This window comes from Xanthomonas sp. NCPPB 1067, assembly GCF_020783795.1.
GTDB classification, from domain to species: domain Bacteria; phylum Pseudomonadota; class Gammaproteobacteria; order Xanthomonadales; family Xanthomonadaceae; genus Xanthomonas; species Xanthomonas melonis.
The window spans coordinates 1-57,671 of record NZ_JAJGQG010000022.1 but is presented as its reverse complement, the minus strand read 5'-3'; the positions used below and the strand labels follow the sequence as shown (position 1 = coordinate 57,671).

Below are 57,671 nucleotides of genomic sequence, written 5' to 3'. Positions count from 1 at the left end.
CGACGGCGTGGTGGTGTATTCGGGTGCCGGGCTGGTGGGCTATGGCGAACTGATCATCATCAAGCACAACGACCAGTGGCTGTCGGCCTACGGACACAACCGCAAGCGGCTGCTCAACGAAGGCCAGAGCGTCAAGGCCGGTCAACAGATCGCCGAGATGGGCCGCAGCGGCGCCGCCCGCGACATGCTGCACTTCGAGATCCGCTACAACGGCAAGCCGGTGGATCCGTTGTTGTACTTGCCGAGGAAGTAAAGCTCGGGACCCGGGACCCGGGACCCGGAAAGCGGAATGTGGGCCACCCTGCTTGGGTCGTCCGGCGCAGGCCGGACCCTCAGGCTTGAAGCACTCCGGAATGCTGCGGGTCCCGGGTCCCGGGTCCCGAGTCCCGGCTCTTAGCCTTCCAGAATCATCGCCAACGCCACCCGCCGGCCTTCGCTCGCCAGCACGTTGAAGGTGCGTGCGGCAGCGGCGTTGGTCATCGCTTCCAGCCCGATGCCCCGGGTCAGGCAGGCGGCCAGTACCTGTGCATCGGGGAACTGCTGGCGGTCGCCGGTGCCCAGCAGGATCACCGCCGGGGCCAGCGCCAGCACCGCGTCCATGTGCCCGGCCTGCAGCTGCGCCAGGTCCTGCACCGGCCAGCCCTCCACCAGCTCGTCTGGCGTCAGGATGAAACTCTGCTGCAGAATCTGCTCGTTCACCTTGGCATGATGGCCATCGGCCGCCCGCAAGGCGTACGCGTAATCGGGATGTTCCTGGCTCAAAGGCATGAAGGGACTCGTTGGGTCAGCCGCGCGGCAGCACGATCTGGCGCTTTTCCTTGCTCGGGCGGTACAGGATGGCGACATGGCCGATCCGCTGCACCAGGGCGCAGCCGGTCTGCTCGACCAGTTCGGCGATCAACGCATCGCGGGTCTCACGGTCCTCGGAGGTCACCTTCACCTTGACCAGTTCGTGGCGTTCGAGCACTTCCTCGAGTTCGGCCAGGAACGCCGGCGTGACCCCCTTGCCGCCGGTCTGCAGCAGCGCCTTGAGATCGTGGGCCTGGCCGCGCAGGAAACGGTTCTGGGCGGAGGTGAGGACAATGGACATGCAGGATCGAGGGGCAGCAAAGGGTGTTCAGGGTATCATGGCGGCCCGTTCGGACCCCTTCGCCAATGCCTTCCCGCAGTAAAAGCAGCCAGCGCTGGCTCAAGGAACACTTCGCCGACCCTTACGTGAAAAAGGCCCAGGCCGAGGGCATGCGCTCGCGCGCGGCCTACAAGCTGGAGGAGTTGCTGCAGCGCGATCGTCTGCTCAAACCCGGCATGGTGGTGGTCGATCTGGGCGCCGCCCCGGGCGGCTGGTCGCAGCAGGTGCGCAAGTCGCTGGGCGACAGCGGCCGGGTACTGGCCCTGGACATCCTGGACATGCCGGCACTGGCGGGCGTGGAATTCCTTCACGGCGACTTCAGGGAGCAGGACGTCCTATCGCAGTTCGAGGCGATGCTGGGCGATGTGCCGGTAGACCTTGTGCTGTCGGATATGGCCCCCAATAAGAGTGGCATGGATGCGGTCGACCAGCCGCGGATGATGCATCTGGCCGAGCTGGCGATGGAGTTCGCCGACCACCACCTCAAGCCGGGTGGCGCATTCCTGATCAAGCTGTTTCAGGGTGTGGGGTCGGACGACTACATCCGCGAGCTGCGCCGCCGCTATGAGAAGGTGACGATTCGCAAGCCGGCGGCCTCGCGCAAGCGCTCCCCGGAAGTTTATGCACTCGGTCAGGGCAAGCGGGTCCAGATCAAGTAAGCTGCCAATGACCGTCGTGTATCAAGCATAGAAGAGTAGAGGGCACCGGAGCCAATGAGGATGAACGACTTGACCAAGAATTTGCTGCTGTGGGTGGTCGTCGCGGTTGTGCTGATGGTCGTCTTCCAGAGCTTCTCGCCGCGGATGGCAGGCGGCGTCGGCTCCGACTCGATCACCTACACCCAGTTCCTGAAGGAAGTGGACAGCGGTCGGGTCAAGTCGGTGGATTACACCGATGAGACCAACCTGGCCGTCAACGCGATCCGCTTCAAGCGGACCGATGGCACCGAGGCGACCGTCTACGGTCCGCGCGACGACAAGCTGGTCGACGTGCTGTACAGCAAGAACATCGAAATGACCCGCCAGAAGCCATCCACCGGCCCTGGCTTCTGGTCGTTGGTACTGAATTTCCTCCCCGTCATCCTGATCATCGGCTTCTGGCTGTTCATCATGCGCCAGATGCAGGGTGGTGGTGGCGGCGCGAAGGGTGCGATGAGTTTCGGCAAATCGCGCGCCAAGCTGCAGGGCGAGGACCAGATCAAGATCACCTTTGCCGACGTGGCAGGTTGCGACGAGGCCAAGGAAGAGGTCGGCGAGCTGGTCGACTTCCTGCGCGACCCCACCAAGTTCACCAAGCTGGGCGGCAAGATTCCGCGCGGCGTGTTGATGGTGGGTCCTCCGGGTACCGGCAAGACGCTGCTGGCCAAGGCCATTGCCGGCGAAGCCAAGGTGCCGTTCTTCAGCATCTCCGGCTCCGATTTCGTGGAAATGTTCGTCGGCGTGGGCGCCAGCCGCGTGCGCGACATGTTCGAACAGGCCAAGAAGCATGCGCCGTGCATCATCTTCATCGACGAAATCGATGCGGTGGGCCGTCACCGTGGCGCCGGTCTGGGCGGCGGGCATGACGAGCGCGAGCAGACCTTGAACCAGCTGCTGGTGGAGATGGACGGTTTCGAGGGCGGCGAAGGGGTGATCGTGATCGCGGCCACCAACCGTCCCGACGTGCTGGATCCGGCCTTGCTGCGCCCGGGCCGCTTCGACCGCCAGGTCGTGGTGGGCCTGCCCGACGTCAAGGGCCGCGAGCAGATCCTGCGCGTGCACATGCGCAAGCTGCCGCTGGCCGAGGACGTGGTGCCGATGGTGATCGCGCGCGGAACCCCCGGCTTCTCGGGTGCGGATCTGGCCAACCTGTGCAACGAGGCAGCGCTGTTCGCCGCGCGCGGCGGCGAGAAGGAAGTGCGCATGGATCACTTCGACCGTGCCCGCGACAAGATCCTGATGGGCGCCGAACGCCGTTCGATGGCCATGAGCGAGGACGAGAAGACCCTGACCGCGTACCACGAGGCGGGTCATGCGATCGTCGGTCGCCTGGTGCCGGAGCACGACCCGGTCTACAAGGTCACGATCATCCCGCGCGGTCGCGCGCTGGGTGTCACCATGTATCTGCCGGAAGGCGACCGCTACTCGATGAATCGCGTTGCGATCGAATCGCAGCTGTGCTCGCTCTACGGTGGTCGTGTTGCCGAGGAGCTGATCTTCGGCGGCGACAAGGTCACCACCGGCGCGTCGAACGATATCGAGCGTGCGACCAAGATGGCGCGCAACATGGTCACCAAGTGGGGCCTGTCCGACGAACTGGGCCCGGTTGCGTACGGCGAAGAGGAAGACGAGGTGTTCCTGGGCCGTTCGGTGACCCAGCACAAGAACGTGTCCGACGAGACCGCGCGCAAGATCGACGAAGTGGTGCGCTCGATCCTGGACAAGGCCTACAGCAAGACCAAGACCATCCTGACCGAGAATCTGGACAAGCTGCACGCCATGTCGCAGTTGCTGCTGCAGTACGAAACCATCGATGTGCCGCAGATCGACGCCATCATGGAAGGCCGCGAACCGCCACCGCCGGCAGGCTGGGGGAAGTCGGACAAGGACGGCGGCAACAACAACGACAAGGGTAGCCCGCGTCCACTGCCGCCGATCGCGGGACCAGCCGAGCAGCTGTAAGCCCGATTGACAATGGCAGGCGGCGCTCTCCACCGGGGCCAGGAAGTGATTCCTGGCCCCGGTGCGTTGTACGGAACTGTGCGCGGTGAATCGGCCGAGGCTCTGGTGGCTGCTGCTGCATGACAGTCGCCCCGTCGCGCGCATGCAAGCGACGCGCAGGGACGCATCGGATGCGTGACGATGCGCACTGGGCGACAATGTGCGGCGCCGGCAGGCGATCTGCGCAGTGGCCGGATGCGCGTGGGCTCGCCACGTCACGACGGTGGCTACGCGGCACACCTGTCGGCAACCCAGGCGCCGTCAACCGGATGCCGCACTCATTGCAACCTGGCCAGGAGATCTCCCGATGTTCGACACCGCCCTCACGCTGGATTGCGCCGGTCGCCCGCTGCGGCTGGATGCGCCGCAGGCGATGGGCATCGTCAATGTCACGCCGGACTCGTTTTCGGACGGCGGGCAGCACGCCACCTGCGAAGCAGCCATCGCCCACGGATTGCGTCTGGCGGCGGAGGGCGCGGCGGTGTTGGACATCGGTGGCGAATCGACCCGCCCGGGGGCGACGCCGGTGTCGCTGGAAGACGAACTGCAGCGCGTGATCCCGGTGATCCAGGCGCTGGCGCAACAGACCGCGATACCGATCAGCGTGGACACCTCCAAGCCCGAAGTGATGCGCGCGGCAGTGGCCGCGGGTGCCGGCATGATCAACGATGTCCATGCATTGCGTTCGCCGGGCGCGTTGCAGGCTGCTGCCGAGCTGCAGGTGCCGGTGGTGCTGATGCATGCGCGCAACGCGCCGCACGCGATGCAGGACGCGCCGCATTACGACGATGTGGTGGGCGAGGTGCACCGGTTTCTGGCCGAGCGCATCTTCGCCGCGGAAATGGCCGGCATCGCCAAGCGACGCCTGATCCTCGATCCGGGCTTCGGCTTCGACAAGACCACCGTGCACAACATGACCTTGCTGGCACAGTTGCAGCGCTTGCAGGAGTTTGGCCTGCCGGTGCTGGCCGGGCTGTCGCGCAAGCGCAGCATCGGCGAGCTGACCGGACGCGAGCGCGCCGCCGAGCGCGTGCATGGGTCGGTGGCCGCCCATCTGATTGCCGCCCAGCATGGCGCACTGCTGCTGCGCGTGCATGACGTGGCGGCGACCCTGGATGCGGTGCGGGTCTGGAGCGCGATGGCCGCGATCCCGGTGCCGCGCGTCGCCGCAGCTGCTGCTCCCGCCTTCCGCTGGCCGGACGAGGACTGATGCCGGCCGATCGACGTCCGCTGGCGATCGCGGTGATGGGGCCGACCGCCAGCGGCAAGACCGCGCTGGCGCTGGAGGCGGCGCAGCGCTGGAACGGCGAAATCGTCAGCGTCGACTCCGCGTTGGTCTATCGGGGACTGGACATCGGCGCGGCCAAGCCGGATGCCGCCATGCGCGCGGCGGTTCCGCATCATCTGATCGATCTGCGCGAGCCCTGGCAGGTCTACTCGGCCGCCGACTTCGCCGCCGACGCGCGCGTGGCGATCGATGGCATCCTTGCACGCGGCAAGCTGCCGATCCTGGCTGGCGGCACCGGCCTGTACTTCCGGGCGCTGCTCGAGGGCCTGTCGCAATTGCCCCAGGCCGATCCGACGGTGCGCGCCGAGCTTGCCGCAGAGGCCGAACAGGTCGGTTGGGCCGGCCTGCATGCGCAGCTGGCCCGGATCGATCCGGTGGCGGCCGCGCGCATCCATGCCACCGACCCACAGCGCATCCAGCGCGCGTTGGAAGTGCATCGCATCAGCGGCCGGCCGATCAGCTACTGGCAGGGCCTGCCGCCGCAGCCCAGGCTGCCGTTGCGGGTGATGAAACTGGTCCTGGCCCCGCAGGATCGGGCGGTGCTGCACGCGCGCATCGCACAGCGGTTGGACGCGATGCTTGGGCAGGCGTTCCTGGCAGAAGTGGAGCGCTTGCGGGCGCTGCCGCAGATGCGTGCGGTCGCCGCGCCGTTGGATCTGCCAGCAGTTCGCGCAGTGGGGTATCGCCAGGCCTGGGAGTATCTGGACGGCGCCGGCAGCCTGGCCGATTTCCGCGACAGGGCGGTGCAGGCGACCCGGCAACTGGCCAAGCGCCAGCTGACCTGGCTGCGTAGCGAGCTCGACGCACGCTGGTTCGACCCCGCGCGCGACCGGCATCGACTGGACGAGGCTTTTGCCGGCTTCCTCGGCCATCGTCGCGCTTTACGGCTGCCTTCAGGCGTGTAACATCGCGTTTCCGGGACCGGCTGGGGATAGCAGGTGTCGACCGGGACAATAAGAACAATAATGAAGGAGTTTGTGATGGCTAAGGGGCAATCTTTACAGGACCCGTTCCTCAACGCGCTGCGCCGCGAGCGGGTACCGGTGTCCGTGTATCTGGTCAATGGCATCAAGCTGCAGGGCACGATCGAGTCGTTCGACCAGTTCGTGGTGCTGTTGCGCAATACCGTGAGTCAGATGGTGTACAAGCATGCCATCTCCACGGTCGTGCCGGCGCGCAACGTGCGCGTGGGGCCGGGTGGTGGATATGTGCAGTCCAATGAAGGCAATCAGGCGGAAGATGACGACGTCGAGCAGTAACGGAGTAGTGCGTGTTTGATCGCTCACGCAAGGGTGAACACGCGTTGTTGATCCAGACCCACTCCGGTGGGCCTGCCGAAGAGGATGTGCTGGAGGAGTTCGCCGACCTTGCAAAGTCGGCGGGCGCCACGGTGGCGGCCACGCTCACCGCGCGCATCGACAAGCCCAGTCCCTCCACCCTGATCGGCAGCGGCAAGCTGGAAGAGGTCAAGGCGGCTGCCGAGGCCACCGGCGCGGATCTGGTGCTGGTCAACCACACCTTGTCGCCCGGCCAGGAACGCAATCTGGAGCGGTACCTGGAGCGGCGCGTGATCGATCGCACCGGTCTGATCCTGGACATCTTCGCGCAACGCGCGCGCAGCCACGAAGGCAAGTTGCAGGTCGAGCTGGCGCAGTTGCGCCACATGGCCACACGACTGGTGCGCGGCTGGACCCACCTGGAGCGCCAGCGCGGCGGTTCGATCGGCCTGCGCGGGCCGGGCGAAACCCAGCTGGAAACCGATCGTCGCCTGCTGCAGAAGCGGGTGGAGCAGTTGCAGAAGCGACTGGAAAAGGTCGAAGTGCAGCGCAACCAGATGCGGCGCGCGCGGTTGCGCAGCGAACTGCCGCGCATTGCGCTGGTCGGTTACACCAACGCGGGCAAATCCACGCTGTTCAACGCCTTGACCGGCGCCGAGGCCTACGCCGCCGACCAGTTGTTCGCCACGCTCGATCCCACCGTGCGTCGCATCGCGCTGCCGGGCGGCAGCGCGATTCTTGCCGACACGGTCGGCTTCGTACGCGATCTGCCTCACGAACTGGTGGCGGCGTTTCGCTCGACCCTGTCGGAGGCGCGCGAGGCCGATCTGTTGCTGCACATCGTCGATGCGGCCGACCCCCTGCGCGAAGAACGCATCCTGCAGGTCGACGAGGTGTTGCATGCCGTAGGCGCAGGCGATCTGCCGCAACTGCTGGTGTTCAACAAGATCGACAGGATCGAGGGCGCCGAAGTCCGTCATGATGCCCAGGACGGCATCCCGGATCCGGCGCGACGCGAACGCGTGTGGATTTCCGCACGTGACGGGCGGGGGCTGGAGGAGCTGCAACGCGCGCTCGGCCAGCGTCTGGATCTGCGGCACGTCACCGGGCAGCTGCGCTTGCCGCCCTCGGCCGGACGCCTGCGCTCCAAGCTGCATCAGCTGGAAGTGGTGCGTGGGGAGCAGGGCGACGAGCACGGCTGGCTGCTCGAAGTCGATCTGCCCTTGGTGGAGGCCGAACGCCTGGCCGCAGGCGAGGACGGTGCGCCGTTGCGTGCGATGCTGCCCGACCGCCGCGAAGACTGGGAAGCCTGACCTGCCGCCGGCGTGGCGTCAGTGCAAGGCGTGGCGCTTCGTAACGCAGGCCGTCGCGGTGGTCGCCTCATCGGTGGATTGCTCACCCCGGCAAGCTGTCTGCGCGCCGGGCGTCGGGCACGATGCGGGCAGACAGCGCCTGTGAATTCGGATAAAAGTGGGCGCTGCCCAATGCGATCCATGTAATGACATCTCCTGCCGACCCTGATCTTCAACAGCTCGCCCAGGCGCTGAGCGTGCAGCTGCGTGCTGCACGCGAGCGGCTGGTGACAGCGGAAAGCTGCACTGGCGGCTGGATCGCCAAGGCGATGACCGACATCGCCGGTTCTTCCGACTGGTTCGATTGCGGCATCGTCGCCTACAGCTACGAGGCCAAGCAGGCCTTGCTGCGGGTGCGTCCACAGACCCTGGAGATCCATGGTGCGGTCAGCCGGGAAACCGTCATCGAGATGGTCTCCGGTGCCTTGGTCGGTTCTGGCGGCAGCATCGCGGTGGCGGTGACGGGAATCGCCGGCCCCGGCGGTGGCAGCGAAGGCAAGCCGGTCGGTACGGTGTGGATCGGCTGGAAGCGGCGGGGTGGGTATGCCACCGCGCAGTTGTACCAGTTCGACGGCGATCGCGATGCCGTGCGCCGCCAGACGGTGGCCGCCGCGCTCGCCGGATTGAGCGCCTTGCTCTAGGCGAGCGCGGCGTGGCGGCGTCGGTCGCACGCCAGCGCCTGCGTGTCCGGACGCCGACGCGTTCCCCCGCGTGCATCTCGGGCATGCATTCTGAATGGCGGCACCGTTCGCCGCGGGCACGGCGATTTCGGCTTGCTGCTGGCTTCCGTCCGGCGGATCGGACAATGATGAGCCCTCGCGCGAGGCGGCGCTGCCCATGGCGCCGCTCGGGTCGCGCTTCGTCGGGGAAGACTCATGCATCTGCAACGGCACCCTCGCGCCGCGCTGGCGCTCGCACTCCTCGCGGCCCTGTCCGCACATCCGCTCCGCGCACAGACGGCGGTGCCTACCGACCAGGACGAACCGGCGACCCTGGCAACGCTCAAGGTGACCGCGCAAAAGCGCGAAGAGTCGCTGCAGAGCGTGCCCGTGGTGGTCTCGGTGCTGCCGGAACAGCTGCTTCAGGACAGTGGCGTGCACGACATCAAGGAGTTGCAGGTGCTGGTACCGGGGCTGATCGTGACCAGCTCGCAGAGCGCGGCGCAGACCACGGCCCGGATCCGCGGCATCGGCACGGTGGGCGACAATGCCGGGCTGGAGTCGTCGGTCGGCGTGGTCATCGACGGCGTGGCGCGTGCGCGCAACGGCGTGAGCTTCGCCGATCTGGGGGAGCTGGAACGGATCGAAGTGCTGAAGGGGCCGCAGGGCACGGTGTTCGGCAAGAACACCTCGGCCGGTGTCATCAACGTGGTGACGCGGCGTCCCAGTTTCACCCGCAGCGCCGATGCCGAGATCACCGCCGGCAACTACGGCGCGCTCGGCATCGCGGGCGCATTCAACGATGCCGTCGGCGAGAGCGCGGCGTTGCGCGTGTACGCGGCCAGGCGCCGACGCGATGGTTTCGAACAGGTGACCACCGGTGCGGGCCCGCGCACCGCCACCGATGACGGCGACCAGGATCTGCGGACCGCGCGCGTGCAGCTGCTATGGGAGCCGACCGACGACCTGGACATCAATCTGGCCGCAGACGTCACCGACCGCGATGAGAACTGCTGCGTCACCGTTGCCACCGAGCGCGGCCCGACTGCCGCGCTGGTGGATGCGCTGACACCGGGTGGGCAGGGCACGATCGACCGCGCCGCGCCGCAACGCCGTCGCGCCTACAGCAATCGCAGCACCGCACAGGATATCCGCGACCAGGGCCTGTCGGCGCAGGTCGACTGGACCACCCCGTGGTTGAACCAGGCGGTGCTGACCTCGATCAGCGCGCTGCGCGACTGGAAATCGGTGAACGGCCTGGATTTCGACTACAACGCTGCGGACATCCTGTACCGCGCGCCGCGCGAAGACGAGATGCTCACCCGGTTTCGGACCTTCAGCCAGGAACTGCGGCTGGCCGGATCGAGCGAGCGTTTCGACTGGCTGCTGGGGGCGTTCTATGCCGACGAAACGCTGCACCGCAACGAGTCCTACCGCTTCGGCAGCGTGTACGAACCCTATCTGTCCAGTGTCTTGCTGGCCCGCGTGAATCCGGCGCTGGCCGCGCGTGCCGACGCATCGCGTTTTCTTGCCGATGCCACCGGGCTGCCCGTCGGCAGCCTGTTCCAGGGGCAGGGAAGCCAGGATCGCTTCCGTCAGGACGGCACCAGCGTGGCGCTGTTCACCAACAACACCTGGCACGCCACCGATGCGCTGGATGTGGTCGCCGGGCTGCGCTACACCTATGAGCACAAGGCGCTGCGATCGGCGTTCGCCAACCCCGATGGAAGTCCGGCGTGCGCCAGCTACTTCGCGCCGAACGGTCAGGTCGATGCGGCGGCGCTGCGCCGCATCGGCGCGGCGCTCACCGCACGTGGCGTGTCGGCTGCCGCGGTGCCGACGATTGCGCCGCAAGTGATCGGCTTCAGCTGTCTGCCCTGGGCCAACCTCGCCCATGCCGGTCGCCTGACCGAACAGCGCCGCACCGAACGCGAATGGTCCGGTACCGTCAAGCTGGCCTATCGCTGGAGCGATGCGTTGATGACGTACGCCTCGGCCGCACGCGGCTACAAGGCCGGCGGTTTCAATCTGGATCGCGTGCAGTCGGCCAACGGCTTGTCCAGCGGCGTGCAGGGAATCGTGCCGGTGGACGACACCTCGTTTCCGGGCGAGTTCGTCGACAGCTACGAACTCGGCGCCAAGACCACCTGGCTGGGCGGCAATCTGTTGTTGAATGCCACGCTGTTCTATCAGGATTTCAGCGACTTCCAGCTCAATAATTTTCTCGGCACCAGCTTCGTCGTGCGTTCCATCCCCACCGTCGTTTCGCGCGGCGTCGATGCCGAAGTGCTCTGGCAGGGCGCGCTTCCGGGGCTGATGGTGCAAGGCGGACTCAGCTACGCCGATACCTATTACGGCAACGAGCCGCTGCCGGATGCGGAGCTGGCCCTGCTGCCGGGCAGCAGGGTGAGCTTCGCCCCGCGCTGGTCGGGCAATCTGTCGCTGACCTACGAGCATGCGCTGGGCGATCGGCTCACCGGGCGCTTCAACATCGGCGCCAAGTACATGTCCGACTACAACGCGGGCTCGGATCTGGATCCGCAGAAAGTGCAACCGGCCTATACCCTGCTCAACGCACGCGTCGGCATCGGTGCTCCCGACAGGCGCTGGCTGCTGGAAGCGTGGGCGGAAAATCTCGGCAACGAAACCTACCGCCAGATCGTCATCGATACGCCGCTGCAGGCCGGCTCCTGGAATGCCTTTCTCGGCGCGCCGCGTACCTACGGGCTGACCCTGCGGCTGCGCTACTGACGGGACGCACCGCGCGGCTGCGCCAGCCGAGCGCACTGCGCTGCGGTGGGCACGCGCGACATCTGCCGGCAGATAGGCTACAAACCAGGGTCTGGTTGCCGACCGCATGTGCCGATGTCCGCGTTCTCCGTTGTTGAAGTCGCTCCATGGGAGATCACCCTGCGCACTGGCAGGTGGTCGATGTCGTCTGCACGTTGCATTGCGCGCGCGCAGTCACCTGGCCATGCACAGGGATGTGTCATGCAGCATGCTGGCGCCGCCCGGCATCGCCCGCACGCAGGCCGTGGCATCGGGCGCCGTTGGCCGCCCGGTCCTGCGCCGTCGGACCGGCCGCACTGGCGCCTGCACGGCCAGCGGCTCCAGCAACGACTGGCGGTGCGCTGATGTGGGAGGCGCTTGGCACCGTACGCGATCTGGGCCGGCTGCAGGAAATCGCCGCCGTGCTGATCCGTTACGGCTTCGGCGACATCGTGCGCCGGATCGGGCTGGCCGATGTGCTCGAACGGGCCGGCAAGCTGCTGCATTGGAGCAATGCCGAAGGCCGCCTGCGGATGTCCGCTGCACAGCGCGTGCGGCGTGCGCTGGAAGAACTCGGCCCCACCTTCGTCAAGCTGGGCCAGGTGCTGGCCACGCGAGTGGATCTGCTGCCGCCGGAATGGATCGAAGAGCTGAGCGAACTGCAGAATGCGGTGCCGGCCTTGCCATTCGAACAGATCCTGCCGCAACTGATCGCCGCACTGGGTGCCGAACCGTCCAGCGTCTTCGCCCGGCTCGACGAGCAGCCGCTGGCGGCCGCTTCGCTGGCACAGACCCATCGCGCGTGGTTGGCCGACGGCACGCCGGTGGTGTTGAAGATCCGCCGTCCCGGGATCGGCGACACCATCGAGGCGGACCTGCGCCTGCTCGCGCGGCTGGCGGAAATCGTCGAGACCCGCGCGCCGGATCTGAAGCGATATCGTCCGGCCGAAGTGGTGCAGCAATTCACGGTTTCGCTGCGGCGCGAACTGGATTTCGCCGCCGAGTGCCGCAACGCCGAACGCATCGCGGCCAACTTCGCACACGACCCGCAGGTGGTGGTACCGGCGGTGCATTGGCAATGGACGTGCGAGTCGCTCAATGTGCAGGACTTCATCGATGGCATCCCCGGGCGCGATTTGCAGGCGGTGGACGCGGCCGGCCTGGATCGCAGGGCGCTGGCGCGCGCCGGCGCCGGCATCGTGCTCAAGATGGTGCTACAGGACGGTTGCTTCCACGCCGACCCGCACCCGGGCAATATCTTCTATCTGCGCGACGGGCGTATCGCCGTCATCGACTTCGGCATGGTCGGGCGCGTCTCCGAGCAGCGCCGGTTCCAGGTCGCGCAATTGCTGCACGGCATGGTGAGCCACGATGCCGAAGCGGTGATCGATGTGCTGCTGGAATGGGCCGGCAACAGTCTGGAGATCGACGAGCCATGTCTGCAGCAGGACATCGGCGCGTTCGTCGATCAGTACCGGGGCGTGCCGCTGAAGGAACTGCGTATCGGCGCCATGCTCGGCGACGTCACCGCGATACTGCGCGATCACGGCCTGACGCTGCCGTCGGATCTGGCGCTGATGATCAAGGCCTTCCTCACGCTCGAGGGAATGGGGCGCCAGCTCGATCCGGATTTCGACATGGCCAACGAAGCGCAGCCATATCTCGAACGCGTGGTCCTGCAACGTTACGCACCCAGCGCCATGTTGCGCCGCAGCCGTCGCACCGTGACCGGTGCGATCGATCTGATCGGCGATCTGCCGCGCGATCTCAAGCGCCTGATCCAGGCCGCGCGGCGCGGCAAGCTGCAACTGCATGTGGAAACGCGCGCCTTGCGCGAGTTCGGCGAGCAGGTCGATCGCGCGGCCAACCGGCTGACCATGGGCATCGTGACTGCAGCGCTGGTCATCGGCTCCTCGATCGTGATGAACAGCGTCGGTGGCAGCGCCAGCCGCTGGCTGCTGGGGCTGGGCGTTGGTGGCTTCATCGGCGCCGGCCTGTGCGGCATCTGGATCCTGTTCTCGATCTGGCGCAGCCGGCGTTAGCGATCCACCGGACACCTTGCTTCGACGCTATTGCGCATGGCGCAGTTAGTAGTAATACTACTAACCATGGACCTGACCGATACCCAGCAAGCAATCCTGGCCTTGATCGCCGAGCGGATCGATGCCGACGGCGTGCCGCCGTCGCAGACCGAGATCGCCCGCGCGTTCGGCTTCAAGGGCGTGCGCGCCGCGCAGTATCACCTGGAGGCATTGGAGCAGGCGGGTGCGATCCGCCGTGTCGCAGGGCAGGCGCGCGGCATCCGGCTGGCCGGGCAGGGCGCGCAGTCGCGGACGCCGCCGATCAGTGAGCCCCAACGCGACGACGTACTGCGGCTGCCGGTGCTGGGTCGCGTTGCAGCGGGTCTACCGATCGGCGCCGATATCGGGTCGGACGACTTCGTCGTGCTCGACCGGGTGTTCTTCTCGCCGTCACCGGATTACCTGCTCAAGGTGCAGGGCGATTCGATGCGCGACGAAGGCATCTTCAACGGCGACCTGATCGGTGTGCACCGCACCCGCGATGCACGCTCCGGGCAAATCGTGGTGGCGCGCATCGACGAAGAGATCACCGTCAAGTTGCTGAAGATCGGCAAGGATCGTATCCGCCTGCTGCCACGCAACCCGGATTACGCGCCGATCGAAGTGCAGCCGGATCAGGATTTCGCCATCGAGGGCCTGTATTGCGGGCTGTTGAGGCCCAACCGCTGAGGGCTGTGCCGAGGCGCGGGCTGGGGGTTTTCCCAGCCGGTCTTGCAGGCAATCCCGCTGCCGGGGCACCTGCCGCATCGTTAATCTGAGTGTGTCGCCAGCAGTCTCAGCCTCTGCGATACACCGCCGCTACATTGGCTCCACACCGAAATCACTGACAAGGATCACCCAGATGGACGAGAACAAGAAGCGTGCCCTTTCCGCCGCACTGAGCCAGATCGAAAAGCAATTCGGCAAGGGTTCGGTCATGCGCATGGGCGACCGTGTCATCGAGGCAGTCGAGGTGGTTCCGACCGGCTCGTTGATGCTGGACATCGCACTCGGGATCGGCGGCCTACCCAAGGGCCGGGTGGTGGAGATCTACGGGCCCGAGTCCTCGGGCAAGACGACCCTGACCCTGCAGGCGATCGCCGAGTGCCAGAAGAAGGGCGGCACCGCAGCCTTCATCGACGCCGAGCATGCCCTGGATCCGATCTATGCGGCCAAGCTGGGGGTGAACGTCGACGATCTGCTGCTGTCGCAGCCGGATACCGGCGAGCAGGCGCTGGAGATCGCCGACATGCTGGTGCGCTCGGGCTCGGTCGATATCGTGGTGGTCGACTCGGTGGCCGCACTGACGCCGAAGGCCGAAATCGAAGGCGAAATGGGCGATCAGCTGCCGGGTCTTCAGGCCCGCCTGATGAGCCAGGCGCTGCGCAAGCTGACCGGCAACATCAAGCGCTCCAATACCCTGGTGGTGTTCATCAACCAGTTGCGCATGAAGATCGGCGTCATGATGCCGGGCCAGAGCCCGGAAGTGACCACTGGCGGCAATGCGCTGAAGTTCTACGCCTCGGTACGCCTGGACATCCGTCGGATCGGTTCGATCAAGAAGGGTGACGAGATCATCGGCAACCAGACCAAGATCAAGGTGGTCAAGAACAAGTTGGCGCCTCCGTTCAAGCAGGTGGTCACCGAAATCCTCTACGGCGAAGGCATCAGTCGCGAGGGTGAACTGATCGACATGGGCGTGGATGCCAAGTTGGTGGACAAGGCCGGTGCCTGGTACAGCTATGGCGACGAGCGCATCGGCCAGGGCAAGGACAATGCACGCGGCTATCTGCGCGACAACCCGCAGGTAGCGGCCAAGCTGGAAGCAGAGCTGCGCGAGAAGTTCCAGCCTGCCGAGGCGCCACGCGAAGAGGGCGACGACGCCGAGAAGGAATAACCAGACTGTCTGGCCGCCGGGCCACCCGATGGGAGCGCAGCCCAGCGGGCTGCGATGCACTCCATAGCCCGGCGTGTCGGCCCCGGCCGCTGCTGAGGCCCGGGGTATTCGGTCTGCAATGTCGTTACACGTTTTTCTATCGCGGGAGCGGCGGGGTCAGTGCCGTCGTTTCTCGCGGTAGATCTATCGAGGGCCAGGAGGGCAGGCGCCAGGGACGGCGCATTGATGGGGTCATCGAGGACAGGTCACGATGGACGAGCAGGAGCCCGCACCCAAGCGAGCGCGCCGGTTCAAGGAGCAAACGCCGGTCCAGCGCGCGCTGGGGCTATTGGTACGGCGCGAGCATTCGCGCAAGGAATTGAACCGCAAGCTGCTGGCGCGGGGGATCGAGCCGGACGCCGCGCAGGCGGCGGTGGAGCGGCTGGCGGGAGAGGGGTGGCAGGACGACGCCCGTTTTGCCGCCGCAGTGGTACGAAACCGGGCAGGTTCGGGGTACGGCCCCCTGCACATCCGTGCAGAGCTCGGTACCCATGGCCTGGACAGCGACACGATTGGCGCTGCGATGGCCACCTTCGAAGGCGACTGGACCGAGAATGCGCGCGATCTGATCCGCCGCCGGTTCGGCGAGCAGGGGCCGGTGGATCTGTCGCAGCGTCGAAAGGCCGCCGAGTTGCTGGCCCGGCGGGGGTTCGATGGCAGCAGCATCCGAAGCGCCACGCGCTTCGAGCTTGAGGACTGAGGGCGTCAGGCCTGCTACCCTTCGTGGTTTCAGGTTGTTCCGCTCATCTGCGCCCACATCTCATTGGGTGACCGGGACCGCCGCCCGCCCAATGCCAGCTCATGAACGCACCTGCCAAATTCAGCACTTCCCAGATCCGTCGCGACTTCCTTGCGTTTTTCGAGGGCAAGGGTCACACCATCGTGCCTTCCGCACCGCTGGTGCCGGGCAACGACCCGACTCTGCTGTTCACCAATTCGGGCATGGTCCAGTTCAAGGACGTCTTTCTCGGCGCGGAGAAGCGCAGCTACGTGCGCGCTGCAGACGTGCAGCGCTGCCTGCGTGCCGGTGGCAAGCACAACGACCTGGATTCGGTGGGCTACACCGCACGCCACCACACCTTTTTCGAGATGCTGGGTAACTGGTCGTTCGGCGATTACTTCAAGAAAGAGGCCATCGCGTGGGCCTGGGAGCTGCTGACCCAGGTCTGGAAGCTGCCAGCCGATCGCCTGCTGGTCACCGTCTACCACACCGACGAGGAAGCCTTCGCGCTATGGCGCGACATGATCGGCGTTCCGGAGAGCCGCATCGTACGCATCGGCGACAACAAGGGCGCCCCGTACGCTTCCGATAACTTCTGGCAGATGGCCGACACCGGCCCATGTGGTCCGTGCACCGAGATCTTCTTCGATCATGGCGACCACATCGCCGGTGGTCCGCCCGGTTCTCCGGATGAAGATGGCGACCGCTTCATCGAGATCTGGAATCTGGTGTTCATGCAGTTCGACCGTCAGCCCGATGGCACCCTGGTGCCGCTGCCGGCACCGTGCGTGGATACCGGCATGGGACTGGAGCGCTTGGCGGCGATCCTGCAGCACGTCCATACCAACTACGAAATCGATCTGTTCCAGGCCTTGATCGGCAAGGCCAGCGCACTGACCGGCATCACCGACCTGGAGAACAAGTCGCTGCGTGTGATCGCCGATCACATCCGCGCCTGCTCGTTCCTGATCGTCGATGGCGTGCTGCCGTCCAACGAGGGCCGCGGCTATGTGCTGCGCCGGATCATCCGGCGTGCGCTGCGGCATGGCTGGATGCTGGGCGTGCGGCAGCCGTTCTTCAGCAAGATGGTGCCCACCCTGGTCGAGCTGATGGGGGAAGCCTACCCCGAGCTGGTGGTGGCCAAGGACACCGTTGCGCGTGCCTTGTTGGCCGAAGAGGAGCGCTTTGCCGAGACGCTGGATGCCGGCATGAAGATCTTCGACGAGATCGCGTCGCGCTCGCAGGAGGTCATTCCGGGCGCCGACGCGTTCCGTCTCTACGACACCTACGGGTTCCCGGTCGATCTGACCGCCGACATCGCGCGTGAGCGCGGTATGCGGGTGGACATGGAAGGTTTCGAGTTTTCCATGGAGCGTCAGCGCGAGACCGCGCGTGCTGCGGGCAAGTTCGGTGGCGGTGTGGCACTGCCGGCCGATCTGGTCGCCAGCATGTCGCCAACGGTGTTTCTGGGCTATGAAGCGCACGATGCCGATGCGCTCAAGGTGGTCGCGTTGCTCAAGCAGGGGCGACCCGTCGAGCGCGCAGAAGCCGGCGACGACGTCATCGTGTTCACCGATCGCACGCCGTTCTATGCCGAGTCTGGTGGCCAGGTCGGCGATAGCGGCCGATTGAGCAAGACGGGGGTGTCGATCGACGTCGCCGACACCCAGAAATTCGCCGGACAGTTCCACGGTCACGTCGGGCGCATCACCGAAGGCGCACTTGCGCTGGGCGATGTGCTGGCGGGCGGCATCGATGCGCAGCGTCGCGGCAAGACCATCCTCAACCATTCGGCCACGCACCTGCTGCATGCCGCGCTGCGCGAGGTGCTGGGCACGCACGTGCAGCAGAAGGGCTCGTTGGTGGCGCCGGATCGCCTGCGTTTCGACTTTTCGCATTTCCAGCCGATCACGGCCGAAGAGCTGGCGGTGATCGAACGCAAGGTCAACGCCGAGGTGCGCGCCAATCACAACGTCGAAGTGCACAACATGGCCATGCAGGAAGCACTGGATTTCGGCGCCATGGCCCTGTTCGGCGAGAAGTACGGCGAGCGCGTGCGCGTGCTGAAGATGGGCGGCTACTCCACCGAGCTGTGTGGTGGCACCCATGTCAGCCGTACCGGCGACATCGGGCTGTTCAAGATCACCTCCGAAGGCGGTGTGTCGTCAGGCGTACGTCGCATCGAAGCGGTGACCGGGCAAGGGGCGTTGGACCATGTCGCCGACGAAGAGCGGCGCCTGTCCGAAGCGGCGAGCCTGCTTGGCGGCAACACCGGCGAAGTGGTCGACAAGGTGCGCGCACTGACCGAGCGTCAAAAGCGTCTGGAGCGCGAACTGGAATCGTTGAAGGCCAAGCTGGCATCGGGCGCGACCGCCGATCTGGGCGCCGGTGCCGTCGATGTGGCGGGGGTCAAAGTCGTCGCCGTGCGCCTGGAAGGGTTCGACGCGAAAGCCTTGCGCGATGCGATGGATCGCCTGAAGCAGCAGCTGGGCGATTCGGTGGTCGTGCTGGCCGGTGCTTCCGGCGGCAAGGTCGCGTTGGTCGCCGGAGTGAACGGCAGCCCAACTGGCAAAGTGAAGGCGGGGGAACTCCTCGGCCATATCGCCAGTCAGATCGGGGGCAAGGGCGGCGGCCGTCCGGATCTCGCCCAGGGTGGTGGCGAGGACGGGCCCGCCCTTGCCACCGCGCTCGACGGGGTCGCCTCCTGGGTCAAGCAACACTTGGGCTGAACACTTGTCCTGCTATGCCTTGATGGCCAGCAGGATGTCCCGCTAACATTTCTGGTCTATTCCCCTTACGTAGGGCGCGTCTCACTCGGGAGGCCGTCGATGCTGGTGGGAAAACCACCGGTTCCAGGAGATTTGCAAAATGTTGATCCTCACTCGCCGGGTAGGCGAAACCCTGATGATCGGCGACTCGGTCACGGTTACCGTGCTCGGTGTCAAGGGTAATCAGGTGCGTATTGGTATCACCGCACCGAAGGATGTGGCTGTGCATCGCGAAGAAATCTATCAGCGTATCCAGCGTGGGGACGAGCCGGTCGCTTCCGGCGCGCATCACGGAGACGATTCTTCGAATTGATCGCGATAAAGGGTTTACCTTAGCCCCTCTTACCCGGTATTCTTCGCGGCCTGCCACGGATGTCGCGGCAGATCGAGAAAACTGGAGCGATGCCCGAGTGGCTGAAGGGGCTCCCCTGCTAAGGGAGTATAGGGTCAAAAGCTCTATCGAGGGTTCGAATCCCTCTCGCTCCGCCAGTATCTGAAACGCCTGCAAACCGCTGATTTGCAGGCGTTTTTATTTGTGCGATGGGGCCACGGGAGTGCGCGCGTTTTCGCGCTGGCGGTGTGGGACCTGGTGCGCACGGCACTGCGCGACAACGTGGTGTTGGTTTGTAGTGCGAGCTCGGCCGATGAACCGATCCAGCCACAGCTGCTCCGATGGGTTCGCCGTACACGCCGCCGCGTCCCGGCGACGTTTCCTCCACATCGACGCGCGTCCGCGGCGTCGATCATCGATCCGGATGTTGGCATCCGACGATCAGGCATACGCCGCGACGGTGGCGTCGGCGAATGGACGGCGCGCCGGGCTCAATCGCGTTACTGAAGCAGACCTGCTGCTGACGCGGGCTTGCCTGGGGTGCGGTCCTGCGCGCAGCAGGCCGCAGTGGCATTGCGAGCGATGCCGGCGGCTTGCCAGTCGAGCGCACCGGCTTGCTGGCGAGCACTGCGGCGTCTTGCTGTCGGTCGCGCATCGCAGATTGGCGCGCGCAAGCGGGCCGGTGCGGACGAGAAACGCGCGATCGCTCGCCTGGGTCGGGTCGTTGTGACGCGATCGATTCGGTGTGTCGGCATCACGTAAGTCCGCATGCAGGTACCAGCTGCAGGAGCCTTTTGACGCAGCCCGGAATCTCGGTGCGCATTTGGCTGGGAACGCACACATGCAGAAGACTGCGCCAGTCGCAGTGACGGAGGCCGGCGGTATGCGTCGGAGGTCAAGTCGGGCGTCCATGCGCCGCTAATGACGTCGACCCTCTCCCGGATTTCGACGTGATGCGCCTATCGCCGCTGTTTGAACGCCTGTTCTCTTTCTGGAGCCGCGCGCTGCAGCACAAGGCCAATGCAGTGGACCGGGTGATGGCGGTGATCGAGTTCGATCTGGATGGCCGCATCCTGGATGCGAACCAGAACTTCCTGTCGCTGATGGGATATCGGCTGGACGAAGTGGTTGGCCAGCATCACCGCATGTTCGTTACCACGAGCGACCGCGACAGCGAGAGCTATCGCCAGTTCTGGGACGCATTGCGTCGCGGCGACTTCAATGCGGGGCGTTTCTGCCGGCTGGACAAGCACGGGCGCGAGGTCTGGATCAACGCGTCCTACAATCCCTTGCTCGATCGCGCCGGCAAGGCCTATCGCGTGGTGAAGTACGCCACCGACATCACCCAACAGGTACGTCAGACCGCCGACTTCGAAGGGCGGATCGAGGCGATCGACAAGGTGATGGCTGTCATCGAGTTCTCGCTCGATGGCACGATACTCGATGCCAACCAGAATTTTCTGCAGGTGATGGGCTATCGGCTCGATGAGATCCTCGGCAGGCATCACGGCATGTTCGTGGATGCGGCCACACGCCAGTCCGCCGCCTATCGCGCGTTCTGGGATTCTCTGGGGCGCGGCGCATTCGATGCCGGTCGCTACCGACGCATCGGCAAGGACGGGCGGGAGGTCTGGATCCAGGCGTCCTACAATCCTGTCCTGGATGAGCACGGGCGCCCCTACAAGGTGGTGAAGTACGCCACCGACGTGACCCGGCAGGTCGTCGATTCGGCCGATGCGGATGGCCGCATCCAGGCCATCGACAAGGTCATGGGAGTGATCGAGTTCGATCTGGATGGGCACGTGCTGAGCGCCAATGAAAACTTCCTGGCGATCCTGGGTTACACGCCGGAGGAGGCTATCGGTCGGCATCACGGAACCTTCGTCGATGCCGCCTACCGTGCGTCCGAGGATTACCGCCATTTCTGGGCAAAGCTGGCGCGCGGTCAGTTCGATGCGGGGCGTTATCGCCGGCTGCGCAAGGATGGCACTGCGGTGTGGATCCAGGCCTCGTACAACCCGATCCTTGACGTGTCGGGCCGGCCGTACAAGGTGGTCAAGTACGCTACCGATGTCACCGACCAGGTGCGCTCGGCCGAGCGCATGCACGCGCTGGTGCGACAGACCATGAGCATCGCGCAGAACGTGCAGCGCGAGTCGCACCATATCTCCGCCAGCAACCAGGAACTGGTCAGCCGCGCGTCCACCCAGTCCAGCGCGGTGGCGCGGACGTCGAACACGATCGATCAACTGGCGGCGACGGTGCGGTTCAATTCCGAGCATGCGGGATCGGCGCGTCAGATGGCCGAAGACTCGGCGGCGGTGGCGCGGCGCGGTGCCGACGTCATTGCCCAGGTCGTCAAGACCACGGCCGGCATTCGTTCGGCCACGGACCGGATCGGCCAGATCATCGAGGTCATCGATGGCATCGCGTTCCAGACCAATCTGCTGGCATTGAATGCGGCGGTGGAAGCGGCGCGCGCCGGCGAACAGGGGCGTGGCTTCGCGGTGGTGGCCACCGAAGTGCGCAATCTGGCGCAGCGCTGCAGCGTGTCGGCACGGGAAATCCGTTCGTTGATCGACAATGCGACCGATCAGGTCGGCGATGGCTCGCGTCTGGCCGAGCAGGCCGGTGTGGTGATGCAGGACATGGTGACGTCGGTGTTGCGCGTCACCGCCACCGTCGAGCAGATCGCCAGCGCCAGCCGCGAGCAGGCGCAGGACATCTCCACCGCCAATACGGCATTGCAGTCCATCGGGGTGCAGGCGCGCGACCAGGCGCAAATGGTCGATGATCTGGCGCGCTCGGCACGTGTGCTGGAGGCCGATGCGGATGCCTTGTTCGCGCTGGTCAACGGTGATGCCGACGGATCTGCACCGCAGTCCGGCATGGCCGCAGAGCGACCGGCCCGTCCGCAGGCGGCCTGACGGCAGGTAAGCAGCGTACGCGCCGCGCGTACCGGAACGCTGTGCGGGCGTGCTGTCTCCGTGGCGGCTGGCGGGCTGCCTCGGGTTGCGTCGGTGGGCGATGCGTCAGACGGGCCGATCCGCTGCAACCTGCCTGCGCCGCATTGGATGCCGGCGCCGCCGTCGCGGATCGCTGCAGAGTCGACGGAGCCGCCGCACGCATGCGAGTGCGCGGTTGTTGGCCGCGCCTCGCTTCAGCGGCAGGGTGCGGCGGCACCGGTTGCGTCATTTCGGCAGATCGAACACCAGGACTTCGGCGTCGTGGGCGTCGCCCAGTACGATCTCCGGCTCACCCATGACCTGCACCGCGTCGCCGGCCGACAGCACCTGCCCGTTGACAGTCAGGCTGCCGCGGGCCACTTGCACGTAACCGATGCGGCCCTCGGCCAAGGGCTGCCGCAGGTGTGCCGCACCGTCCAGGATCGTGGCGTACAGCCGCGCATCCTGATGAAGACGCAGCGAACCATCCTCGCCGCCGGGCGAGGCGATCAGGCGCAACTGGTTGCGCTTGCTGTCGGCGTCGAAATGCTTTTCCTCGTAGCTCGGCGCGATTCCGTTGCGTTCGGGCATCACCCAGATCTGCAGGAAGTGCACCGGCTCGCTGGCCGAGTGGTTGAATTCGCTATGCGTCACGCCGCTGCCGGCGCTCATGCGCTGCACGTCGCCATAGTGCAGGACCGAGCCGGTGCCCATGCTGTCCTTGTGCTCCAGCGCGCCGCCCAGCACGTAGGAAATGATCTCCATGTCGCGGTGGCCGTGGGTGCCGAACCCTTCGCCCGGTTGCACCTTGTCTTCGTTGATCACGCGCAGCGGACCCACCCCCATATGCCGCGGATCGTGGTAGCTGGCGAAGGAGAAGGTGTGGCGCGAGGACAGCCAGCCATGCTCGGCGCGGCCACGGGTGTCGCTCTTGCGGACGTTCAACATACTGCTTTCTCCTTGGTGGATTCGAATTTTTCGCTAGGGGTGAAATATCGAGCCCAGCGGCTTGATGCGTAGTCTCCGCTTCTGCGCCCGCAAGAAAAAGCGAGTAGATTCGAGTCTTATCATCGAAAAATTCGAACAATGAAAATCAGCCTGGAAGCGCTGCAGATCCTGGATGCGATCGACCGCCGTGGTTCCTTCGCCGCGGCCGCCAAGGTCTTGTTCAAGGTGCCCTCGACCATTTCCTACACCGTGACCAAGCTGGAGCAGGACCTGGGGGTGCAGTTGTTCGAGCGGGTAGGGCCCAAGGCCACGCCGACCCAGGCCGGTCGCGAGCTGTTGCGTGAGGGACGACACCTGCTGCGCGCGGCGCAGGAACTGGAGGTGCGGGTGCGGCGGGTGGCCTCCGGCTGGGAGTCGGACTTCGCGATCGGGCTGGATGCGGTGCTGCCCGTGGCGCTGTTGCAGGCGCAGATCCTGCAGTTCTATACCGTGGCTGACAGCACGCGCCTGCGCGTGCTGAGCGAGTCGCTGTCCGGCTGCTGGGAAGCCTTGCTGGATCGACGGGTGGATCTGATCGTCGCCGCGGGCGAGGGACCCAGTGGCGGTGGCTATGTCGCTGAACCGATCGGCAGCCTGCGCTTCGTCTTCGCGGTCGCTGCCACGCATCCGCTGGCGCATGTGCAGCAGCCCGGAGCGGCCGAACTGGCCGATCATCGTGCGATCGTGGTGGCGGATTCGGCGCGACGTCTGCTGCCGCGTACGGTGGGAGTGTTGTCCGGGCGCGACGTGCTGACCGTTCCCGACATGCAGACCAAGCTGCTGCTGCAACTGGCCGGGGTCGGCTACGGTTTCCTGCCCGAGCCGTATGCGCGTGCGGCACTGCAGGACGGTCGCCTGCAGGAAGTGGCGGTGGACGCGCGCAAAGCCGACGAAACCTTCTCTCTGGCCTGGCGGCCCGGCGAAGAGGGTGAGGCCTTGCGCTGGTGGCGGCACGCGCTGCGCGGCGACGGCTTGTTCGACCACTGGTTGCGCTCGCTTGCGGAAACGTATCGTTCCGTCGCCGTCGGGTAGTCGGGCATCGGCAGCGGCGCGGATAATGATCGCTTGCCGTCGCGCAGGGCCCCCGCATGCAAGGCTTGATCGAACAGTACGGATTGGCGCTGGTCTTCGCCAACGTACTGGCATTGTCGCTCGGGCTGCCGGTGCCGGCACTGCCGACCCTGGTGCTGGTGGGCGCCGGCTACGCGTTGGCGGGCGGGAGCGATGCCTGGCTGGCCGGCCTGGTGGCGCTGGGCGTGTCGGTATTGGCGAGCCTGCTGGGCGATCTGGCCTGGTATCTGGCTGGGCGGCGCTTCGGCAACCGTACCTTGCAGTCGCTCTGCCGGCTGTCGTTGTCGCGCGATACCTGCATGAAGAAGACCGAGCGGTTCTTCTCGCGCTGGGGCGTGCGCGTGCTGGCGGTCGCGAAGTTCGTGCCTGGCCTGTCGATGGTCTCGGTGCCGATGGCTGGCGCCAGCCAGGTGCGACTCTGGGCATTCCTGCGCTACGACGCGTTCGGTGCTGCGCTCTGGGCGATGGTTGGCCTGGGGCTGGGAGCGGTGTTCGCCGATCAGGTGCAGGACGTGCTGGTCTTCCTGTCCGAGCTGGGTTCCGGTGCGGTGGTGGTGCTGGCGGTGCTGCTGGCCTGCTATGTCGGCTGGCGCTGGTGGCGGCGGCATGCCTTGCTGCGGTCATTGGAACAGGCGCGCATTGCGGTGGACGAGTTGCTGCCGTTGCTGGAAGGCGATGAGCCGCAGCGCCCCACGGTGCTGGACATTCGTGCGCCCGGGTATCGCGAGTTGCAGCCGTACACGATCCCCGGCGCCATGTTCGCCGATGAGCGGCAGCTGGCGCAGATCCTTGCCAGCGTGCCGCGCGAACGTGCCGTGGTGATCTACTGTGCGTGCCCCGGCGAAGTGTCTGCCGCCTGGCTGGCCGGACGCATGCGCGCGCGGGGCTATCGCGATGTGCGGCCGTTGCGGGGTGGGCTGGATGCGTGGCATGACGCCGGCTATCCGGTGACGTCGTTGCTGCCGGTCGTGGTGGCCGCGGACGCAGACGCGCGAGGTGCAACGGTGTGATCGCTGGTGTGTGCATGCATGCGAGCTGCGCAGCGATCGTCGGCTGACATGTGCGCGATCGGTGCCGGTGCTGCGATCGGCAGCGGCGATCGGCATCGATGCATCGGAGCCATGGCGACAGGCAAAAAAAAGACCAGCAAGCTGGTCGTTTTCTTCAAGATTGGTGCGCCCGGAGAGATTCGAACTCCCGACCGCCTGGTTCGTAGCCAGGTACTCTATCCAACTGAGCTACGGGCGCCTCGTCAGGAGCGGAATTATGCGGATGCCCGCACGGGTCGTCAATCCCTTTGTGAAATCCGCCAGCGGTCGGCCGCCTTGCCGCAGGCGTCTCCAAACACGGCGGCTACGGCGGCCGGTGTCTTCATCCAGGCGAAATGATCGCTGCGTACGCCCAGCTGCGCATCGTCCAGTTGCCGTACGTGGGCATGTGCCTGCGGCATCTTGCGCAGCAAAGCATGCAACGCCGCAGGCGGGCCGAAGCGGTCGCGCGCAAACGTCACAGCAGTGACCGGCAGCGTAAGCGCGCCAAGCGCGCGTTCCAGATCCCATGCGGTACCCGCGGCGCGATAGCGATTGCTGCGACCGACGTGTGCCCAGTCGGCGATCAGGCTGCGCGCCTCGGTGCCACCGAAGCCCAGCGACCGCCCGTGCAGCACGCCTTGCACGCGGGCCAACCAGGGCAGGGCGCGATACGCCACGGGCAGCGCATAGCGCAGGGGGCGCGGAAACTGCCGCCAGTAGGGCGAGCCGCTGGCAACCAGCCACAGGTGTGCGATGCGCATGGGCTGCAGTGCGGCATGGCAGCAGGCCAACTGTCCGCCCAGACTGTGTCCGCCGACGATGTGCGGAAGGTGTGGTGCTTCTCGCTCCAGCAGCGCATGGCTGGCGGGAATGTCGTCGTCCAACAGGCTGCGAAAGCCCCAGTCGTGGCGGCGCGATGGGCGCAGCGTGCTGCTTCCGTTGCCCCGCCATTCGTGCAGATACACCGCGATGCCGGCAGAGGCCAGTGCCGTCGCGAATGGCTGATAATGCCGTGCTGCCACGCCCAGTGCCGGTAGCCACAGCAACGCGGCGATCGGCTGTGCAGGCGCATGGCGGATCAGCTGCCAGCGATGTCCATCCGCTGCGCTCGCGCTCAGGAGCTCGCTGTGGACGCTCATGCGCCCGGCGCGGCGCCAAAATGGTCGAGTACCACCACCTCGCTATTGCCTGGGCATTGGCCGATGCGGATGGCGCGCGCCACATAGTCGATGCCGGCCTGGCAGGCATTGAGCAGCGACAGGCCTTGACACAGCTGTGCGGCGATCGCCGCCGACAGGCTGCAGCCGGTGCCGTGCGCATCCACCGGCAGGCGTGGATGCATGAACACGTCCTGGGTGACGCCATCGTCGAAACGGTCGACCACGCGTGCACCTTCGTGCAGATGGCCGCCCTTGAGCAGCACCGCCTGTGCGCCGAGATCGAGCAAGGCTGCGGTCGCATGCTCGGCCGAGCCGGCATCGGCGATACGGCGGCCGGTCAGCAGCTCGGCTTCGGGCGTGTTGGGCGTGATCAGCGTCGCCAGCGGCAGCAGGCGATGACGTAACGCCTCCAGCGCGGCGTCTTCCAGCAGCCGCGCGCCGCTGGTGGAAACCATGACCGGGTCCAGCACCACGAACGGGGGGTGATATGTCTCCAGCAGATCGGCCACGCAGTGGATGACCTCGGCGTTGGCCAGCATTCCCAGCTTGACTGCCTGGATCTCGAAATCCTCGAAACAGGCATGCACCTGCGCCTGCAGGAAGGCGATCGGCGGGATGTGCACCGCAGTGACCGCGCGGGTGTTTTGCGCGGTCAGCGCCGCGATCGCCGACAGGCCGTGCACACGATGCGCGGCGAAGGTCTTCAGGTCGGCCTGGATGCCGGCGCCGCCGCCGGAATCGGAGCCGGCGATGGTCAATGCGGACAGCGTGCTGGGCGTGGTCATGTGCCGATTCTGCACTGCCGGGGGGGCGGGGTGTGCGGCGCCGGAGCGCTGCATGTGCACCGACTCGCGACAGTGCCTGCTTCAGGGGCTGCCGTTGATGGCGATGTCCGAGAACGCACCGGTCTGCGGATCGTACAGCGCCCCCCAGAACGCGCTACCACCATCGCAGACCCGGATCGCCTCCCGGGCCGGCCTGATCGGTGGATCGTTGGGCAGCTTGAAGGCGTTGATATAGATCAGCTGCTGGCCCTGGATCACCACGCCAACGTACTGGCGATCGTATTCGCGCGGTTCGGCGATGGTCGGGGTCAGCGCGTCCTGGCGCGATTCCAGCAGTTCGATCTGCTGCTGCGTGGGCGCCCAGTAGCCGCTGATGCGCCCGGGCTGGCGTGCGGGGCTGTCGCGCGAACAGGTGTCCAGCACCTGCTCGGCGATGCCCTGGCGGGTGATGATCCACGACTGCCCGCTCTTGAGACTGGTCGGCACGCTGGACGGCGCCTGCGTGGTGGCGCAGCCGGCCAGCGCGATCGCCGCAAGCGCCGCCGCGCCGCGCATGCTGCGCATCACAACACCTCCGAGGCGAAGTCGGCCAGGCGCGAGCGCTCGCCGCGGCGCAGCGTGATGTGCGCGCTGTGCGGCCAGGCCTTGAAGCGGTCCACCGCGTAGGTCAGGCCCGAGGTGGTTTCGGTGAGGTAGGGCGTGTCGATCTGCTCGACATTGCCCAGGCACACGATCTTGGTGCCAGGACCTGCACGGGTGATCAGCGTCTTCATCTGCTTGGGAGTGAGGTTCTGCGCCTCGTCCAGGATCAGATAGCGCGACAGGAAGGTGCGCCCGCGCATGAAGTTCATCGAGCGGATCTTGATGCGGCTGGCGAGCAGGTCGTTGGTGGCCGCACGGCCCCACGAGCCGCCTTCCTGGTTGTGCGTGAGCACTTCCAGGTTGTCGGTCAGCGCGCCCATCCATGGCGTCATCTTTTCTTCCTCGGTACCGGGCAGGAAGCCGATGTCCTCGCCCACGCTGACGGTGGCGCGGGTCATGATGATCTCGCGATAGCGCTGCTGGTCCAGGGTCTGCGCCAGGCCGGCGGCCAGTGCGAGCAGGGTCTTGCCGGTGCCGGCGGTGCCGAGCAGGGTGACGAAGTCGATCTCCGGATCCATCAAGGCGTTGAGCGCGAAATTCTGCTCGCGATTGCGCGCGGCGATGCCCCAGACCGCGTGCTGGGCGGTTCGGAAGTCGTCGACCAGGCACAGCGTCGCCTTGCCGCCGCCGACGCGCGCCACGCGCAGTTCGACCTCGTCCTCGCCCGGCAGGTACAGATACTGATTGGGGTGCCAGTCCTCGTCGGCGGCCAGGACGATCTCGTAATGGGTGCGGCCGCGTTCGTTCCAGCTGCGCAGGTCCTGGTTGTGCTTCTGCCAGAAGTCCTCCGGCAGTTCGATCGCACCGGTGAACAGCAGGCTGAAGTCGTCCAGCGCGCGGTCGTTCTGATAATCCTCCGCGACCAGGCCGCTGATGTAGGCCTTGATGCGCAGGTTGATGTCCTTGGACACCAGGATGACCGGAACCTCGGGGTTTTCTTCGCGCAGCGCCAGCACCGAGGCCAGGATCTTGTTGTCCGGCAGCATCGCGCCGAAGGTGCGGCCCGGGTCGATCGGGTGGATCTGGAAATACAGCCGGCCGATCGCGCTCTGGCCCTTGAGCTGGATGCCCTGCGGATGGCTCAGCAGGATGCCGGCCTGGATCTGCTCGGCATCGGTGTTCTCCAGCAGCTCGTCCAGGAAGCGGCTGACCTGGCGCGCGTTGCGGCTGACTTCGGAGGTGCCCTTCTTGGCGTTGTCGAGCTCCTCGATCACCTGCATCGGCAGGAACACGTCGTGTTCCTCGAACTTGAACAGCGCGGTGGGATCGTGCATCAGCACGTTGGTGTCCAGCACGTAGATGCGCTTGCCTCGGGTCATTGGGTCTTCCAGGTGATGGGGCAGGGGCGAGCCATCGCGCCTGCCGGGGCAGGGCGATGGAGAGCGCGGGAAACGAGGGATGTCACTGTTTGGCGTGCGCCTTCAACGCGGCCAGCACGGCATCGGCATGGCCGGCCACCTTGACCTTGCGCCATTCCTGCACGATGCGTCCCTCGGGCGACAGCAGAAAGGTGCTGCGCTCGATGCCGAGCACCTGCTTGCCGTACATGTTCTTTTGCTTGATCACGTCGAAGGCGCGGCATAGCGCTTCATCGCCGTCGCTGATCAACGGGAAGGCGAACCCCTGCTTGGCGCAGAAGTTGTCGTGCGATTTCACCGAGTCGCGCGAGACGCCCAGCACCGCAGCGCCGGCCTGTTTGAACTGCGGCAGCAGCGCGTTGAAGTCCAGGCCTTCGGTGGTGCAGCCGGGGGTGCTGTCCTTCGGGTAGAAGTACAGCACCAGCCACTGGCCGGCGTAGCTGCGCAAGTTGGCCTGGGTGCCACCGGACAAGGCCAGCGGCAGGTCCAGGGTTGCGGCGGAAAGTTCGGTTGCGGCGTCGGTCATGGTTGCTCGGCCTGAAGGAGGGGGCAGGTCGGTGGCCGGTCAGGCCGGCCCGACGTCCATCCCATCGTAAGCGGCCACGTGGAAGCGTCTGGCGAGCGCGTCGAACTCCGCGTTGCGCTGATCCAGCGACTCCAGCGTGTGATGCTCGACCTTATCCACGTGCAGGAAGTACGACTCTTCGTCGTCGCCATCGTCTTCGTCGCGCTCGCCGAGAAAGATGTCGATGACGCGATAGCCGTCCTTGGTCAACTGTTCGGCCAGCTGCTGCAAGGGCTGCTGCGCCGGATCGGCGAAGAAGTATTCCCAGCGCAGCGCGCCGTCCAGATTCCAGTCGGTCTCCGAGCGGATGTGCTCGAACATCTGTTTCAGCGCGGACATCGCGATGGCCATGGAGAACTCCTGCCTCAGAACTTCATCGGGTCCATGATCGCGTCGAGATTGAGGTGATCACAGAATTCCAGGAAATCGTCGCGCAAGGCGGCGATGTGCATGTTGGCCGGCACGCCGATGGTCACCTGCGCCGAAAACATCTCCGCGCCGGTCTGCATGGCGCGGTAGCGGGTGCTCTGCAGGTTTTCGATGGTGATGCCCTGGCGGTCGAAGAAATCGGCCAGCTGGAACAGGATGCCGGGCTTGTCGGCGGCGATCACCTCGACGATGTACGGCAACAGATTGGACTGCGCCTGCTTGGGGCCGGTGCGATACCACACCAGCTTCAGGCCTTCCTCGCGTTCGAGCCGGGTCAGCATGGCTTCCAGTTTGGCCACCGAATCCCAGGAGCCGGTGGCCAGCGCAGTGACCGAGACATCGCGCCCCACGGTGGCCAGGCGGGCATCCACGAGATTGCAGCCGCTGTCGGCGATGCGGCGGGTGACGGGCAGCAGGGGGGACTCCGGATGCGTCGTGTAGGCGTTGATCAGGAGGTGGTTTTCGGTCGGCGAAGGCCGGGGAGTCGAGTCGGTCAAAGGGGCTTCCGGCATTGCATCAGGCTGAATGGCCGCCCGGGCAGGCGCCCTGGCGGTGACCAGCATACTTGCCCGTGCTTTCGCGCCGCAAGTAACATGCGGGTGGTCTCGACCCGCGCCCGCGCGGGCCTTCCCTGTCACGTAAGAGCAGCAGAATCTTGTCCCTTTCCGGCATCATCACCGCGCTGGCGACCCCGTTCGGTCCCGACGGCGCACTCGACCTGGATGCCTGGCGGCGGCTGCTGGAGCAGCAGCTGCACGGCGGTGTGCAGGGCATCGTGGTTGCCGGTTCCACCGGCGAAGCCGCCGCACTGAGCGACGACGAATACGACGCGTTGTTGCGTGCGGCCGTGGCGCAGGTGGCCGGACGCGTGCCGGTGCTGGCCGGTACCGGCCTGTCCGGCACCGCCAAGACCATTGCGCAGACGCGTCGTGCTGCGGCGCTGGGCGCGCAATACGCGCTGGTGGTCACGCCGCCCTACGTGCGGCCGACCCAGGCCGGGCTGAAAGCGCATTTCCAGGCGGTCGCCGATCAGGGCGGGCTGCCGGTGGTGCTGTACAACGTGCCCGGCCGTACCGGCTGCGACCTGCTGCCGGAGACGGTGGCCGAGCTGGTCGATCACCCCAACATCGTCGGCATCAAGGAAGCACGCAGCGAGTCCGAGCGGGTGGCCGCGCTGGTCGCACTGCGCAGCGACAGTTTCGTGGTGCTCAGTGGCGACGACGGCAGCGCCGCAGAAGCGATGCTGTCCGGCGCTGCCGGGTTGATTTCGGTGGCCTCCAATGCCTTGCCGTCCGCGTATCGGCGCCTGTGCGAGCTGGCCCGCAACGGCCAGCGCGAAGCGGCCCTGGCCTGGGACGCGCGCCTGAGCGAGTACCACAGTTTCTGCGGGATCGAATCCAATCCCATTCCCGTCAAGGCGCTATTGCAGCGTGCCGGGATCGGGCACGGCCTGCGCCTGCCGCTGCTGCCACTTTCTGCGGCGCACCAGCCTGCCGCCGACCGCCTTGCCGCCGACGCCATCGCGTTGGAAGCGCTTTCCAGCCGCGAAATGCTCGCGGCCTGACCCAGGAGATCTATCGATGCGTCATTCCGTTTCCCCCGTCCGCGTGCTATCGCTCGCGTTGCTGGCGACTGCCACCGTCGCCGCCACGAGCGGTTGCAGCTGGTTCAAGAAGGGCGCGCGCGGCGACTATGCGTTGGCGCCGGAGGCCCGCCCGTTGGAAGTGCCGCCGGACCTGAACCTGCCCGATACCTCCGGTGCGATGAAGGTGCCGAGCCTGGCCTCGACCACCCAGCAGACCAACACGCCGCCGTCGGCGAGCGCCAATAGCGGCTTCACCACCCCGGGCGAGCGCGATGAGGTGTTTGCCAAGGTGGGTGCGGCCCTGGCCGAGATTCCCGGCCTGACCATCGCCAGCAAGGCGCAGATGCTCGGCTCCTACGACGTGAGCTACGAGGGCTCCAGCTTCCTGGTGCGTGTGGTGAAGGTCGAGGCGGGCAGCTACGTGTCGGCGGTGGATCCGCGCGGCATGCCGGCCACGGCGGCCGCGCCGGTGGCGGTGATTTCCTCGCTGAAGAGCAAGCTCGGCGGCTGAGCGGGTTCAGCGATCCAGAACAGCGGAACGGGCGCCTTGGGCGCCCGTTTTGCGTTTGCTGCCGTGGCGGTGGCGCATTGAGCGCACCAGCGTGCCTCAGCGCTGCAGCAACGGCAGCTTGTTCGGCTTGCCATCCCATTCGGCGGCATCGGGCAGCGGTTCCTGGCGCACGGTCAGCACCGGCCAGGCCTTGGCCAGCTCGGCATTGAGGGCCACGAAGGCTTCCTGTCCCGCCGGTACGTCGTCTTCGGGGTAGATCGCGTTGGCGGGGCATTCCGGTTCGCAGAGGGTGCAGTCGATGCACTCGTCCGGATCGATGACCAGGAAGTTCGGGCCGACGTGGAAGCAATCCACCGGGCAGACCTCGACGCAGTCGGTGTATTTGCACTTGATGCAGTTTTCGGTGACAACAAAAGGCATGGCAGGATCCGGCGTTTAGCCTGTCGATTCTAAAGCAGTCGGGCGATGGGTGTGGGGTTGGTGATTTTTGGGGGGAGCGTGCGATTTTTTGCTGCAGCAGCTGCTTACTGTCCTGCGCAGGTGGTGCCCGTCGGCTAGTGAGGTCCGGCTGACGGCGGTGCGCGCTTTGAGCGATGTTGGGTGAGTTCGTCGAGTTGGCTGTCTGCCGCCGTACCCTCACCCCAACGCCCACTCTACGCCCCGGCCCGCGCTCGCGGCGCGGGCGCTCCAAGGCACGCGCGCCGGTGGCGCGTAAGCCGTGCCTTCTCGCCCCGCAGGGAGAGGGGCTTTAGTTCCTTCTCCCTTCGGGAGAAGGTGGCGCGCAGCGCCGGATGAGGGGGCGCCGCTGCAATCTTTGAGAGTTCGGCATGATGAACGCGTCGCCACGCGCCAGCCAGGTGAATCAACGACTGGCAGCATGATCAGATCCACTCATGCTGCTATCAAGCCAGCCCGCGCTGCCTGGCCAGTGCGAACAAGCCTGCGGCAGCCAGGTCTTCCGGGTGCAACTGGCTGTCAACGCCTAGATGCTGCAACGCCAGCGCATAGCGCTGCGCCAGCGCGGGACTGCCGACCAGATGCACGGTGGCGTGCGTGCCGCGCTGTTCACGCAATTCGTGTCCGATCAGTAGGCCCGACAGGTAGGAAGGCAGCGCCTGCGCATCCAGGCGGTCGAACAGGCCCAGCGTGCGGGTGCCGAACAGATGGTGGCTGAGCCCGCCCGGTTCGGCGCTGCGCTCGATGCCGAGCAGGAACGCGGCGGTGTCCAGATCGGCGTGGGCGTCGGGGATCAGCTTGCCCAGGATGCTGTGCTGGCACAGCACCGCATACAGCTCGCCGGTCATGACGGTGGCGAAGTCGGTCAGCTGGCCGTCGGCGAGCGTGGCCCACTTGCTGTGCGTGCCCGGCAGGCAAGCGACGTGCTCGCCCTGGCCCAGGCTGGCGAGCAGACCGACCAGCTGGGTTTCCTCGCCGCGCATCACATCGGGCACGCCGTTGTGTTCGCCGGTGCTGACGCCGGGCACGAACCACAGGGTGCGCCCGGGCAGCAGGTCGTCGTAGCGGCGCATCGCCGCGGCCAGGGCCGCGGTGTCGGCCGGGCAGGGCAGGTAGGCCTGTTCGACCCAGCCATTGCGGCTGCCGATCATGCCCGAGAGCAGCACCGGGCCTTCCCAGCCGTCGATCAATGCGCTCAGTACGGCGGCAAAGCGGTCCTGGCAGGCGAGGATGCCGTCGCTGCCGCGGCGGTGGTCGAGCACGGCACCGTTGGCGTCGAGCAGGTATGCGCGCAGGCTGCTGGTGCCCCAGTCGACGGCGATCATGCGCTGGCCACCCGGCTTTCGGGCAGGCCGGCGACGGCGAGGTCGCAGACGAACAGGCCGCCGGCCTCGGGCATGCGGGCCAGTTCCTCGGCGCTATGGTCCAGGCGCGAGGAGATCACATGCAGGCGGTCCAGCGTCGCGCCGCCGAAGGCGCTGCAGGTGGGGTGCTTGACCGGCAACTGCACGATCCGATCCACGCTGCCGTCCGGGCGATAGCGCACCACGCGCGAGGCACGCCATTGCGCATTCCACAGGTGGCCTTGGCTGTCGATGATGGAGCCGTCCGGCTCGGCATCGTCGCGATCCAGGGTGGTGAATACGCGGGTATTGCCGGCCTGCGCCGTTTCCGGGTCGTAATCGCAGCACAGGATCTGCGGGCGCACCGAATCGCAGTAGTACATGGTGCGGCCGTCCAGGCTGAAGCAGATCGAATTGGGAATGGACACGCCCGGCAACGGCAACGCGCGCAAGCCGTGCTTGAGCGAGAACTGATAGAGCGCTCCCCGTGCAGCCTTGCTGTCGTGTTCGTCCATGGTGCCGAACACCAGGTTGCCATGGCGGTCGGCGCGACCGTCGTTGCTGCGCGTGAGCGGGTTGTCGGTCTCGATATCGGCCAGCTTCTCGAAGGGCAGGGCATCGGCGTCGGTGCTGTCCGGATCGACGATGCCGACGGCCTTGGCCAGCGCGACCAGCACGCGGCCATCGTCCATCAGGCCGATGCATCCCGGGCGATCTGGCAGCGTCCAGTAGCGCGACTGCGCAGTGGCCGGGTGATGCCGCCACAGGCGCTTCTCGCTGATGTCGACCCAGTACAGCGCCTGGCGCTGTTCGCACCACAGCACGCCTTCGCCGTGCGTGCAACGGCTGTCGACCGACAGCACGGCGGTATGTTCGGGCGGACTCACCATTCGGCGATGCTGCCGTCGGCGTGACGCCACACCGGGTTGCGCCAGTCCGGCGGGTTCTCGTTGGCGCGCTTGAGCATGTCTTCGTCGATCTCCACACCGAGCCCGGGCTTGGGCAGGGCGGCAATGCTGCCATCGACGCAGTGAAAATCTTCTTTGTTGACGACGTAATCGAGCAGGTCGGCGCCTTCGTTGTAATGGATGCCGATGCTCTGTTCCTGCAGCACCGCATTGTGCGAGACGAAGTCCACGTGCAGGCACGCCGCCAGCGCGATCGGGCCGAGCGGGCAGTGCGGGGCGAAGCCGACGTCGTAGGCCTCGGCCATGGCGGCGATCTTGACGCATTCGGTGATGCCGCCGGCATGCGACAGGTCCGGCTGCACCATCTGGATGCCGCCGGTGCACAGCACGTTCTTGAACTCGAAGCGCGAGAACATGCGCTCGCCGGCCGCCAGCGGAATCGAGGTGCTCGCGGCCAGGCGCGGGTAGTATTCGGCCTGCTCGGCCAGCACCGGTTCTTCCACGAACAGCGGTTTGAACGGCTCCAGTTCGCGCAACAGCGCCTTGGCCATCGGCGCGCCGACGCGGCCGTGGAAGTCGATGCCGAAGTCGATGGTGTTGCCGAAGGCGGCGCGGATTTCCGCCACCTTGACCACGGCGGCGTCGACTGCGCGCGCGCTGTCGATCAGCTTCATCTCTTCGGTGCCGTTGAACTTGAAGGTGTCAAAGCCGAGCGCGCGATAGTCGGTGATCTGCTGGATGATGGCACCGGGGCGGTCGCCGCCGACCCAGCGGTAGGTCTTCATGCGATCGCGCACCAGGCCACCCAGCAGTTCGTACACCGGCACGCCCAACGCCTTGCCCTTGATGTCCCACAGCGCCTGGTCGATACCGGCGATGGCGCTCATCAGGATGGCGCCGCCGCGGTAAAAGCCGGCGCGGTACATGGTCTGCCACAGGTCGTTGATGCGCGCCGGGTCCTTGCCGACGATGTAGCCGGCCAGTTCGTGCACGGCGGCTTCCACCGAACGCGCGCGGCCTTCGATGACCGGCTCGCCCCAGCCGGTGATGCCCTCGTCGGTTTCGACCTTGAGGAACAGCCAGCGCGGTGCGGCGTGGTAGGTGGTGAGGCGGGTGATCTTCATCCTTGCAGTTCCTGGTAGGCCTGCACGAACGCGCGTGCATGCGTCTGGGTCGTTTCGAGGGATTGGCCGGGTTTGTACAGTTCGCCGCCGATGCCGGCACCGGCGGCACCCTGCGCCATGAAGCCGGTCAGGGTCTGCGGGCTGACGCCGCCGACCACGTAGACCGGGATGTGCGTGGGCAGCACCGAACGCAGCGCGCGCACGTGCGCCGCGCCATAGGTGGCTGCCGGGAACAGTTTGAGGACCTGCGCGCCGGCATCGATGGCATCGAAGGCTTCGCTGGCGGTGGCGAAACCGGCCACCACGGTCAGGCCGCGCGACACCGCATGACGAATCAGCGATGGCCGCGTATTCGGCGTGACGATGAAGCGCGCGCCGATGTCGGCCAGGGTGTCGACGTCCTCGTTGCGCAGCACGGTGCCGGCGCCGATCCAGGCGCGCTCCCCATAGGTCTGTTGCGCGAGCGCAATGCTCTGCTCCCAGCGCGGCGAGTTGAGCGGGATCTCGATCGCATCGAAGCCGGCGTCGATCAGCGCGCCGACATGGGCCAGCGTGTCTTCCGGCGTGATGCCGCGCAGGATGGCGACCAGGGGCAGGGAGAACAGGCTGGCAGTGGTATCTGAAGTCATGCGGTTACTCGCGAGAGAGCGGAAAGCGAGCATTGCCGGCCCGATGGGGCCACAATGGTCGGAAGAGCGTGCGCAACTGCGCAGGCGCGGCGCCCGGAGGCGATCCGGCACCAACGCCGCGGTGCAATGCGATACGAACGGGGGCCGCGACAGGGTGGGGCGATGCGCGCATGCATGGCGCTACGGCCCGCAGGTGGCCGACAAGCTGCCGTCATCGTCTTGCACCTCCGCGGTTGTGGCGTGCGTGTTGCCATCCGGTCGGGATGGGTCACGTCTGTTCTGGCCGCGCCTGGGAGCGCTGAGGCTCTGGTTGCGGCGAGCGCTAGCCTCGCGCGGCGAGATATGTGCGGCAAATGAAATTTTCGGCATATTCTATTCCTCCGACGAATACACGGCCGCGACCGCACTCCCATGGCAAATTCCGGTACACCCTGGTTCAACGCAGCTCGCCTCAAGACCCGTCAGCTGCTGTTGCTGCTGCATCTGCACGAGCAACGCTCGGTGCTGCGCGCAGCCGAAGCCGCCAGCATGACCCAGCCGGCCGCCTCCAAGCTGCTGGCTGAAATGGAAGACATGCTGGGGGTGAAGCTGTTCGAGCGGCATGCCCGTGGCGTCGAGCCGACCTGGTACGGGCATGTGCTGATCCGTCGCGCCCGCGCGGCGATGTCGGAGATCGGCCGCGCGCAGGAAGAAATTGCGGCGCTGCGTGCCGGGCGGATGGGGCAGGCCTCGATCGGTACCGTGGTCAATCCCGGCACCAACCTGGTGCCGCAGGCCATTGCCGAGGTCAAGCGCGAGTTTCCGGACATCCTGGTACGGGTGGAGATGGATTACAGCCGTCCGTTGGTGGCCAAACTGCTGGACGGACAGCTGGACATCGTGATCGGCCGCATCCTCGGGCCCGAAGGCGTGGGCGAGCTGGAATTCGAGCCGCTGGCCGACGAGCCGCATTCGGTGATCGCACGTGCCGGCCACCCCCTGGCCAGCCGTGCCGGGCTGCAGCACGTGGACCTGGTGCGACATGGCTGGATCCTGCCGCCGGCCGACAGCGTGCTGCGCGCGCGGCTGGATTCGATGTTCATGGAACATGGCGTACAGACGCCGACCAACGCCATCGAAACTTCCTCGTTGCCGGTCACCTCGACCCTGTTGCGCGGCACCGACATGCTCACCGCCTTGCCGGTGGAGTCGGTGGCGCCGCTGATCCAGGCAAAGCTGCTGACCGTGCTGCCGATCGAACTGGGCGTGCGCATGGAATCGTTCGGCATCATCCGGCGACGCGACTATGTCCTGCCGCCGGGAGCCGAGCGCATTCTGCAGGCGCTGCGCACCACGGCGCGGCGCCTGTATCCCGGCTTGCGCGGGCCGGAATCCTTTGTCTGACCGAACTCTTCCATATCTATTCCTTAAATGCATACCTTGCCGTGAATTTTTCATTGGCTGACGGTAGAGCACACGCCTATATCTGTGCGCCAGATCGCACGCTGAAGCGCACGTGAAGTCGGGCAGGTGATCGGCGGCCCAGCTGCCAAGTAGAGAGAGAGCAGGCATCGGGCGCCAATGTCCGGTTCCACATTGATCACGCGGCGCATTGCTGCCGCGACAACCAGTCTTCAGTCGTTTGCGTCCTGGGAGGGATTCGGATGTACAAGTTTTCAAGCCATGCCTCGGCAGGGACGGGCGTGCGTGCGCGTCGTTTGCAGCCACTGCGTCATTCCGCCATGGCGATCAGCATCGGGTTGCTGCTGGCTGCGCCGGCGTACGCGCAGCAGCAGGCGCCATCCACGCGCGGTGGCGCGTCCAATACCGGCGCCAGCGCCGTGGACCTGGATACGGTCGAGGTGCGTGGCGTGCGCGCCAGCCTGATCAAGTCGCAGGTGATCAAGCGCGATGCCGCGCAGATCGTCGATTCGGTCAGTGCCGAAGACATCGGTGCCTTGCCCGACCGCAGCGTCACCGAGACGCTGCGGCGCGTCAGCGGCGTGACCATCGATCAATTCGCTGCGCGCAGCGATCCCGATCACTTCTCCGCCGAAGGTAGCGGCGTGATGATCCGCGGTCTGACCCAGGTGCGCGGCGAACTCAACGGGCGCGACATCTTCAGCGCCGGTAGTGGCCGTGGCCTGAGCTTCGAGGACGTTCCGGCGGAACTGATGGCCGGCGTGGACGTGTACAAGAATCCGTCGGCCGAAATCATCGAGGGCGGCCTGGGCGGCACGATCAATCTGCGCACCCGCATGCCGTTCGACAATCCGGGCCGGATCATCGGCGGCAACGTCGACGTCAACTACGGCGACATGAGCAAGAAGTACAAGCCGTCGGCATCGTTCCTGTTCAGCGACCGCTGGCAGACCGGCGTGGGCGAAATGGGTTTCATGTTCGACATCGCGCATTCGGAACTGGCCACCCGTTCGGACGGCATCCAGACCGAGCCGTACGTTCGCCGCACCGATGCGCCAGTGCTGGCGGGCAGCAATCGTAGCGAGGTCTACGTGCCGGGCGGCGTCAACTGGCGGCAGCTGGACTACGAACGCAAGCGCAACGGCATCGCGGCCTCGTTCCAGTGGCGTCCCAGCGATTCCACCGAGATCTATGCGCAGTACCTGCGGTCGCGCTACGACATGAACTGGCAGGAGCGCGCGGCGTTCTTCAACGATGGCACCAACAACATCGTTCCGGCGCCGGGCACCACCTTCCGCTACGACCAGGATGGCGTGTTCCAGAGCGGCTCGCCTTCTTCCAACTCCTGGCGTGGCCTGCTCACCGGCGACGGCGTGCGCTTCAACACCGACAACCGCTACTCCGCGCAGCGCACCACCACTTCGGATCTGTCGGTGGGCTTCAGCCATTACCTCAACGACAACCTGCAACTCAAGGGCGATCTGCAGCTGGTGCAGTCGGAGAACGACCAGCTGGATTTCACCGTCTTCAGCGCGATCTACCTGCCGGGGCTGAGCTACGACGTGTCCGGCCGCTATCCGCGTATCACCATTGCCGATCCGGCGTTCGCGGGAACCCAGTCCAATTATTTCTGGGCTGCGGCGATGGACCACCTCGGCAGGAACGAGGGGCGCCAATTCTCTGCGCGCGTGGACCTGGAATACACCTTCCAGGACAGCGACTGGTTGCGCTTTGCGCGCTTCGGCATGCGCTCCACCGACCGCAACCAGATCAACAAGAACTCCGGCTACAACTGGGGCGTGCTGTCGGACAACTGGGCCGCGGTGCCGGGCACGCCCAACGGGCTGGCGACGATGTCGCAGTTCCTGCCCAACGAGTCCTCGCAGTTCGCCTTTTCCAACTTCTTCCGCGGCAAGGTTGCCGTTCCAAGCAACCTGTACTTCCCCAACGGCGGGCTGGCCACCAACTACGCCCGGGCTTCGCAGCTGCTGTCGCAGCAGATCGTCGCGCTGCGTGGCTCGGGTTGGGCGCCGGACATGTATCGGCCCCAGGACACCAACAACCAGTTCGAACGCACCCAGGCCGCCTACATGGTGGTGTACTTCGGCAACGACGAAGCGTTGGGGGTACCGGTGGACGGCAACGTCGGCGTGCGTGTCGTGCAGACCAAGGCCGAGGCCGAAGGCTTCGGCCAGTTCCAGGACATGAGCCAGCTCAACGTGACGCCGGAGCTGCAGGCGCGCTACCGAGGGCAGTACTTCGAGAACAATTCGCAAGGCAGCTATACCAACGTGTTGCCCAGCCTCAACCTGCGCGCGCGCCTGACCGATTCGCTGCAGTGGCGTGTCGCCGCTTCCAAGGCGATGGCGCGACCGGACTACACCCAGCTGCAGCCGTTCATCCTGCTGTCGGTGGATACCGATGCGTCGGGCAATCCGATCGGCTTCGTGGGCTCGGCCGGCAATCCCATGCTCAAGCCGATGCGGGCCAATCAGTTCGATACTGCGCTGGAGTGGTACTTCGATACCAGCGACATGCTGTACGCCACGCTGTTCTACAAGAAGGTGAAGGACTACTTCGCCACCCAGAACCGCACCGAGATCTACGACAACCGCGAGTGGCTGGTGACCCGGCCGTACAACATGGACGAAGGCACCATCCGTGGTGCGGAGCTTGGCTACACGCAGTTCTTCGATTCGCTGCCGGGTTGGTTGAGCGGATTCGGCGTCAATGCCAACTTCACCTTCGTCGACAGCCGGGGCGGCGTGAACACTGCGACCGATCCGTACACGCGTACCAACGTCACCGGGGTGCAGCTGCCGCTGGAGGGTTTGTCGCGGCGCAGCTACAACCTGGCCGGTATCTACGAGAAGGGACCGCTCTCGTTCCGTCTGGCCTATAGCTGGCGCTCGCGCTACCTGCTGACCACCAGCGACGCGGCCACGCGCCTGCCGACCTGGTCGGACGACTACGGCCAGCTCGACGGCTCGTTCTTCTATCGTTTCAACGAACATCTGCAATTGGGCGTCCAGGCCAACAACCTGACCAACACCGAGACCAAGGTGTTGATGGGGCCGACGTCGTATGCCGACGGCGCGGTGGACACGCGCTTGTATACGCGCAGCCAGTTCGTCAACGACCGGCGCTATTCGCTGGTGCTGCGCATGAATTGGTAAGCCACACAGTCTCGCTCCATGCATCGATCCTTCGATGCATGGAGTGGTGGTGCGAGCATGGCCCTGCGGGTTCTGCGTAGTTGCATGGCGGCCACGCGCCGCAGGGCGGTGGGGATCCCGTGGTGGGTGCCGCTCCCGCACTGTGCGCGCAATTGCACGGTCGCGCCCGCCACTGCGATACTGTGGGCCATCACCGATGATGTCGGGAGGCGCAAAGCCTCTCGGCAACGCTATGTAATTTGAGAATACGTTTACACGAATAATTCATTGGTGCGGCATTGCAGCCGCATCCTATGCTCCCGGCGCACCAGCCAGGTAGGCCGCTTCAGGTCTACCACGCATCCAGCGACCGCGGCCAACGCCGCACGGATGCGGGCCAGCGACAACGACAGGGCGGGCACTCACGCACCAGCCCGGAAAAATCAGTAGTACATGCGTCCTGGGAGGGAGCTCCATGTCATTGCAACATCGCCACATTCCGGCAGGCCGGACTGTGGGTCAGCGTTCGATCCGTGATTTCCGCCGTTCGGTGATGGCTGTCAGCGTGGCTGCGCTGCTGAGCGCGCAGGCCTATGCGCAGGACGCATCGGTTCCTGCCGCGCCGGCCTCCGAGGCCACCACCCAGCAGCTGGACACGGTGCAGGTCACCGGCACCCGCAGCAGCGTCACCAAGGCGCAGCTGGTCAAGCAGAACGCCGAGCAGATCGTCGATTCCATCGTTGCCGAAGACATCGGCAAGCTGCCCGACAACAACGTCGCCGAAGCGCTGCAGCGCATCTCCGGCATCCAGATCTCGCGCAACTACGGCGAAGGCAGCTCGATCGCCATTCGCGGCCTGACCCAGGTGCGCACCGAGCTCAATGGCCGCGACATCTTCACCGCCAACGACGGCCGTGGCCTGAGCTTCGAGGACGTGTCGGCCGAACTGCTCGGCGGCGTCAATGTGTACAAGAATCCGTCGGCCGACATGATCGAAGGCGGCCTGGGCGGCACCGTCGATCTGCGTACGCGCCTGCCGTTCGACTACGACGGCCGCAAGATCGCCGGCAGCGTGCAGTACAACCATTACGACCTGGCCGACGACGGCAAGCCGGCGTTCTCGGGTCTGTTCAGCGATCGCTGGCAGACCGGCATCGGTGAGATCGGCATCCTGGTGAATTACTCGCAGCAGAAGAGCCCGTTCCGCCAGGACACCATTTCGATCGAACCGTGGTTCGTGCAAACCGATCTGCCCGGCTTTGCGGGGCAGGGCGTAGCGGTGCCGCGCGGCGCGGGCATCAACACCACCATCGGCGAGCGTGAGCGCAAGACCGGCGCATTCGCGATGCAGTGGCGCCCCAACGATGCAGTGGAGGTCTATACGCAGGTCCTGCGCTCGGACTACGACTTCAGCTGGCACGACTATTCGTTCTTCGCGCTGACCGGTGGCACCCCGATCCAGGGTTTGCCGGGCATCCAGGTCAATGGCCGCAACGAGTTCGTCAACGGCTCGTTCCAAAACGTGCCGACCGAATCCAACACCAGCCTGACCGAGCGGCATTCGGTGACCACCGATTACTCGCTGGGCGCCAAGTGGACGGTCAACGAGAAGCTGACCCTGAGTACCGACTTCCAGTATGTCGATGCCACCACCAAGGGTACGCGCTACATCGTATCCACCGGTCAGGACACCAGTCCGCAATTCAATGTGGACTTCCGCGGCGATCTGCCACGCCTGTCGGTGACCGACGCCAGCGGCGCGGAAGGTTACCTGGCCGACGTCAACAACTACGACGGCTGGCGCTGGCATCTGGACAACAAGGACGACAACACCGGCACCGAGTTCGCCTGGCGGTCGGACATGGACCTGGCGTTCGACAGCGACTTCGTGCGCAGCTTCAAGGCCGGCGTGCGTTACACCGATCGCGATGCCGAGACCAAGGGCAACGTATGGCGCTTCATGTGCCTCAACGACTGCTCCGGCACGCCGTTCTCGCAGTTCCCCAGCATCGCGCTGACGACCAATCCGATCACCGATTTCTTCCGTGGGAAGAGCAGCACCTTCGGCCCGACCTTGACCGCTGCCGATTCGGTGGTGGCCAACTACGAGCAGAGCCTGGCGACCTTCGGAGCCACCCCGCTGCAATTTGCGCCCAACAACATCAATACGCAGAACGAGAAGACCTACGCCGCCTACGGCGTGCTGCGCTTCGGCGTGGATGGCGATATCCCGTTCGACGGCAACATCGGCGTGCGCGTGGTGCGTACCGAAGTCGGCTCGCAGGGTGTGCGTACCGGCACCGATGCCGAAGGCGGCGGCCTGATCCCGGTGGATGCCCAGCAGACCTACACCGACGTGCTGCCGAGCCTGAACCTGCGTTGGATGCTGAGCAACCAGTTGCAATGGCGCTTCGCCGCTTCGCGCGGTATCTCGCGCCCGACCTTCGATCGCCTCAATCCGAATCTGAGCCTGAGCACCGGTACGTCTTCCAGCGGCGCCTCGACCTTCACCGGCAACGCGGGTAACCCGAGCCTGGAAGCGGTCAAGGCCGATCAGTTCGATACCGCGCTGGAGTGGTATTTCGGCCAGGGCTCGATGATGTACGGCACCGTGTTCTACAAAAAGGTGGAAGGCTTCATCGCCAACGCGGTCTTCAATGAGGTGTACGACGGTCAGGTGTGGCAGATCACCCGCCCGGTCAATGGCGATGCAGGCAGGATCCGCGGCGCGGAACTGGGGTACACGCAGTTCTTCGACTTCCTGCCGGGCTGGTTGAGCGGCTTCGGCCTGCAGACCAACTACACCTATGTCGACAGCGAGGCGCCGAGCCCCACCGCCACCGACACCAACGGCCAGGCCTTGACGGTGCCGCTGGAAGGCCTGTCCAAGAACAGCTACAACGCGATCCTCAGCTACGAAAACTCGCGCTTCCAGGGCCGTGTGGCCTACAACTGGCGCAGCGACTGGCTGGTGACCACCGCGGGCAACGGCACCGGCAACCTGCCGGTCTACAACAAGGGCTTCGGCCAGCTGGATGCCTCGCTGCGTTTCAACCTCAATGAAGTGTGGTCGATCTCGCTCGATGGCGTGAATCTGCTCGATACCCGTCGCGAGAGCTATCTGGGTGTGGAGTCGCGCTACCGCGACTTCGTGATCAACGATCGTCGGTATGGCCTGACGTTGCGGGCCAGCCTGTAGAACGCGCCGTAGGAAGTGCGTCTCCGGTCCGGCGAGCTGTGCAGGCAGCTCGTCGGACCGGTGTTTTTCCTGTCGATGGCCTTGCCGTCGATCGCGAGGGGAGCCGGAGGAATGATCACCTTGATCGATCCGCCTACTAAGCGCCGCCTTTTCGCAGCACATGCGTGGCTGACTACCGTTCGCCTGACGCTGGTGTTGCTCTTCGTGACATCCGTAGCCCCCGCGGCCGAGCCCGCTGTACCGGCGCCGTATCACTGGCGCAGCGTCGCCATCGGCGGCGGCGGCTTCGTCACCGGGGTGTTGTTCCATCCCGCCGAGCGCGATCTTGCCTATGCCCGCACCGATGTCGGTGGAGCCTATCGCTGGGATGCGGGTGCACAGCAGTGGGTGGCGCTGACCGATTGGCTGGGTGCCGACGACTGGAACCTGATGGGGATCGATGCGTTCGCGGTCGACCCTGCCGACCCCGAGGCCATCTATCTGGCGGCGGGCACCTATATGCACGAACGCGCCGGCAATGCCGCCGTGCTGCGCTCGTTCGATCGCGGCCGCAGCTTCCAGCGCACCGCGTTGCCGTTCAAGCTGGGCGGCAACCAGCTCGGGCGCGCCAACGGCGAGCGGTTGGCGGTGGACCCGCACGACGGGCGGGTGCTGCTGCTGGGCTCGCGCGACGCCGGGCTGTGGCGTAGCGACGACCGTGGCGCGCGGTGGTCGCGGGTGACCACGTTTCCTGCCGATGCCTTTGCCGGCGCGAGCGCGCGCAACCATGTAGGACAGGCGCAGGCGGTGGGCATCGCCTTCGTGGTGTTCGACGCGGCCAGCGGGAAGGCCGGCGCACCGACGCCGCGCATCTATGTCGGCGTGTCCACCGAACAGACCAGCCTGTACGTCTCCGACGATGCCGGCCGCACCTGGTCCGCAGTGGCCGGGCAGCCCCAGGGGCTGCGCCCCAGCCACATGGCCGGCGGCAGCGACGGACACTGGTACCTGAGCTATGGCGACCAGCCCGGCCCGGACCTGATGGCCGGCGGCGCGCTGTGGAAGTACACCCCGGCGCAGGCGCGCTGGGACGAGATCAGCCCGCTCGCGCAACCAGTCAGCGGCGCTGGCTTCGGCTGGGGCGCGGTGGCGGTGGATCCGCAACAGCCGCAGGTGGTCCTGGCCAGTACCTTCCGCCGCCACACCCCGCGCGACGAGATGTTCCGCAGCACCGACGGCGGACGCAGCTGGGCACCGGTGCTGGCCGGGGCACGGTTCGATCACAGCACCGCGCCCTGGACCGCGCAGGCCACCCCGCACTGGATCGGCGCGTTGGCGATCGACCCGTTCGACCGCAATCATGCGTTGTTCGTCACCGGCTACGGCATCTGGGCCTCGCGCAATCTGCACGATGCCGCCGGCAGCGCGCAGCCGGTGCAATGGTGGTTCCAGGACCGCGGGCTGGAAGAAACCGTGCCGCTGGATCTGCTCAGCCCGATGGCCGGCGCGCACCTGCTCAGCGCGCTGGGCGATATCGACGGCTTCCGCCATGACGACCTGGATGCCGCGCAGCTGCAGTATCGCGGGCCGCGGCTGACCAACGGCGAGAGCATCGATGCGGCCGGGCAGAAACCATCGACGGTGGTGCGCAGCGGTACCGTGCGCAATCGCCGCAACAACGAAATCCGCGCGCTGTATTCGCACGATGGCGGAGCCCACTGGAGCGCGTTCGCCAGCGAGCCGCCGGCCGGGCAGGGCGCCGGCACGATCGCCATTGGCGCCGATGCGGCGCAGGTGGTGTGGGCGCCGGAGCATGGCGGCAACTGGCGCAGCTCCGATTTCGGCAGGCACTGGCAGCGCGTGCAGGGGCTGCCCGATACCGCCGTGGTGGTGGCCGATCGGGTCGATGCGCGGCGCTGGTATGCGGTCGATGTCGCCAGTGGCCGCCTGTACGTGAGCACCGATGGCGCGCTCAGCTTCCGCGATACCGGGCAGCGGGTGGGCGACCCGGCGCGCGATGGGCGGACCCGCCCGCAGCTGCGCCCCGACCCGTGGCGCGCAGGCGTGGTGTATCTGAGCAATCCCTCGCTGGGGGTGATGCGCTGGCGCGATGGCCAACTGCAGACCTTGGCAAGGCTGGACGAAGCGCGTTCGCTCGGTATCGGCAAACCAATGCACGACGGCGCGCCGCCGGCGCTGTATCTGGCAGGACGCGTGGCCGGCGTGGATGGCATCTTCCGCTCCGACGACGAAGGCGCGCACTGGCTGCGCATCAACGACGACGCGCACCGCTTCGGCAGGCCGTACAGCGTGACCGGCGATCCGCGTCTGCCGGGCCGGGTGTACTTTGCCACCGGCGGGCGTGGCATCTTCTACGGCGATCCGCAATGAGCGCGCCGGCCCTGCGCGCATCATCGCGCGGTTCCAGCGTGTCCATCCTCGTCCCCCGTCGCATCGTGGCGCGCCGACCGGCTGCGCCGCCCCTGGAGATCACTGCATGACCGTTAGCTTCGTCCGCCGCGCCTGTCTGCTGGGCCTGATGCTGGGTAGCCCGCTGGCCTGCGCACAGCCTTCGCTGCCGCTGTTGTTCGGTGACGGTGCGGTGCTGCAGCGCGACCAGCCGATGCCGGTATGGGGCTGGTCCACGCCGAACGCGACCATTCGCGTGGACTTCGACGGCAAGCGCGCCACCACCAGGGCCGACGCCCAGGGCGCATGGAAGGTCAGTCTGCCGGCGCACGCCGCCGGCGGTCCCTATGTGCTGAGCGTGCAGGGCGATGGCGGGCAGTTGCAGGTCCGCGATGTGCTGGTCGGCGATGTCTGGCTGGCCAGCGGTCAATCCAACATGGAATGGCCGTTGGCGCAGGCCAGCGACGGCACGCAGGCGGTGGCTGCGGCCAACGATCCGCAGCTGCGGCACTTCAAGGTGCCCAAGTCGTGGTCGGTGCGACCCGAGACGCGCCTGGCCGGCGGCGAGTGGAAGGCGGCGACGCCGGCCACCGCCGGCGAATTCTCCGCAGTGGGCTACTTCTTCGCCAAGGAGCTGCGCGCCAGTACCGGCGTGCCGATCGGCATCGTCAACAGCACCTGGGGCGGCAGCGCGATCGAGGCGTGGATGGATGCCGCCTCGCTGGGGCTGAGCGCCGACCAGAACCAGGGGGCCATCGAGGCGATCAAACAGCGCGACGCCGCGGCGCAGGCCGCCACCGGCAAGCGCATCGCGCGCTGGCCCAAGGTCGAAGGCGATACCCCGCAGTGGCGCGAGCCGGGCTTCGACGACAGCGACTGGGACAGCATCCCGACCAACCAGCAATGGGAGGCCAGCGGCTTCGATGGCATGGATGGCATTGCCTGGTACCGCACCACCTTCACCTTGACGGCTGCGCAAGCCAAGGCCGGCATCGCACTGGGCGTGGGTCAGATCGACGACTCTGACATCACCTACGTCAACGGCCAGCAGGTGGGCAGCACCGAAAAGCAGTGGAACCTGCCGCGCGTCTACCAGGTGCCGGCCGCGGCGCTGAAGGCCGGCGTCAATCACATCGCGGTGCGCGTGGAAGATCTCAGCGGCGGCGGCGGCATGCATGGCCCGGATGAGCAGCGCTTCGTGCAGACCAACGACGGCGCCAAACGTGCCTTGAGTGGCTGGAAGTTCCGCCCGGCGGCGGTGCGCGTCTCATTGGCCGACAACAAAAATCAACTGCCGACGCTGCTGTACAACCAGATGATCCATCCGTTGCAGCCGTTCCCGGTCAAGGGCGTGATCTGGTACCAGGGCGAAACCAATGCCAGCGAGAGCGGTGCGTTGAAATACCGCGAACAGTTCGCCGCCATGATCCAGCAGTGGCGCTCCGAACGTGGCCAGAAGGCCCTGCCGTTTTTGTGGGTGCAGCTGGCCAACTTCAAGGCTGGCGGCGACAAGGGCGAGCTGAGTCCGTGGGCGCTGCTGCGCGAGTCGCAGTCCAGGACGCTGGCGCTGCCGGCGACCGCGCAGGCGGTGATCATCGATATCGGCAATCCCACCGACATCCACCCCACCAACAAGCGCGATGTCGGGCATCGCCTGGCGCTGGCTGCACGGCACGTGGCCTACGGCCAGACGCTGGTGTACAGCGCTCCGGTGTTCGAGCGCGCGCGATTTACCGACGGCAAGGCCGAGCTGGAGTTCGATCTGCAGGGCAGTACGCTGCAGGTACGAGGCGGCGGCGCACCACAGGGCTTTCGCATCGCCGGCGCCGACCGTCGCTTCCATCCGGCCACTGCGCGGATCGAGGGCGACCGCATCGTGGTGCGCAGCGATGCGGTACCTGCGCCGGTCGCGGTGCGTTATGGCTGGAGCGAGAACCCCGACGACGCCAACCTGATCAACCGCGACACCCTTCCTGTTTCCCCATTTCGCACCGATACCTGGTGACACGGAGTCCTATGTCCATGCAGATCCCCGTCGCACGCCCCATCACCGCATCGCGCTGCCTGCGTCCGCTGCTGCTGTCTGCGCTGACGCTTGCCCTGGCCGCATGCCAATCCGGCGACCAGGGCGATGCCGCAAAACCGGCCGCCACCACGCCAACGGCGACGGCGCCGGCCACGAACCAGGCGCAGGCCGAACAGAGCCCGATGCCGCAGTTCGTCAGCAAGGATGGCAAGCATGCGTTGATGGTCGACGGCGCCCCGTTCCTGATTCTCGGCGCGCAGGTCAACAACTCCAGCAACTATCCCGGCATCATGGACAAGGTGTGGCCGGCGATGCAGGTGTTGGGCCCCAACACCGTGCAGGTGCCGATCGCCTGGGAGCAGGTGGAACCGGAAGAAGGCAAGTTCGATTTCTCCTTCGTCGATACCTTGCTCAGCCAGGCGCGCGAGCACAAGGTGAAGCTGGTGCTGCTGTGGTTCGCCACCTGGAAGAACAACAGCCCTTCCTACACACCGCTGTGGGTCAAGGCAGACAATCAACGGTTCCCGCGCGTGATCACCCGTGAGGGCAAGGCGATCGGTTCGTTGTCGCCGCATGCGCAGGCTACCCTGGACGCCGACCGCAAGGCCTTCGTCGCCTTCATGCAGCACCTCAAGAAGGTGGATCCGCAGCACACCGTCATCATGATCCAGCCGCAGAACGAGCCGGGTACCTATGGCAGCGTGCGCGACTTCTCGCCGATGGCGCAGAAGCTGTTCGACGGCCCGGTGCCGGAAGAACTGCTCAAGCGCCTGAACAAGCAGCCCGGCAGCTGGGCGCAGGTGTTCGGCGCCGATGCCGATGAAATCTTCCATGCCTGGTCGATCGGCCGTTACATCGACCAGGTGGCCGAAGCCGGCAAGGCCGAGTACCCGTTGCCGATGTACGTCAATGCCGCCTTGCGCGGCCCGTTCAATCCGGGCCAGCCCGGCCAGTACGCCAGCGGCGGGCCCACCGATAACGTGCTGGACGTGTGGAAGGCCGCCGGCCCGCATATCGACCTGCTGGCGCCGGACATCTACATGCCGGAATACCGCATGTACACCACGGTGCTGGACCGCTATGCGCGCCCGGACAATGCCTTGTTCGTGGCCGAAACCGGCAACCGCCCGGAGTACGCGCGTTATCTGTTCCCGGCGCTGGGCAAGGACGGCATCGGTTGGTCGGCGTTCGGCATCGATTTCAGCCGCTACTCCAACTATCCGCTGGGCGCCAAGCACGTCAACGAAGAGACCCTGGCGCCATTCGCACTGGGCTACCAGGCGGTCAGCATGGGCATGCGCCCGTTCGCCAAGGCCTCGGCCGAAGGCAAGCTGCACGGCACCGCCGAAGAGCCCGGCCAGGCGGTGCAGGAGCTCAGGCTCAACGATCGCTGGAGCGCCACCATTACCTACGGCGTGCCGCAGTTCTGGTACAAGGGCGACCCGCCGGGCAACCCGGAGCCGATCGGCGCGGCGTTGATCGCCGAGTTGGGCCCGGACGAATTCCTGGTCACCGGCCACCACGCGCGCGTGACCCTGCACCCGGCGGGCGACGCCACTGCCAACATGATCTACGAACGCGTCGAGGAGGGCGTGTACGAGGGCACGCAGTGGAAGTTCCAGCGCAACTGGAATGGCGACCAGACCGATTACGGCGTCAATTTCTCCAGCGTGCCGCAATTGCTCAAGATCAAGCTCGGCACCTACAAGTAACCACGATCCACGGCCGCCGCGCTGTCGTGGCAGACGCGGACGGCGCCAGGAAGCGGCAGCGGTCGACCGACCTTGCCGTGTCTGCACGTCGTCCCCGCCCGCGCCGCGGTCGGCTGTCGGATCGTCGAACCCATGCAGCGCTGCCCCCGCAGCGCCGTTCCGCCATTCAAAGGGAGTGACCATGCAAACCACCATCCGTTCCGCCAGCGCCGCGCCTTCCAACCGGCGTACGCCGCTCGCCCACTGCCTGGCGTTGTCGCTGGCCTTGTTGGCCAATGCCGCGCACGCGCAGGAAGTGCGCAAGGCCGCCGATGGCGTCACCGTGGTGCCCAGCACCAAGGGCGCCGCTGCGGTGCGGCTGCAGGTGGTCGATGCCGGCATCATCCGCGTCAGCGCCGATCCCGATGGCGATTTCGCGCGCAGCCCCAGCCTGATGCGGGTGCCGGTGCAGGGCGACACCGCGTTCCAGCTGGCCGAGCAGGGCGACAGCGTGCAGCTGAAGACCGGCAAGGTCACTGCCACCGTCTCAACCGTCGACGGCCAAGTCAGCTTCGCCGATGCCAACGGCAAGCCGGTGCTGTCGGAAGTGGCCGGCGGGCGCAGCTTTGCGCCGCTCAAGGTCGAAGGCAAGCAGTACCTGAGCGTGCGCCAGCGCTTCCAGTCGCCCGACGATGAAGCCTTGTACGGCTTCGGCCAGCACCAGCAGGGCTGGATGAACCAGAAGGGCCGCAACGTCGAACTGCAGCAGAACAACATCGACATGGCGGTGCCTTACCTGGTGTCCAGCCGCAATTACGGCCTGCTCTGGGACAACAACTCGATCAGCCGCCTGGGCGACCCGCGCGGTCTGCAGCCGCTGCCCAAGACGCTCAAGCTGTACGACGCCAAGGGCAAGGCCGGCGCGCTGACCGCCCGCTACGCCATCAACGGCAAGCAGGTGCTGGAGCGGCGCGAGAGCGAGGTGAACTATCAATACCTCAGCGACCTGACCAAGTTCCCCAAGAAGGCGATCACCAAGGACAAGGACAGCCGCATGCAGGTCAGCTGGGAGGGCGAGATCGAAGCGCTCACCGGCGGCGAGCACAGCTTCTCGCTGTACTCGAGCGAGTACGCCAAGCTGTACGTGGATGGCAAGCTGGTGATCGATCGCTGGCGCCAGAACTGGAACCCGTGGAATCACGAGTTCACCCTCGATCTGCAGCCGGGCCAGCGCCACACCGTCAAGATCGAATGGGATCTGATCGACCCCAGCTACATCGCGCTGCTGCACCGCGATCCGCTGCCTGCCGCCGAAGCCAAGGACCTGTCGCTGTGGTCCGAAGCAGGTCAGATGATCGACTACTACTTCGTTTCCGCCGATTCCTACGACCAGGCCGTGGCCGGCTACCGCGAACTCACCGGCAAGTCGGTGATGCTGCCCAAGTGGGCGTATGGCTTCTGGCAAAGCCGCGAGCGCTACAAGAGCCAGGACGAGCTGGTGGGCGCGGTGGCCGAATATCGCAAGCGCAAGCTGTCGCTGGACAACATCGTGCTCGATTGGTCGTACTGGCCGGAAGACGCCTGGGGCTCGCACGATTTCGATCCGCAGCACTTCCCCGATCCGGACGGCATGGTCAAGGCCGTGCACGACATGCACGCGCAGATCATGATTTCGATCTGGCCCAAGTTCTATCCCACCACCGCCAACTACAAGGAACTGGATGCGGCCGGTTTCATGTTCAAGCGCAATGTCGAAGTGGGCGAGCTGGACTGGATCGGCAAGGGCTACAAGAACTCGTTCTACGATCCGTATTCGGAAAAGGCGCAGGCGATCTTCTGGCGCCAGGTCAACGAAAAGCTCAACAGCAAGGGCTTCGATGCCTGGTGGATGGACGCCGACGAGCCGGACGTGCATTCCAATCTCGACATCGGCGAGCGCAAGGCGCGTACCACGCCCAACGCGCTGGGTTCGTCCACCGAGTACTTCAATTCCTATCCCTTGCCGCACACCCACGGCGTGTACGTGGGCGACCGCGCGGCCGACGACAAGCGCGTGTTCATCCTCTCGCGCAAGGGCTATGCCGGCACCCAGCGCAACGCGGTGGCGGTGTGGAGCGGCGATATCGTCTCGCGCTGGGACGACCTGCACGAGCAGATTTCCGCTGGCGTGAACATGGCGCTGTCGGGCCTGCCCAACTGGACCTTCGACATCGGCGGCTTCGCGGTGGAGAAGCGCTACGAGAGCCAGGATCCGGCGCACCTGCCCGAATGGCGCGAGCTCAATACGCGCTGGTTCCAGTTCGGCGCGTTCGTGCCGATCTTCCGCTCGCACGGCCAGTTCCCGTATCGCGAGATCTGGAACATCGCCCCGGAAGGCACGCCGTTCTACGAGAGCATGGCCTACTACAACCGCCTGCGTTATGCCTTGCTGCCGTACATCTACAGCCTGGCCGGTGACACCTACCAGCGCGATGGCGTGATCATGCGCGGCATGATGATGGACTTCCCGAACGATCCCAAGGTCCGCGACATCAACGATCAGTACCTGTTCGGGCCGGCGTTCCTGGTCGCACCGGTGACCCGCTTCGGCGCCACCTCGCGGCAGGTCTATCTGCCGGCCGGCAGCAGCTGGCTGGATTTCGCCACCGGCAAGCGGTACGAGGGCGGCCAGAGCATCGAAGCGGCTGCGCCGATCGAGCGCATGCCGCTGTTCGTGCGTGCCGGTTCCATCGTGCCGACCGGCCCCGTGCAGGAATACGTGGACCAGAAGCCGGATGCACCGCTCACCGTGGTGGTCTATACCGGCGCCGATGGCCAGTTCTCGCTGTACGAGGACGACGGCAAGGGCTACGGCTACGAGAAGGGCGAGTTCAGCCGCATTCCGCTGGTCTGGAACCAGGCCAAGGGCGAGCTGAGCATCGGCAAGCGCGAAGGCAGCTGGACCGGCATGCAGGCCAGCCGCACCATCAAGGTGCGCTTCGTCGACGGCCCGCGCGCCGATGCCGGTGCGCTGGAACCTGCGACCGACACCAGCGTCCAGTACGACGGCAAGCCGGTCAGCGTGTTGCAGCGCAAGATTGCGTCCGGCAAAGCGCGTCGCCGATGATCGCAGGCTGTCTTCAGTCGATGAGCAAGCAGATGCCGGAACGCCGCAAGGCAGTTGCGAGCGGTTCCGGCAGGGCAGTGCGGCGGTGGCCGTGCTGACCCGTCGCGAACTGTGCAAGGCAACCGGAGCCGCTGTCGCGGTCCTGGGTGCCGCGCCGGTGATCGCACATGCCGCGCAGTCGTCGAAAGCCACCGCGTTGCCGCCGGTGGCCGCAGCGGATGCATTGCAGTTGTGGTATCGCGAACCCGCCAGCGAATGGGTGGAGGCGTTGCCGGTCGGCAACGGACGACTGGGTGCGATGGTGTGGGGCGGCATCGCGCATGAGCGCCTGCAGCTCAACGAAGACACGCTGTATGCAGGCGGTCCCTACGACGCCACCAGTCCGGATGGACTGGCGGCGTTGCCGAAGGTTCGCGAGCTGATCTTCGCCGGCCGCTACGCCGACGCCGAGCGACTGGCCGACGCCAGCATGCTGTCGCGTCCGCTCAAGCAGATGCCGTATCAGCCGTTGGGCGATCTGCTGCTGGATTTCGATCGCGCCGATGGCATCAGCGACTACCGTCGCCAGCTCGACCTGGACACCGCGGTGGCCACTACCACCTTCCGCTCCGGTGGCGCGCTGCATCGGCGCGAGGTGTTCGTCTCCGCGCAGTCGCAATGCATCGTGGTGCGCTTGTCGTGCGACCGTCCTGGTGCGATTTCGTTGCGTGTCGGCATCGACAGCCCGCAGACCGGTGAGGTGACGGCGGAGCAGGGCGGCCTGCTGTTTCACGGTCGCAATAGCGGCTTCGCCGGTATCGAGGGCAAGTTGCGGTTCGCCTTGCGGGTGCTTCCGAAGATCACCGGTGGCACGGTCAGCCAGGTGCGCGACCGCCTGCGGATCGACGCTGCCGATGAAGTGGTGTTGCTGCTGACCGCCGGGACCAGTTATCGACGCTTCGATGCGGTCGATGGTGATCCGCTTGCGTCGACCTCGGAAAGCCTGCATAAGGCGGCCGGATTCGATTATCCCGCCTTGCTGCGCGCGCACCTGGCCGATCATCGGCGCCTGTTCCGGCGCGTGGCGATCGACCTGGGCAGCAGCGATGCCGCGCAGTTGCCGACCGATCAGCGCGTGCGGCGCTTTGCCGACGGCAACGATCCGGCATTGGCCGCGCTGTATCACCAGTACGGGCGTTACCTGTTGATCTGCAGCTCGCGGCCCGGCACCCAGCCGGCCAACCTGCAAGGCATCTGGAACGACCTGATGCAGCCGCCGTGGGAAAGCAAGTACACCATCAACATCAACACCGAGATGAACTACTGGCCCAGCGAGGCCAACGCATTGCACGAATGCGTCGAACCGCTGGAATCCATGCTGTTCGATCTGGCCCAGACCGGCGCGCATACCGCGCGCACGCTGTACGACGCACCCGGCTGGGTGGTGCACAACAATACCGATCTGTGGCGCCAGGCCGGGCCGATCGATGGCGCCAAGTGGAGCCTGTGGCCGATGGGCGGGGTCTGGTTGCTGCAGCAGCTGTGGGACCGCTGGGACTATGGCCGCGACCGTGCCTACCTGAGCAAGATCTATCCGCTGTTCAAGGGCGCCGCGCAGTTTTTCGTCGCCACCCTGGTGCGCGACCCGCAGACCGGCGCGATGGTGACCAACCCCTCGATGTCGCCGGAAAACCAGCACCCGTTCGGTGCGGCGGTGTGCGCCGGGCCCACCATGGATGCGCAGCTGCTGCGCGATCTGTTCGCGCAATGCATCGCCATGAGCAAATTGCTCGATGTCGATGCGGAGCTGGCCCAGCAACTGGCCGCCTTGCGCGAGCGGTTGCCGCCCAACCGCATCGGCAAGGCCGGGCAGTTGCAGGAGTGGCAGCAGGACTGGGACATGCAGGCGCCGGAGATCCATCACCGCCACGTCTCGCACCTGTACGCCTTGCATCCGTCCAGCCAGATCAATCTGCGCGATACCCCCGAACTGGCCGCGGCCGCGCGGCGTTCGCTGGAAATCCGCGGCGACAACGCCACCGGCTGGGGCATCGGCTGGCGGCTGAACCTATGGGCACGGCTGGCCGATGGCGAACATGCGTATCGCATCCTGCAGCTGCTGATTTCGCCCGAACGCACCTACCCGAACCTGTTCGATGCCCATCCACCGTTCCAGATCGATGGCAACTTCGGCGGCACCGCCGGCATCACCGAAATGCTGCTGCAAAGCTGGGGCGGCAGCGTATTCCTGTTGCCGGCCGTGCCCAAGGCATGGCCGCGCGGCAGCGTACGTGGCCTGCGTGTGCGCGGCGGCGCCAGCGTCGATCTGGAATGGGACGCCGGTCGCTTGCGGCAGGCACGCCTGCACAGCGATCGTGGCGGGCGCTATCAACTGTCCTATGCCGGGCAGACCCTGGACCTGGAACTGGGCGCAGGCCGCACCCAGCAGGTGGGACTCAACAACAACCGATTGGTGACGCAATGAGCTTGTACGTAGGACTGGACGTGGGCACACAGAGCGTCAAGCTGGTGGCCTACGATCCGCAGGATCGCGCGGTGGTCGCCACCATTGCCGCGCCGATGGAGCTGATCAGCCGCGACGACGGGACCCGCGAGCAGCAGGCGCAGTGGTGGATCGACGGCATCGTGCACTGCTTCGCGCAGCTCGATGCCGAACAGCGTGCGCGCGTGCGCGGCATCTCCGTCTCCGGCCAGCAGCACGGCTTCGTGCCGGTGGCGGCCGACGGCAGCGTCACCGCGCCGGTGAAACTGTGGTGCGACACCAGCACCGCGCTGGAATGCGACGAGATCATGGACGCGGTCGGCGGCGCCGCCGGCAGCGTGGCGGCCGCAGGCAATCCGATCCTGGCCGGGTATACCGCCTCCAAACTGCCATGGACGCGCAAGCACCGCCCCGAGGCGTATGCGGCCATGACCACGGTGATGCTGCCGCACGACTACATCAACTTCTGGCTGACCGGCGAGCGCTTTGCCGAAGTCGGCGATGCCTCCGGCACCGGTTGGCTGGACGTGCGCACCCGGCAGTGGTCCGAGCGCATGCTGGGCGCGGTCGATGCGCAGCGCGATCTGCGCACGGCCTTGCCGCCGCTGGTGGAGACCGGCGCGGTGTATCCGTTGTCCGACGCCGCTGCCACCGCGTTGAACCTGCCGGCTGGCGTGCGCGTCACCACCGGTGGCGGCGACAACATGATGGCCGCCATCGGCACCGGCAATGTGGTGCCGGGGCGTCTGACCATGAGCCTGGGCACTTCCGGCACGCTGTTCGCCTACGCCGATCACCCGGTGGTGGACGACGATGCGCGCTGGGCCGCGTTCTGTTCCTCCAGCGGCGGCTGGCTGCCGCTGATCTGCACGATGAACTGCACCGTCGCCACCGAGGCGGTGATGCGCATGTTCTCCATCACCCGCGAGCAGACCGAGGCGATGATCGCCGACACCGCGCCGGGTGCCGATGGACTGGTACTGCTGCCGTTCTTCAACGGCGAGCGCACTCCCGATCTGCCGGCCGCGCGCGGCTGCCTGTTCGGCATGGACCTGCACAACACCACCGCCGCGCATTTCTACCGCGCCGCGATGGAAGGCGCCACCTACAGCCTGCGCAACGGCTTCGACGCCTTCGTCGCTGCCGGCCTGCAGTTCGATACCATCCTGCTCACCGGCGGCGGCAGCAAGAGCGCGCAGTGGCGGCAGATGGTGGCCGACATCTTCGACCTGCAGGTCGTGGTGCCGACCCAGCCCGAAGGCGCTGCCTTCGGCGCCGCACTGCAGGCGCTGTGGGCCTGCGACCGCAACGATGGCAGCGACGCCGCGTTGTCGGAGGTGGTGCTGGAGCATCTGCAGGTGGACGATACGCTTGGCGCGCAGCCCGACCCGCAGCGCGTCGCCCAATATCGGCAGCACTACCAGACCTTCCTCAAGCATCTGCACGTCGTCAGCCCGCTTTACGCCGGCTGATTCATCACTCCCCCAGTACCAAGGACATCACACCCCATGAGCAACACCGTGTACATCGGCGCCAAGGAATACTTCCCCGGCATCGGCAAGATCGGCTTCGAAGGCCGCGACTCGGACAACCCGCTGGCGTTCAAGGTCTACGACGCCAACAAGAAAATCGGCGACAAGACCATGGCCGAGCACCTGCGCTTTGCCGTGGCCTACTGGCACAGCTTCTGCGGCAACGGCGCCGA

44 protein-coding genes, 2 tRNA genes and 1 pseudogene (1 of these 47 running past the window's edge) are annotated in these 57,671 nt (G+C 66.1%); 31 read left to right on the top strand and 16 right to left on the bottom strand.

Annotation, left to right across the window (positions count from 1 at the left end; translation table 11 throughout):
* Positions 1–253, top strand: partial view of a peptidoglycan DD-metalloendopeptidase family protein gene (locus LL962_RS15570; protein WP_167395398.1) — the end only. 524 nt of this gene lie to the left of the window's left edge; only the last 253 of its 777 coding nucleotides appear in the window; its start codon lies off the left edge, out of view; it ends in the stop codon at positions 251–253.
* 140 nt (positions 254–393) lie between these two features.
* Here the strand turns inward: LL962_RS15570 and LL962_RS15565 are convergent, their stop codons facing one another.
* Together LL962_RS15565 and yhbY are read right to left on the bottom strand one after the other, a co-directional pair.
* Complete coding sequence (locus LL962_RS15565) at positions 394–768, bottom strand: Mth938-like domain-containing protein (RefSeq protein WP_228317555.1); 375 nt, start codon at positions 766–768, stop codon at positions 394–396.
* Positions 769–784: 16 nt separating this feature from the next.
* Positions 785–1,090, bottom strand: coding sequence for a ribosome assembly RNA-binding protein YhbY (gene yhbY / locus LL962_RS15560; RefSeq protein ID WP_104588313.1), 306 nt, complete (start codon positions 1,088–1,090; stop codon positions 785–787).
* A gap of 65 nt (positions 1,091–1,155) precedes the next feature.
* Between yhbY and rlmE the strand changes: the two genes are divergently transcribed.
* The 16 genes from rlmE to LL962_RS15480 all read left to right on the top strand — a co-directional run bounded on the left by rlmE (position 1,156) and on the right by LL962_RS15480 (position 21,916).
* Positions 1,156–1,788 carry a 23S rRNA (uridine(2552)-2'-O)-methyltransferase RlmE gene (rlmE, locus tag LL962_RS15555; protein WP_104588314.1) on the top strand — a complete coding sequence of 211 codons (633 nt, stop codon included), beginning with the start codon at positions 1,156–1,158 and terminating at the stop codon, positions 1,786–1,788.
* 60 nt (positions 1,789–1,848) lie between these two features.
* The gene (gene ftsH / locus LL962_RS15550) at positions 1,849–3,789 is read left to right on the top strand and encodes an ATP-dependent zinc metalloprotease FtsH (RefSeq protein ID WP_167395399.1); all 1,941 of its coding nucleotides are present in this window, start codon (positions 1,849–1,851) and stop codon (positions 3,787–3,789) included.
* A 346-nt stretch (positions 3,790–4,135) separates the two neighbouring features.
* Positions 4,136–5,038, top strand: coding sequence for a dihydropteroate synthase (gene folP / locus LL962_RS15545; protein WP_228317554.1), 903 nt, complete (start codon positions 4,136–4,138; stop codon positions 5,036–5,038).
* A complete protein-coding gene (gene miaA, locus LL962_RS15540; RefSeq protein WP_228317553.1) occupies positions 5,038–6,021 on the top strand; it encodes a tRNA (adenosine(37)-N6)-dimethylallyltransferase MiaA in 984 nt (327 codons plus the stop codon). Before folP ends, miaA begins: the two co-directional genes overlap by 1 nt.
* Positions 6,022–6,096: 75 nt before the next feature.
* On the top strand, positions 6,097–6,375 hold the full coding sequence (gene hfq / locus LL962_RS15535; protein WP_005915027.1) for an RNA chaperone Hfq: 279 nt from the start codon (positions 6,097–6,099) through the stop codon (positions 6,373–6,375).
* Between the two features lie 11 nt (positions 6,376–6,386).
* Positions 6,387–7,706, top strand: a complete 1,320-nt coding sequence (hflX, locus tag LL962_RS15530; protein WP_104588318.1) for a ribosome rescue GTPase HflX — start codon at positions 6,387–6,389, stop codon at positions 7,704–7,706.
* A gap of 185 nt (positions 7,707–7,891) precedes the next feature.
* Positions 7,892–8,386 carry a CinA family protein gene (locus LL962_RS15525; protein WP_104588319.1) on the top strand — a complete coding sequence of 165 codons (495 nt, stop codon included), beginning with the start codon at positions 7,892–7,894 and terminating at the stop codon, positions 8,384–8,386.
* 234 nt (positions 8,387–8,620) lie between these two features.
* Positions 8,621–11,155: a TonB-dependent receptor gene (locus LL962_RS15520; protein WP_255626355.1), complete on the top strand. Its 2,535-nt coding sequence runs from the start codon at positions 8,621–8,623 to the stop codon at positions 11,153–11,155.
* 383 nt (positions 11,156–11,538) lie between these two features.
* Positions 11,539–13,215: a 2-polyprenylphenol 6-hydroxylase gene (gene ubiB / locus LL962_RS15515; protein ID WP_228317551.1), complete on the top strand. Its 1,677-nt coding sequence runs from the start codon at positions 11,539–11,541 to the stop codon at positions 13,213–13,215.
* Positions 13,216–13,281: 66 nt separating this feature from the next.
* Positions 13,282–13,923 (top strand): transcriptional repressor LexA, encoded by a 642-nt coding sequence (gene lexA / locus LL962_RS15510; RefSeq protein ID WP_104588322.1) that lies wholly within the window; start codon positions 13,282–13,284, stop codon positions 13,921–13,923.
* A 172-nt stretch (positions 13,924–14,095) separates the two neighbouring features.
* On the top strand, positions 14,096–15,130 hold the full coding sequence (gene recA, locus LL962_RS15505; protein WP_228317550.1) for a recombinase RecA: 1,035 nt from the start codon (positions 14,096–14,098) through the stop codon (positions 15,128–15,130).
* 250 nt (positions 15,131–15,380) lie between these two features.
* Positions 15,381–15,869, top strand: coding sequence for a recombination regulator RecX (gene recX, locus LL962_RS15500; RefSeq protein WP_228317549.1), 489 nt, complete (start codon positions 15,381–15,383; stop codon positions 15,867–15,869).
* Between the two features lie 101 nt (positions 15,870–15,970).
* Positions 15,971–18,619, top strand: coding sequence for an alanine--tRNA ligase (alaS, locus tag LL962_RS15495; RefSeq protein WP_228317548.1), 2,649 nt, complete (start codon positions 15,971–15,973; stop codon positions 18,617–18,619).
* Between the two features lie 139 nt (positions 18,620–18,758).
* Complete coding sequence (csrA, locus tag LL962_RS15490) at positions 18,759–18,971, top strand: carbon storage regulator CsrA (RefSeq protein WP_003481884.1); 213 nt, start codon at positions 18,759–18,761, stop codon at positions 18,969–18,971.
* Between the two features lie 83 nt (positions 18,972–19,054).
* Positions 19,055–19,147 (top strand) — tRNA-Ser (locus LL962_RS15485).
* A gap of 822 nt (positions 19,148–19,969) precedes the next feature.
* A complete protein-coding gene (locus tag LL962_RS15480; RefSeq protein WP_228317566.1) occupies positions 19,970–21,916 on the top strand; it encodes a methyl-accepting chemotaxis protein in 1,947 nt (648 codons plus the stop codon).
* Between the two features lie 264 nt (positions 21,917–22,180).
* Here LL962_RS15480 and LL962_RS15475 read toward each other — a convergent pair whose 3' ends face one another.
* Entirely contained in the window at positions 22,181–22,882 is a 702-nt protein-coding gene (locus LL962_RS15475; protein ID WP_104588327.1) for a pirin family protein, read from the bottom strand.
* 138 nt (positions 22,883–23,020) lie between these two features.
* Here LL962_RS15475 and LL962_RS15470 point away from each other — a divergent pair, with 138 nt between their 5' ends.
* Together LL962_RS15470 and LL962_RS15465 are read left to right on the top strand one after the other, a co-directional pair.
* Positions 23,021–23,953 carry a LysR family transcriptional regulator gene (locus LL962_RS15470; protein ID WP_228317547.1) on the top strand — a complete coding sequence of 311 codons (933 nt, stop codon included), beginning with the start codon at positions 23,021–23,023 and terminating at the stop codon, positions 23,951–23,953.
* Positions 23,954–24,009: 56 nt separating this feature from the next.
* A complete protein-coding gene (locus LL962_RS15465) occupies positions 24,010–25,002 on the top strand; it encodes a DedA family protein/thiosulfate sulfurtransferase GlpE (protein ID WP_228317546.1) in 993 nt (330 codons plus the stop codon).
* Positions 25,003–25,163: 161 nt separating this feature from the next.
* Here LL962_RS15465 and LL962_RS15460 read toward each other — a convergent pair.
* The 8 genes from LL962_RS15460 to LL962_RS15425 form a co-directional block, all read right to left on the bottom strand.
* Positions 25,164–25,240, bottom strand: a tRNA-Arg gene (locus LL962_RS15460).
* Positions 25,241–25,280: 40 nt separating this feature from the next.
* A complete protein-coding gene (locus LL962_RS15455) occupies positions 25,281–26,162 on the bottom strand; it encodes an alpha/beta hydrolase family protein (protein ID WP_228317545.1) in 882 nt (293 codons plus the stop codon).
* A complete protein-coding gene (thiD, locus tag LL962_RS15450) occupies positions 26,159–26,968 on the bottom strand; it encodes a bifunctional hydroxymethylpyrimidine kinase/phosphomethylpyrimidine kinase (protein WP_228317544.1) in 810 nt (269 codons plus the stop codon). The genes LL962_RS15455 and thiD overlap by 4 nt, the downstream gene beginning before the upstream one ends.
* Before the next feature lie 81 nt (positions 26,969–27,049).
* Entirely contained in the window at positions 27,050–27,532 is a 483-nt protein-coding gene (locus LL962_RS15445) for a hypothetical protein (RefSeq protein ID WP_104588332.1), read from the bottom strand.
* On the bottom strand, positions 27,532–28,929 hold the full coding sequence (locus tag LL962_RS15440; RefSeq protein WP_228317543.1) for a PhoH family protein: 1,398 nt from the start codon (positions 28,927–28,929) through the stop codon (positions 27,532–27,534). Before LL962_RS15440 ends, LL962_RS15445 begins: the two co-directional genes overlap by 1 nt.
* 82 nt (positions 28,930–29,011) lie before the next feature.
* Positions 29,012–29,494 carry a peroxiredoxin gene (locus LL962_RS15435; RefSeq protein ID WP_104588334.1) on the bottom strand — a complete coding sequence of 161 codons (483 nt, stop codon included), beginning with the start codon at positions 29,492–29,494 and terminating at the stop codon, positions 29,012–29,014.
* Between the two features lie 39 nt (positions 29,495–29,533).
* Complete coding sequence (locus tag LL962_RS15430; RefSeq protein WP_167395401.1) at positions 29,534–29,884, bottom strand: ribonuclease E inhibitor RraB; 351 nt, start codon at positions 29,882–29,884, stop codon at positions 29,534–29,536.
* Between the two features lie 14 nt (positions 29,885–29,898).
* The gene (locus LL962_RS15425) at positions 29,899–30,525 is read right to left on the bottom strand and encodes a glycine cleavage system protein R (RefSeq protein WP_011036914.1); all 627 of its coding nucleotides are present in this window, start codon (positions 30,523–30,525) and stop codon (positions 29,899–29,901) included.
* A gap of 92 nt (positions 30,526–30,617) precedes the next feature.
* On the opposite strand from LL962_RS15425, the gene dapA reads away from it, so the two are divergent.
* Both dapA and LL962_RS15415 read left to right on the top strand, forming a co-directional pair.
* A complete protein-coding gene (dapA, locus tag LL962_RS15420; protein WP_228317542.1) occupies positions 30,618–31,526 on the top strand; it encodes a 4-hydroxy-tetrahydrodipicolinate synthase in 909 nt (302 codons plus the stop codon).
* A gap of 16 nt (positions 31,527–31,542) precedes the next feature.
* Entirely contained in the window at positions 31,543–32,058 is a 516-nt protein-coding gene (locus LL962_RS15415; RefSeq protein ID WP_104588336.1) for a hypothetical protein, read from the top strand.
* 96 nt (positions 32,059–32,154) lie between these two features.
* Here LL962_RS15415 and fdxA read toward each other — a convergent pair whose 3' ends face one another.
* The 5 genes from fdxA to LL962_RS15390 form a co-directional block, all read right to left on the bottom strand.
* Positions 32,155–32,478 carry a ferredoxin FdxA gene (gene fdxA, locus LL962_RS15410; protein WP_039404267.1) on the bottom strand — a complete coding sequence of 108 codons (324 nt, stop codon included), beginning with the start codon at positions 32,476–32,478 and terminating at the stop codon, positions 32,155–32,157.
* A gap of 482 nt (positions 32,479–32,960) precedes the next feature.
* Positions 32,961–33,839 (bottom strand): 2-dehydro-3-deoxygalactonokinase, encoded by an 879-nt coding sequence (locus LL962_RS15405; RefSeq protein WP_228317541.1) that lies wholly within the window; start codon positions 33,837–33,839, stop codon positions 32,961–32,963.
* Positions 33,836–34,747: an SMP-30/gluconolactonase/LRE family protein gene (locus LL962_RS15400; RefSeq protein ID WP_228317540.1), complete on the bottom strand. Its 912-nt coding sequence runs from the start codon at positions 34,745–34,747 to the stop codon at positions 33,836–33,838. The genes LL962_RS15405 and LL962_RS15400 overlap by 4 nt, the downstream gene beginning before the upstream one ends.
* Complete coding sequence (dgoD, locus tag LL962_RS15395; RefSeq protein ID WP_104588339.1) at positions 34,741–35,889, bottom strand: galactonate dehydratase; 1,149 nt, start codon at positions 35,887–35,889, stop codon at positions 34,741–34,743. Before dgoD ends, LL962_RS15400 begins: the two co-directional genes overlap by 7 nt.
* The gene (locus LL962_RS15390; RefSeq protein WP_228317539.1) at positions 35,886–36,518 is read right to left on the bottom strand and encodes a 2-dehydro-3-deoxy-6-phosphogalactonate aldolase; all 633 of its coding nucleotides are present in this window, start codon (positions 36,516–36,518) and stop codon (positions 35,886–35,888) included. Before LL962_RS15390 ends, dgoD begins: the two co-directional genes overlap by 4 nt.
* A 411-nt stretch (positions 36,519–36,929) precedes the next feature.
* Between LL962_RS15390 and LL962_RS15385 the strand changes: the two genes are divergently transcribed.
* From LL962_RS15385 to LL962_RS15340, 10 genes and pseudogenes are all read left to right on the top strand, one after another.
* A complete protein-coding gene (locus LL962_RS15385) occupies positions 36,930–37,901 on the top strand; it encodes a LysR family transcriptional regulator (protein ID WP_104588341.1) in 972 nt (323 codons plus the stop codon).
* 260 nt (positions 37,902–38,161) lie between these two features.
* A complete protein-coding gene (locus tag LL962_RS15380) occupies positions 38,162–41,095 on the top strand; it encodes a TonB-dependent receptor (protein WP_104588342.1) in 2,934 nt (977 codons plus the stop codon).
* Positions 41,096–41,549: 454 nt separating this feature from the next.
* The gene (locus LL962_RS15375; RefSeq protein ID WP_104588343.1) at positions 41,550–44,273 is read left to right on the top strand and encodes a TonB-dependent receptor; all 2,724 of its coding nucleotides are present in this window, start codon (positions 41,550–41,552) and stop codon (positions 44,271–44,273) included.
* A gap of 111 nt (positions 44,274–44,384) precedes the next feature.
* A complete protein-coding gene (locus tag LL962_RS15370) occupies positions 44,385–46,643 on the top strand; it encodes a sialidase family protein (protein WP_228317538.1) in 2,259 nt (752 codons plus the stop codon).
* A gap of 106 nt (positions 46,644–46,749) precedes the next feature.
* Positions 46,750–48,666: a sialate O-acetylesterase gene (locus LL962_RS15365; RefSeq protein WP_228317537.1), complete on the top strand. Its 1,917-nt coding sequence runs from the start codon at positions 46,750–46,752 to the stop codon at positions 48,664–48,666.
* 11 nt (positions 48,667–48,677) lie between these two features.
* Positions 48,678–50,399 (top strand): DUF5597 domain-containing protein, encoded by a 1,722-nt coding sequence (locus LL962_RS15360; protein WP_228317536.1) that lies wholly within the window; start codon positions 48,678–48,680, stop codon positions 50,397–50,399.
* A gap of 181 nt (positions 50,400–50,580) precedes the next feature.
* Positions 50,581–53,484: a TIM-barrel domain-containing protein gene (locus LL962_RS15355; RefSeq protein ID WP_228317535.1), complete on the top strand. Its 2,904-nt coding sequence runs from the start codon at positions 50,581–50,583 to the stop codon at positions 53,482–53,484.
* A 91-nt stretch (positions 53,485–53,575) separates the two neighbouring features.
* Positions 53,576–55,948 (top strand): glycoside hydrolase family 95 protein, encoded by a 2,373-nt coding sequence (locus tag LL962_RS15350; protein WP_228317534.1) that lies wholly within the window; start codon positions 53,576–53,578, stop codon positions 55,946–55,948.
* The gene (gene xylB, locus LL962_RS15345) at positions 55,945–57,438 is read left to right on the top strand and encodes a xylulokinase (RefSeq protein WP_228317533.1); all 1,494 of its coding nucleotides are present in this window, start codon (positions 55,945–55,947) and stop codon (positions 57,436–57,438) included. Before LL962_RS15350 ends, xylB begins: the two co-directional genes overlap by 4 nt.
* A gap of 36 nt (positions 57,439–57,474) precedes the next feature.
* Positions 57,475–57,671 (top strand): annotated as a pseudogene (locus LL962_RS15340) (xylose isomerase); the annotation flags it as partial.

Excerpts from the sequence above, each read along its gene's own strand:
- LL962_RS15565 (WP_228317555.1), bottom strand. The coding sequence starts at position 768 with ATGCCTTTGAGCCAGGAACATCCCGATTACGCGTACGCCTTGCGGGCG.
- yhbY (WP_104588313.1), bottom strand. The coding sequence starts at position 1,090 with ATGTCCATTGTCCTCACCTCCGCCCAGAACCGTTTCCTGCGCGGCCAG.
- rlmE (WP_104588314.1), top strand. The coding sequence starts at position 1,156 with ATGCCTTCCCGCAGTAAAAGCAGCCAGCGCTGGCTCAAGGAACACTTC.
- ftsH (WP_167395399.1), top strand. The coding sequence starts at position 1,849 with ATGAACGACTTGACCAAGAATTTGCTGCTGTGGGTGGTCGTCGCGGTT.
- folP (WP_228317554.1), top strand. The coding sequence starts at position 4,136 with ATGTTCGACACCGCCCTCACGCTGGATTGCGCCGGTCGCCCGCTGCGG.
- miaA (WP_228317553.1), top strand. The coding sequence starts at position 5,038 with ATGCCGGCCGATCGACGTCCGCTGGCGATCGCGGTGATGGGGCCGACC.
- hfq (WP_005915027.1), top strand. The coding sequence starts at position 6,097 with ATGGCTAAGGGGCAATCTTTACAGGACCCGTTCCTCAACGCGCTGCGC.
- LL962_RS15525 (WP_104588319.1), top strand. The coding sequence starts at position 7,892 with ATGACATCTCCTGCCGACCCTGATCTTCAACAGCTCGCCCAGGCGCTG.
- LL962_RS15520 (WP_255626355.1), top strand. The coding sequence starts at position 8,621 with ATGCATCTGCAACGGCACCCTCGCGCCGCGCTGGCGCTCGCACTCCTC.
- ubiB (WP_228317551.1), top strand. The coding sequence starts at position 11,539 with ATGTGGGAGGCGCTTGGCACCGTACGCGATCTGGGCCGGCTGCAGGAA.
- lexA (WP_104588322.1), top strand. The coding sequence starts at position 13,282 with ATGGACCTGACCGATACCCAGCAAGCAATCCTGGCCTTGATCGCCGAG.
- recA (WP_228317550.1), top strand. The coding sequence starts at position 14,096 with ATGGACGAGAACAAGAAGCGTGCCCTTTCCGCCGCACTGAGCCAGATC.
- recX (WP_228317549.1), top strand. The coding sequence starts at position 15,381 with ATGGACGAGCAGGAGCCCGCACCCAAGCGAGCGCGCCGGTTCAAGGAG.
- alaS (WP_228317548.1), top strand. The coding sequence starts at position 15,971 with ATGAACGCACCTGCCAAATTCAGCACTTCCCAGATCCGTCGCGACTTC.
- csrA (WP_003481884.1), top strand. The coding sequence starts at position 18,759 with ATGTTGATCCTCACTCGCCGGGTAGGCGAAACCCTGATGATCGGCGAC.
- LL962_RS15475 (WP_104588327.1), bottom strand. The coding sequence starts at position 22,882 with ATGTTGAACGTCCGCAAGAGCGACACCCGTGGCCGCGCCGAGCATGGC.
- LL962_RS15470 (WP_228317547.1), top strand. The coding sequence starts at position 23,021 with ATGAAAATCAGCCTGGAAGCGCTGCAGATCCTGGATGCGATCGACCGC.
- LL962_RS15465 (WP_228317546.1), top strand. The coding sequence starts at position 24,010 with ATGCAAGGCTTGATCGAACAGTACGGATTGGCGCTGGTCTTCGCCAAC.
- LL962_RS15455 (WP_228317545.1), bottom strand. The coding sequence starts at position 26,162 with ATGAGCGTCCACAGCGAGCTCCTGAGCGCGAGCGCAGCGGATGGACAT.
- thiD (WP_228317544.1), bottom strand. The coding sequence starts at position 26,968 with ATGACCACGCCCAGCACGCTGTCCGCATTGACCATCGCCGGCTCCGAT.
- LL962_RS15445 (WP_104588332.1), bottom strand. The coding sequence starts at position 27,532 with ATGCGCAGCATGCGCGGCGCGGCGGCGCTTGCGGCGATCGCGCTGGCC.
- LL962_RS15440 (WP_228317543.1), bottom strand. The coding sequence starts at position 28,929 with ATGACCCGAGGCAAGCGCATCTACGTGCTGGACACCAACGTGCTGATG.
- LL962_RS15435 (WP_104588334.1), bottom strand. The coding sequence starts at position 29,494 with ATGACCGACGCCGCAACCGAACTTTCCGCCGCAACCCTGGACCTGCCG.
- LL962_RS15430 (WP_167395401.1), bottom strand. The coding sequence starts at position 29,884 with ATGGCCATCGCGATGTCCGCGCTGAAACAGATGTTCGAGCACATCCGC.
- LL962_RS15425 (WP_011036914.1), bottom strand. The coding sequence starts at position 30,525 with ATGCTGGTCACCGCCAGGGCGCCTGCCCGGGCGGCCATTCAGCCTGAT.
- LL962_RS15415 (WP_104588336.1), top strand. The coding sequence starts at position 31,543 with ATGCGTCATTCCGTTTCCCCCGTCCGCGTGCTATCGCTCGCGTTGCTG.
- fdxA (WP_039404267.1), bottom strand. The coding sequence starts at position 32,478 with ATGCCTTTTGTTGTCACCGAAAACTGCATCAAGTGCAAATACACCGAC.
- LL962_RS15405 (WP_228317541.1), bottom strand. The coding sequence starts at position 33,839 with ATGATCGCCGTCGACTGGGGCACCAGCAGCCTGCGCGCATACCTGCTC.
- LL962_RS15400 (WP_228317540.1), bottom strand. The coding sequence starts at position 34,747 with ATGGTGAGTCCGCCCGAACATACCGCCGTGCTGTCGGTCGACAGCCGT.
- dgoD (WP_104588339.1), bottom strand. The coding sequence starts at position 35,889 with ATGAAGATCACCCGCCTCACCACCTACCACGCCGCACCGCGCTGGCTG.
- LL962_RS15390 (WP_228317539.1), bottom strand. The coding sequence starts at position 36,518 with ATGACTTCAGATACCACTGCCAGCCTGTTCTCCCTGCCCCTGGTCGCC.
- LL962_RS15385 (WP_104588341.1), top strand. The coding sequence starts at position 36,930 with ATGGCAAATTCCGGTACACCCTGGTTCAACGCAGCTCGCCTCAAGACC.
- LL962_RS15380 (WP_104588342.1), top strand. The coding sequence starts at position 38,162 with ATGTACAAGTTTTCAAGCCATGCCTCGGCAGGGACGGGCGTGCGTGCG.
- LL962_RS15375 (WP_104588343.1), top strand. The coding sequence starts at position 41,550 with ATGTCATTGCAACATCGCCACATTCCGGCAGGCCGGACTGTGGGTCAG.
- LL962_RS15370 (WP_228317538.1), top strand. The coding sequence starts at position 44,385 with ATGATCACCTTGATCGATCCGCCTACTAAGCGCCGCCTTTTCGCAGCA.
- LL962_RS15365 (WP_228317537.1), top strand. The coding sequence starts at position 46,750 with ATGACCGTTAGCTTCGTCCGCCGCGCCTGTCTGCTGGGCCTGATGCTG.
- LL962_RS15360 (WP_228317536.1), top strand. The coding sequence starts at position 48,678 with ATGTCCATGCAGATCCCCGTCGCACGCCCCATCACCGCATCGCGCTGC.
- LL962_RS15355 (WP_228317535.1), top strand. The coding sequence starts at position 50,581 with ATGCAAACCACCATCCGTTCCGCCAGCGCCGCGCCTTCCAACCGGCGT.
- xylB (WP_228317533.1), top strand. The coding sequence starts at position 55,945 with ATGAGCTTGTACGTAGGACTGGACGTGGGCACACAGAGCGTCAAGCTG.